Origin of the sequence: Pyxidicoccus xibeiensis (assembly GCF_024198175.1) — a bacterium.
GTDB classification, from domain to species: domain Bacteria; phylum Myxococcota; class Myxococcia; order Myxococcales; family Myxococcaceae; genus Myxococcus; species Myxococcus xibeiensis.
In genome coordinates, this window is record NZ_JAJVKV010000028.1 from 1 (window position 1) to 57,242 (window position 57,242).

General features: G+C 70.7%; 48 protein-coding genes (1 of these 48 running past the window's edge). 28 read left to right on the top strand and 20 right to left on the bottom strand.

Translation table 11 applies throughout. The annotated features are described in order from the left end of the window. The 4 genes from LXT23_RS47990 to fabI form a co-directional block, all read right to left on the bottom strand. On the bottom strand, positions 1-1,027 hold a 1,027-nt coding region (locus LXT23_RS47990; protein WP_253987274.1), incomplete at its 3' end, for a CheR family methyltransferase. Then, entirely contained in the window at positions 1,024-1,890 is an 867-nt protein-coding gene (locus LXT23_RS47995; protein ID WP_253987275.1) for a response regulator, read from the bottom strand. The genes LXT23_RS47995 and LXT23_RS47990, both read right to left, overlap by 4 nt. A gap of 4 nt (positions 1,891-1,894) precedes the next feature. Beyond that, positions 1,895-2,281 carry a response regulator gene (locus LXT23_RS48000; protein ID WP_253987276.1) on the bottom strand — a complete coding sequence of 129 codons (387 nt, stop codon included), beginning with the start codon at positions 2,279-2,281 and terminating at the stop codon, positions 1,895-1,897. 183 nt (positions 2,282-2,464) lie between these two features. After that, the gene (gene fabI / locus LXT23_RS48005; protein ID WP_253987277.1) at positions 2,465-3,298 is read right to left on the bottom strand and encodes an enoyl-ACP reductase FabI; all 834 of its coding nucleotides are present in this window, start codon (positions 3,296-3,298) and stop codon (positions 2,465-2,467) included. 137 nt (positions 3,299-3,435) lie between these two features. Here fabI and LXT23_RS48010 point away from each other — a divergent pair, with 137 nt between their 5' ends. The 3 genes from LXT23_RS48010 to LXT23_RS48020 all read left to right on the top strand — a co-directional run bounded on the left by LXT23_RS48010 (position 3,436) and on the right by LXT23_RS48020 (position 7,911). Beyond that, complete coding sequence (locus LXT23_RS48010) at positions 3,436-6,315, top strand: 2-oxoglutarate dehydrogenase E1 component (RefSeq protein WP_253987278.1); 2,880 nt, start codon at positions 3,436-3,438, stop codon at positions 6,313-6,315. After that, the gene (gene odhB, locus LXT23_RS48015) at positions 6,305-7,513 is read left to right on the top strand and encodes a 2-oxoglutarate dehydrogenase complex dihydrolipoyllysine-residue succinyltransferase (RefSeq protein ID WP_253987279.1); all 1,209 of its coding nucleotides are present in this window, start codon (positions 6,305-6,307) and stop codon (positions 7,511-7,513) included. Before LXT23_RS48010 ends, odhB begins: the two co-directional genes overlap by 11 nt. A 191-nt stretch (positions 7,514-7,704) precedes the next feature. Continuing rightward, positions 7,705-7,911 (top strand): cold-shock protein, encoded by a 207-nt coding sequence (locus LXT23_RS48020; protein ID WP_120526528.1) that lies wholly within the window; start codon positions 7,705-7,707, stop codon positions 7,909-7,911. A 107-nt stretch (positions 7,912-8,018) separates the two neighbouring features. Here LXT23_RS48020 and LXT23_RS48025 read toward each other — a convergent pair whose 3' ends face one another. Further along, positions 8,019-10,232: a S9 family peptidase gene (locus tag LXT23_RS48025; protein ID WP_253987280.1), complete on the bottom strand. Its 2,214-nt coding sequence runs from the start codon at positions 10,230-10,232 to the stop codon at positions 8,019-8,021. A gap of 118 nt (positions 10,233-10,350) precedes the next feature. Between LXT23_RS48025 and LXT23_RS48030 the strand changes: the two genes are divergently transcribed. Then, positions 10,351-11,127: a UPF0489 family protein gene (locus LXT23_RS48030; RefSeq protein ID WP_253987281.1), complete on the top strand. Its 777-nt coding sequence runs from the start codon at positions 10,351-10,353 to the stop codon at positions 11,125-11,127. A 26-nt stretch (positions 11,128-11,153) separates the two neighbouring features. Here LXT23_RS48030 and LXT23_RS48035 read toward each other — a convergent pair whose 3' ends face one another. After that, positions 11,154-12,869 carry a BamA/TamA family outer membrane protein gene (locus tag LXT23_RS48035; protein ID WP_407692965.1) on the bottom strand — a complete coding sequence of 572 codons (1,716 nt, stop codon included), beginning with the start codon at positions 12,867-12,869 and terminating at the stop codon, positions 11,154-11,156. Positions 12,870-13,091: 222 nt separating this feature from the next. Next, positions 13,092-13,958, bottom strand: a complete 867-nt coding sequence (locus tag LXT23_RS48040; protein ID WP_253987283.1) for a cobalamin-binding protein — start codon at positions 13,956-13,958, stop codon at positions 13,092-13,094. A 262-nt stretch (positions 13,959-14,220) separates the two neighbouring features. On the opposite strand from LXT23_RS48040, the gene LXT23_RS48045 reads away from it, so the two are divergent. From LXT23_RS48045 to LXT23_RS48060, 4 genes are all read left to right on the top strand, one after another. Beyond that, positions 14,221-15,831 (top strand): protein kinase domain-containing protein, encoded by a 1,611-nt coding sequence (locus LXT23_RS48045; RefSeq protein WP_253987284.1) that lies wholly within the window; start codon positions 14,221-14,223, stop codon positions 15,829-15,831. After that, positions 15,828-18,347 carry a TonB-dependent receptor domain-containing protein gene (locus LXT23_RS48050; protein ID WP_253987285.1) on the top strand — a complete coding sequence of 840 codons (2,520 nt, stop codon included), beginning with the start codon at positions 15,828-15,830 and terminating at the stop codon, positions 18,345-18,347. The genes LXT23_RS48045 and LXT23_RS48050 overlap by 4 nt, the downstream gene beginning before the upstream one ends. Further along, positions 18,344-19,582, top strand: coding sequence for a hypothetical protein (locus LXT23_RS48055; protein ID WP_253987286.1), 1,239 nt, complete (start codon positions 18,344-18,346; stop codon positions 19,580-19,582). The genes LXT23_RS48050 and LXT23_RS48055 overlap by 4 nt, the downstream gene beginning before the upstream one ends. An 84-nt stretch (positions 19,583-19,666) precedes the next feature. Then, positions 19,667-20,149: a response regulator gene (locus LXT23_RS48060; RefSeq protein WP_253987287.1), complete on the top strand. Its 483-nt coding sequence runs from the start codon at positions 19,667-19,669 to the stop codon at positions 20,147-20,149. A 27-nt stretch (positions 20,150-20,176) separates the two neighbouring features. On the opposite strand, the gene LXT23_RS48065 is transcribed toward LXT23_RS48060, so the two are convergent. The 4 genes from LXT23_RS48065 to LXT23_RS48080 all read right to left on the bottom strand — a co-directional run bounded on the left by LXT23_RS48065 (position 20,177) and on the right by LXT23_RS48080 (position 24,443). Then, positions 20,177-20,803 (bottom strand): protein-methionine-sulfoxide reductase heme-binding subunit MsrQ, encoded by a 627-nt coding sequence (locus LXT23_RS48065; protein ID WP_253987288.1) that lies wholly within the window; start codon positions 20,801-20,803, stop codon positions 20,177-20,179. 14 nt (positions 20,804-20,817) lie between these two features. Next, the gene (gene msrP, locus LXT23_RS48070) at positions 20,818-21,807 is read right to left on the bottom strand and encodes a protein-methionine-sulfoxide reductase catalytic subunit MsrP (protein ID WP_253987289.1); all 990 of its coding nucleotides are present in this window, start codon (positions 21,805-21,807) and stop codon (positions 20,818-20,820) included. 33 nt (positions 21,808-21,840) lie between these two features. Further along, positions 21,841-22,650, bottom strand: a complete 810-nt coding sequence (locus LXT23_RS48075) for a fatty acid desaturase (protein WP_253987290.1) — start codon at positions 22,648-22,650, stop codon at positions 21,841-21,843. Positions 22,651-22,727: 77 nt separating this feature from the next. Then, positions 22,728-24,443: a dipeptidyl-peptidase 3 family protein gene (locus LXT23_RS48080; RefSeq protein WP_253987291.1), complete on the bottom strand. Its 1,716-nt coding sequence runs from the start codon at positions 24,441-24,443 to the stop codon at positions 22,728-22,730. 179 nt (positions 24,444-24,622) lie between these two features. On the opposite strand from LXT23_RS48080, the gene LXT23_RS48085 reads away from it, so the two are divergent. From LXT23_RS48085 to htpG, 4 genes are all read left to right on the top strand, one after another. Then, on the top strand, positions 24,623-25,156 hold the full coding sequence (locus LXT23_RS48085) for a restriction endonuclease (protein WP_253987292.1): 534 nt from the start codon (positions 24,623-24,625) through the stop codon (positions 25,154-25,156). After that, positions 25,153-25,734 (top strand): hypothetical protein, encoded by a 582-nt coding sequence (locus LXT23_RS48090; RefSeq protein WP_253987293.1) that lies wholly within the window; start codon positions 25,153-25,155, stop codon positions 25,732-25,734. Before LXT23_RS48085 ends, LXT23_RS48090 begins: the two co-directional genes overlap by 4 nt. Positions 25,735-25,852: 118 nt before the next feature. Continuing rightward, complete coding sequence (locus LXT23_RS48095) at positions 25,853-26,662, top strand: carbohydrate-binding protein (protein WP_253987294.1); 810 nt, start codon at positions 25,853-25,855, stop codon at positions 26,660-26,662. A 143-nt stretch (positions 26,663-26,805) separates the two neighbouring features. Beyond that, positions 26,806-28,815: a molecular chaperone HtpG gene (gene htpG, locus LXT23_RS48100; protein ID WP_253987295.1), complete on the top strand. Its 2,010-nt coding sequence runs from the start codon at positions 26,806-26,808 to the stop codon at positions 28,813-28,815. 62 nt (positions 28,816-28,877) lie between these two features. On the opposite strand, the gene LXT23_RS48105 is transcribed toward htpG, so the two are convergent. Continuing rightward, the gene (locus LXT23_RS48105; protein ID WP_253987296.1) at positions 28,878-29,471 is read right to left on the bottom strand and encodes a hypothetical protein; all 594 of its coding nucleotides are present in this window, start codon (positions 29,469-29,471) and stop codon (positions 28,878-28,880) included. A 191-nt stretch (positions 29,472-29,662) separates the two neighbouring features. Here LXT23_RS48105 and LXT23_RS48110 point away from each other — a divergent pair, with 191 nt between their 5' ends. Continuing rightward, positions 29,663-31,120, top strand: coding sequence for a hypothetical protein (locus LXT23_RS48110; protein ID WP_253987297.1), 1,458 nt, complete (start codon positions 29,663-29,665; stop codon positions 31,118-31,120). A 70-nt stretch (positions 31,121-31,190) separates the two neighbouring features. On the opposite strand, the gene LXT23_RS48115 is transcribed toward LXT23_RS48110, so the two are convergent. From LXT23_RS48115 to LXT23_RS48125, 3 genes are all read right to left on the bottom strand, one after another. Further along, on the bottom strand, positions 31,191-33,389 hold the full coding sequence (locus tag LXT23_RS48115; RefSeq protein ID WP_253987298.1) for a M4 family metallopeptidase: 2,199 nt from the start codon (positions 33,387-33,389) through the stop codon (positions 31,191-31,193). Between the two features lie 116 nt (positions 33,390-33,505). After that, on the bottom strand, positions 33,506-34,105 hold the full coding sequence (locus tag LXT23_RS48120; RefSeq protein WP_253987299.1) for a macro domain-containing protein: 600 nt from the start codon (positions 34,103-34,105) through the stop codon (positions 33,506-33,508). A gap of 190 nt (positions 34,106-34,295) precedes the next feature. Continuing rightward, positions 34,296-35,303: a hypothetical protein gene (locus LXT23_RS48125; RefSeq protein WP_253987300.1), complete on the bottom strand. Its 1,008-nt coding sequence runs from the start codon at positions 35,301-35,303 to the stop codon at positions 34,296-34,298. 235 nt (positions 35,304-35,538) lie between these two features. On the opposite strand from LXT23_RS48125, the gene LXT23_RS48130 reads away from it, so the two are divergent. The 4 genes from LXT23_RS48130 to sitI6 are packed head-to-tail and all read left to right on the top strand — an operon-like array spanning position 35,539 to position 39,672. Further along, positions 35,539-36,006, top strand: a complete 468-nt coding sequence (locus LXT23_RS48130) for a (2Fe-2S)-binding protein (protein ID WP_253987301.1) — start codon at positions 35,539-35,541, stop codon at positions 36,004-36,006. Then, a complete protein-coding gene (locus LXT23_RS48135; RefSeq protein WP_253987302.1) occupies positions 36,003-38,219 on the top strand; it encodes a xanthine dehydrogenase family protein molybdopterin-binding subunit in 2,217 nt (738 codons plus the stop codon). Before LXT23_RS48130 ends, LXT23_RS48135 begins: the two co-directional genes overlap by 4 nt. 47 nt (positions 38,220-38,266) lie before the next feature. Then, entirely contained in the window at positions 38,267-38,935 is a 669-nt protein-coding gene (gene sitA6 / locus LXT23_RS48140) for a SitA6 family polymorphic toxin lipoprotein (protein ID WP_253987303.1), read from the top strand. Between the two features lie 14 nt (positions 38,936-38,949). After that, complete coding sequence (gene sitI6, locus LXT23_RS48145; protein WP_253987304.1) at positions 38,950-39,672, top strand: SitI6 family double-CXXCG motif immunity protein; 723 nt, start codon at positions 38,950-38,952, stop codon at positions 39,670-39,672. 13 nt (positions 39,673-39,685) lie between these two features. On the opposite strand, the gene LXT23_RS48150 is transcribed toward sitI6, so the two are convergent. Both LXT23_RS48150 and LXT23_RS48155 read right to left on the bottom strand, forming a co-directional pair. Further along, on the bottom strand, positions 39,686-40,339 hold the full coding sequence (locus LXT23_RS48150) for an Isoquinoline 1-oxidoreductase subunit (RefSeq protein ID WP_253987305.1): 654 nt from the start codon (positions 40,337-40,339) through the stop codon (positions 39,686-39,688). Next, on the bottom strand, positions 40,340-41,578 hold the full coding sequence (locus tag LXT23_RS48155; RefSeq protein WP_253987306.1) for an NAD(P)/FAD-dependent oxidoreductase: 1,239 nt from the start codon (positions 41,576-41,578) through the stop codon (positions 40,340-40,342). 191 nt (positions 41,579-41,769) lie between these two features. On the opposite strand from LXT23_RS48155, the gene aroF reads away from it, so the two are divergent. The 8 genes from aroF (at position 41,770) to LXT23_RS48195 (ending at position 49,974) form a co-directional block, all read left to right on the top strand. Next, a complete protein-coding gene (gene aroF / locus LXT23_RS48160) occupies positions 41,770-42,795 on the top strand; it encodes a 3-deoxy-7-phosphoheptulonate synthase (protein ID WP_253987307.1) in 1,026 nt (341 codons plus the stop codon). Positions 42,796-42,798: 3 nt separating this feature from the next. After that, positions 42,799-43,815, top strand: coding sequence for an anthranilate phosphoribosyltransferase (gene trpD / locus LXT23_RS48165; RefSeq protein ID WP_253987308.1), 1,017 nt, complete (start codon positions 42,799-42,801; stop codon positions 43,813-43,815). Positions 43,816-43,865: 50 nt separating this feature from the next. Next, positions 43,866-44,621: an indole-3-glycerol phosphate synthase TrpC gene (locus tag LXT23_RS48170; protein ID WP_253987309.1), complete on the top strand. Its 756-nt coding sequence runs from the start codon at positions 43,866-43,868 to the stop codon at positions 44,619-44,621. Further along, positions 44,618-45,256, top strand: a complete 639-nt coding sequence (locus tag LXT23_RS48175) for a phosphoribosylanthranilate isomerase (RefSeq protein ID WP_253987310.1) — start codon at positions 44,618-44,620, stop codon at positions 45,254-45,256. The genes LXT23_RS48170 and LXT23_RS48175 overlap by 4 nt, the downstream gene beginning before the upstream one ends. Before the next feature lie 3 nt (positions 45,257-45,259). Then, positions 45,260-46,465 (top strand): tryptophan synthase subunit beta, encoded by a 1,206-nt coding sequence (gene trpB / locus LXT23_RS48180; protein ID WP_253987311.1) that lies wholly within the window; start codon positions 45,260-45,262, stop codon positions 46,463-46,465. Beyond that, positions 46,462-47,253, top strand: coding sequence for a tryptophan synthase subunit alpha (trpA, locus tag LXT23_RS48185; protein ID WP_253987312.1), 792 nt, complete (start codon positions 46,462-46,464; stop codon positions 47,251-47,253). The genes trpB and trpA overlap by 4 nt, the downstream gene beginning before the upstream one ends. Positions 47,254-47,358: 105 nt before the next feature. Next, complete coding sequence (locus LXT23_RS48190; RefSeq protein WP_253987313.1) at positions 47,359-47,955, top strand: histidine phosphatase family protein; 597 nt, start codon at positions 47,359-47,361, stop codon at positions 47,953-47,955. A 303-nt stretch (positions 47,956-48,258) separates the two neighbouring features. After that, entirely contained in the window at positions 48,259-49,974 is a 1,716-nt protein-coding gene (locus tag LXT23_RS48195; protein ID WP_253987314.1) for a GMC oxidoreductase, read from the top strand. Positions 49,975-49,999: 25 nt separating this feature from the next. Here LXT23_RS48195 and LXT23_RS48200 read toward each other — a convergent pair whose 3' ends face one another. The 3 genes from LXT23_RS48200 to LXT23_RS48210 are packed head-to-tail and all read right to left on the bottom strand — an operon-like array spanning position 50,000 to position 53,016. Then, positions 50,000-50,563 carry an anthranilate synthase component II gene (locus LXT23_RS48200; protein WP_253987315.1) on the bottom strand — a complete coding sequence of 188 codons (564 nt, stop codon included), beginning with the start codon at positions 50,561-50,563 and terminating at the stop codon, positions 50,000-50,002. After that, a complete protein-coding gene (locus tag LXT23_RS48205; RefSeq protein ID WP_253987334.1) occupies positions 50,560-52,053 on the bottom strand; it encodes an anthranilate synthase component I family protein in 1,494 nt (497 codons plus the stop codon). Before LXT23_RS48205 ends, LXT23_RS48200 begins: the two co-directional genes overlap by 4 nt. Positions 52,054-52,074: 21 nt before the next feature. Next, positions 52,075-53,016 carry an SH3 domain-containing protein gene (locus LXT23_RS48210; RefSeq protein ID WP_253987316.1) on the bottom strand — a complete coding sequence of 314 codons (942 nt, stop codon included), beginning with the start codon at positions 53,014-53,016 and terminating at the stop codon, positions 52,075-52,077. Between the two features lie 203 nt (positions 53,017-53,219). On the opposite strand from LXT23_RS48210, the gene LXT23_RS48215 reads away from it, so the two are divergent. The 3 genes in view from LXT23_RS48215 to LXT23_RS48225 are tightly spaced (at most 3 nt apart) and all read left to right on the top strand, a layout consistent with a single transcriptional unit that may run on beyond the window. Next, positions 53,220-54,245 carry a ligase-associated DNA damage response exonuclease gene (locus LXT23_RS48215; protein WP_253987317.1) on the top strand — a complete coding sequence of 342 codons (1,026 nt, stop codon included), beginning with the start codon at positions 53,220-53,222 and terminating at the stop codon, positions 54,243-54,245. Positions 54,246-54,248: 3 nt separating this feature from the next. Continuing rightward, entirely contained in the window at positions 54,249-55,844 is a 1,596-nt protein-coding gene (locus LXT23_RS48220; protein WP_253987318.1) for an ATP-dependent DNA ligase, read from the top strand. Next, positions 55,831-57,242 carry the 5' portion of a ligase-associated DNA damage response DEXH box helicase gene (locus LXT23_RS48225; protein WP_253987319.1) on the top strand. The gene runs 1,195 nt beyond the window's last position, so only the first 1,412 of its 2,607 coding nucleotides appear in the window; the start codon lies at positions 55,831-55,833; its stop codon lies beyond the right edge, outside the window. The genes LXT23_RS48220 and LXT23_RS48225 overlap by 14 nt, the downstream gene beginning before the upstream one ends.

A 57,242-nucleotide genomic window follows, 5' to 3' on the forward strand; every position in this document is an offset into this window, starting at 1 on the left:
TGGTCCGGCCCCGCGTCCAGCAGCGCCACGGTGCGGCGGGCGCCCTGCGGCTGACGGTAGGAGGGCTTGAGGAAGGACAGCTCGCCGAAGGCGGCGCGGCGGCGGCGGCGCGGACCGGCGCGGGCCTGGGCGCCGGCGCCGCACGCCGGGCCTGCGCGGCGGCCCGGGCGCTGCTTTCGGCGGCGCGGGCACGAGAAGACGGGGTGGACGGGGCGGCCTCGCCAGGGGCCAGCAGGCGGAACGCCTGCAGCTCGGGAGTGCCCTCGCGCACCATGCCGGCGGGGACGCGGTCCACCTCGACGGCGCCCAGGAAGAGCAGCCCGCCCGGGTTGAGCGTGCGCGACAGCAGGGTGATGGCCGCGTCACGCGCGGCCGGATTGAAATAGGTGAGCACGTTGCGGCAGAGGATGAAGTCGAAGCGGCCGAACCGCTCCGGGAGGGGCGCCAGCAGGTTGGCCTGGGCGAAGGTGGTGACACGACGGACGACGGGGAGGATGGTGACCTGCCGCTCCCCGCTCTCCACGTACAGCGGGAAGAGCTTCGGCGCGGACTCGCGGCGGGACCAGGTGCCGTAGGAGGCCTTGCGCGCCGTCTCCAGGCTGGCCTCGTGCAGGTCCGTGCCGAGGACTTCCACGGGGAAGCCGTGGGGGAGCGACGCCTGCAGGCACGCGGCCAGCGAGTAGGCCTCCTCGCCCGTGGCGCAGCCGGCGCTCCAGCCGCGCAGCGCCAGCGCGCCCCGGCGCAGCGCCGCGGGCACGCCCTCCTGGGCGATGAAGCGGAAGTGCTCCGGCTGGCGGAAGAAGTACGTCTCCCCCACCAGGATGGCTCGCACCAGCATTCCGGACAGATGCGACACCGGGTGCAGCAGCTCTCCCAGGAGGTCTCCCGGGGAGCGGCCGCGCGTCAGCTCCGCGCGCACGACGCGCTCCATCGCCTCGGTGGCGATGGCGTCCTCGCGAAAGCCGGTGATGGCGGCCACCACCTCCCGCGCGCGGGTGAGCAGCCGCGGGTCGAGCTCTCCGCTCATGCGCTCCGCCTGGCCTCCGCGGCCTCCAGCATCGTGGGCAGCTCCCGGAGCAGCCCGCGCGCGATGAAGACGCGCGGGTCCAGGATGGGCAGCGCACGCCCGCCGGCGCGCAGCATGCCGATGAGCCCCTCGCGCAGCGGGCCATGGTCGGCCCCGCCCACGCGCTCGCGCCGGTCGATGTCCGCCGCCGCGTACTCCTCGGGGTCCTTCACCGTGTCCACCGCCAGCGCCAGGGACACGCCGTCCACCTCGATGACCACCAGCATGCGCTCCACGCGCGCCAGCTTGTGCTCCACGCCCAGCCGCCGCGCCACGTCCAGCACGCAGAGCGCGTTGCCGCGGACCTCCACGTACTCGCGCAGGTAGGCCGGCCCGGTGGGCAGGGGCCGCGTCGCCGGGTGCAGCAGCACCTCGCGCACCGCGTCCAGGGGGATGGCGAACTCCAGCTCCCCCACCGTCACGCGCAGCACCAGCACCGAGCCCGTGCGGGCCCGCCGCCGCGCGCTCTGCAGCGCCTCGCCGACAGTCTGCAGCAGCTCGTCCGCGCGGAAGGGCTTGGCGAGGAACGCCTCCGCGCCCAAACCCAGGCACGCCTCGGCGCGCGACTTCTCCGAGGAGATGATGATGACGGGGATGTCCGAGGTGGCCGGGTCGGCCTTCATCCGCTGGAGCACCTCGTCACCGTCCATCTCCGGCATGGACAGGTCCAGCAGCACCGCCGCCGGGTGGAGCCTTCCCACCTTCTCCAGCGCCTCACGGCCATTGCTGGCCGTGTGGATGGTGTAGTGGCCGGAGAGGATGGCCCGCTCCAGCGCGAGGATGGCGTCGCTGTCGTCGACGAGCAGCAGGGACGGCAGGCTCACGGCTTCAGGCCTTGGACAGGAACTGACGGACGGTTTCCGTCAGCTCGTGGTGGGAGACAGGCTTCTGGATGAAGGCATTCGCGCCGGCCTCGTGGCCCTTCTGTCGCAGGTCGGCGTTCTTCTCCGCCGTCAGCAGCAGGATGGGGACGGAGCGCACCTGCGGCATCGCGCTGGCGCGCACCTCCTTCACGAAGGTGATGCCATCCATCCCCGGCATGTTGATGTCGGCGATGACCAGGCTCACCGGGACGAGGCGGAGGATCTGCAGCGCCCGGGTTGCATCATCCGCCTCCACGGTCGAGACCTTGAGGTTCATCAGGTAGATCTTGACGATGTTGCGGACCGTCGGGCTGTCATCCACCAGCAAGACGTTGGTGCTCTGGGTGGTCACTGGGATACGGCTCCTACGCAGGCCCGCGCTGTGCGGGAAGCCCCTGCGAATGTTCAGGACTCTACCGTGAGGGCTCCCACGGGAGAAAGCGGGGCAGATCCGGCCCGGTATGGTACCGGGCAAGCAGGTGCCGGGTGACCCGGGCGCAATTCCCGGGGCTCCGGAATGATGGGGAACTGGAGCCTACTCGCTCGCCGGTTTGGAGGCACCCGTGGGGGTCTCCGCGGCGTCGGCGGTGTAGTCCACCGGAGGCGCACCTACGGCGTGGTAGCCACCATCCACGTGAATCATCTCACCCGTGGTGGAAGGCAGCCAGTCGGACAGGAGCGCACAGGCCGTCCGGGCGACCATGTCGTGGCTCGTCTTGGCGTTCCAGCCCAGCGGCGCCTGCCGGCCCCAGCCCTGCTCCAGGGCCTTGAAGCCCGGAATGCCCTTGGCGGCGATGGTGGCCAGCGGCCCGGCGGCCAGGGCGTTGACGCGGATGCCCTTGGGGCCCAGATCGCGGGCGAGGTAGCGAACGGTGGACTCCAGTGCCGCCTTGCACACCCCCATCCAGTCGTAGATGGGCCAGGCGACGGTGTTGTCGAAGTCCAGCGTGACGATGGAGCCGCCCTGGGTCATCAATGGCAGGCACGCCACCGCCAGCTCCTTGAGCGAGAAGGTGGAGATGCGGAAGGCCGTCTGGGCGCTCTCCCAGGGAGTGTTGAGGAAGTTCCCACCCAGTGCGTCCTCCGGCGCATAGGCAATCGAGTGGAGCACGCCGTCCACCCGGTCCCACCGCTGGCGCAGGGACTCGGTGAGCGCCTTGAAGTGCTCGGTATTGGTGACGTCCAGTTCCAGCACTTCCAGCCCGGGCTTCAGCCGCTTCGCGCTCCGGTCGGTGAGCGACTTGGCACGGCCGAACCCGGTGAGGAGCACTTCAGCGCCCTGTGCCAGCGCATGTTCGGCGATGCCGTAGGCGAGGGACTGGGGGGTCAGCACCCCGGTAATCAGCAGCTTCTTGCCCTGGAGCAGCATGTGAGGCGGCCTCTTGGGGAAGGGGGAGGTAGAAGAGAACGCGCTGTCTACCATTCCTCCAGACTGGAGCGGGACGAAACCCGGGCGCCGCAAAAAACCCCCAACGGGGCGCCCTTCCAGTAAAAGACGACACCGCCATGGCGAATTTCCAGGACACGTTCCTTTCCGGCGCCAACATCGACTTCATCGAAGGGCTCTACGCCCGGTTCCTCGAGGACCCCGCCAGCGTGGATGCCAGCTGGCGCGAGGTGTTCGAGCGCAACGATGGCGCCGGTCGACCCATCTTCAGCACCCAGGTGCTGGAGGCGGCCCCGCCGGCCCCCTCCAAGCTCAATGGCAAGGCCACCGCCCAGGCCGTGCAGACGGCCGCACCGGCCGCCGCGGCGCCGGCTCCGGCCGCCGCCGCCCAGGACGTCATCGGCGTGCAGGCCAAGGTGGACCAGGCCGTCACCGCCTTCCGCCTGCGCGGCCACCTGCGCGCGAAGCTGGACCCGCTGGGCCGCCCGCGCCCTCCGCTGGAGCACGTGGCGGACATCAGCATGGTGGACGACGCCCACTTCTCCGCCCGCGAGCGCGAGCAGGTGGTGGAGGGCAACAACGTCTTCCCCGAGCAGCGCGTGCGCCTGGGTGAATTGCTCGGGCGGCTGCACCGCACGTACACCGGCAGCATCGGCGTGGAGTTCATGCAGATGCTCGACAGCCAGCGCCGCCGCTGGCTGATGCAGCGCATGGAGCACAGCGAGAACCGCACGGACTTCTCCGTCGAGGACCAGCGCCACATCCTCACCCAGCTGTCCTACGCCGAGGGCTTCGAGCACTTCCTCCACACGAAGTACGTGGGCGCCAAGCGCTTCAGCCTCGACGGTGGCGAGGCCCTCATCCCCATGCTGGACGCGCTGGCGGAAGTCGGCAGCGGCATGGGCCTGAAGGAAATCGTCATCGGCATGGCCCACCGCGGCCGCCTCAACGTGCTGACGAACATCCTGGGCAAGAAGCCGGACCAGATCTTCAGCGAGTTCGACGGCCCCAGAGACCCCAAGGCCTACCTGGGCCGCGGCGACGTGAAGTACCACATGGGCTTCTCCTCGGACCGCACCACGCGCCAGGGCCGCTCGGTGCACCTGTCGCTGGCCTTCAACCCCAGCCACCTGGAGGCCGTCAATCCGGTGGTGGAGGGCCGCGTGCGCGCCAAGCAGGACCGCGGCGGTGACGCCGAGCGCACCGGCGTCATGCCCCTGCTCATCCACGGCGACGCCGCCTTCATGGGCCAGGGCGTGGTGGCCGAGACGCTCAACCTGTCCGGCCTCAAGGGCTACACCACCGGCGGCACCGTCCACGTCGTCATCAACAACCAGGTCGGCTTCACCACCGACCCGCACGACTCGCGCTCCTCCATCTACGCCACGGCCATTGCGCAGATGCTGGACATCCCCATCTTCCACGTGAACGGGGACGACCCGGAGGCCTGCGTCCACGTGGCGCGCCTGGCCACCGAGTACCGGCAGACCTTCAAGAGCGACGTCGTCATCGACCTCATCTGCTACCGCCGCTACGGCCACAACGAGGGCGACGAGCCCTCGTTCACGCAGCCGGCGATGTACGACATCATCCGCAAGCACCCCACGGTGCGCACGCTCTACGCGGCCTCGCTGGCGGAGAAGGGCCGGATTCCGGCGGAGGAGTCCGAGGCCATCAAGCAGCGCTGCCAGCAGGACTTCGACGCGGCGCTCACCCGCGCGCGGCAGGAGAGCCAGTTCAAGGAGCCCAACGCGCTGGAGGGCCTGTGGAAGCCGTACCAGGGCGGCTCGCTCAAGAGCGCCCCGCAGGTGTCCACGGCGGTGGACCGGCAGACGCTGTGTGACGCGCTGAAGAAGCTGTCCACGCTGCCGGAGGGCTTCAACATCCACCGCGACGTGGAGCGCACCGTCATCAAGAAGCGCCTGGGCATGCTGGACAGCGGAGATTTGCAGTGGAGCGAGGGCGAGTCGCTGGCCTACGCCACGCTGCTGGCCCAGGGCTACAACGTCCGCATCACCGGCCAGGACAGCGAGCGCGGCACCTTCAGCCACCGCCACGCGGTGCTGCACGACATCCAGACGGGTGAGGAGTTCGTCCCCCTGCGCCAGTTCGTCACCGGCAAGGGCGGCTTCCACATCCACAACAGCGCGCTGTCGGAGATGGGCGTGCTGGGCTTCGAGTACGGCTACAGCCTGGACGTCCCGGACGGCCTGACGGCCTGGGAGGCCCAGTTCGGCGACTTCGTCAACGGCGCGCAGATCATCATCGACCAGTTCATCGCCGCCGGTGAGAGCAAGTGGCGCCGGCTCAGCGGCATCACCCTGCTGTTGCCGCACGGCTACGAGGGCCAGGGCCCGGAGCACTCCAGCGCGCGCCTGGAGCGCTTCCTGGACCTGTGCGCCGAGGACAACATCCAGGTCTGCTACCCCACCACGCCGGCGCAGATCTTCCACCTGCTGCGCCGCCAGGTGCTGCGCCCCGTGCGCAAGCCGCTGGTCATCATGTCGCCCAAGAGCCTGCTGCGCCGGCCGGAGGCCACCAGCAAGCTGGACGAGCTGGCCGCGGGCACCTTCCAGGAGGTCCTCCTGGACCGGGTGGCGCCCGCGGGCGTCACGCGCCTCATCCTCTGCAGCGGCAAGGTGTACTACGACCTGGTGAAGGCCCGGGACGAGCGCAAGGACGACAGCATCGCCATCGTCCGGCTGGAGCAGCTCTACCCGTTCCCCTTCGACGAGCTGGCGGCCCTGGTCGCGAAGCTGCCCAAGCTCGCGGAGCTCCTCTGGGTGCAGGAGGAGCCCCGCAACGCGGGCGGGTGGCACTTCATGTTCCCCCGCCTGCACGACCTGGCGTCAACGCGCTCGCAGCAGCCGGTGAAGATCGGCTACATCGGGCGCGCGGAGGCCGCCAGCCCCGCTACCGGTTTCCCCAAGACGCACGAGTACGAGCAGCAGCTCATCATCGAGGAAGCCATCTTCCGAGGGACCAAGAATGGCCGTTGAACTGAAAGTGCCCCCCCTGGGCGAGTCCATCACCGAGGCTGTCGTCGGCAAGTGGAACAAGAAGCCGGGTGACGCGGTCTCCGCGGACGAGCCGCTCGTCGTCCTGGAGACGGACAAGGTCACCATCGACGTGCCCGCGCCTTCCGCCGGAACGCTGAGCAGCGTCTCCTTCAAGGAAGGCGACAAGGTCCGCGTGGGCGAGGTGCTGGGGCTCATCGAGGCCGGCGCCGGTGCCGCCGCCGCGAAGCCCGCGGCGGCCGCCACGCCCGCTGCCGCGCCCGCTCCCGCCGCCGAGGCCGCGGGCAGCGACGCGCGCATGACGCCCACCGCGCGCAAGGTGGCCGAGGAGAACCGGGTGGACCTCTCCCAGGTGAAGGGCAGCGGCGCCGGTGGCCGCATCACCAAGGAGGACGTGCTGGGCCAGCTCAACCGCCCCGCCACGCCCGCCCCCGCGCAGGCCCCTGCCCCGGCCCAGCCCGCGGGCCCGCGCCCCAACGCCGCGCGCGAGGAGCGCGTGCGGATGACGCCGCTGCGCAAGCGCGTGGCCGAGCGCCTCATCCAGGCCCAGTCCACCGCCGCCATGCTCACCACCTTCAACGAGGTGGACATGGGCGAGGTGATGGCCCTGCGCAAGAAGTACAACGAGAAGTTCCAGGCGAAGCACGGCGTGAAGCTGGGCTTCATGAGCTTCTTCGTCCGCGCCACCATCGAAGCCCTCAAGGCGTTCCCGCAAATCAACGCGGAAATCGACGGCGAGGACGTCATCTTCAAGCACTACTACGACATCGGCGTGGCGGTGAGCGGCAGCCGCGGCCTCGTCGTCCCGGTGGTGCGCGGCGCCGACAAGCTGGGCCTGGCGGAGCTGGAGAAGACCATCGCCGAGCTGGGCACCAAGGCGCGCAACGACAAGCTGACGCTGGCCGACCTGCAGGGTGGCACCTTCACCATCTCCAACGGCGGCATCTTCGGCTCCATGCTGTCCACGCCCATCCTCAACCCGCCGCAGACGGGCATCCTGGGCATGCACAACATCGTCGACCGCCCCATGGCCCGCGACGGCCAGGTGGTCATCCGCCCCATCATGTACGTGGCCCTCACCTACGACCACCGCCTGGTGGACGGCCGCGAGGCGGTGCAGTTCCTCGTGCGCATCAAGGAGTGCATCGAGGACCCCGAGCGCCTGCTGCTCGACGTCTGACGCAGCCCTGACGCGCCGCGGCTCACGGTGGGACGGTGAGTCGCGGGCTCGAAGCAACTCGTGTATTCCGGGCGGCCGGCTGGACTTCCAGTCGGCCGTTTCACTACAAAGCGGAGTGTCTCCCGGTAGTCGGGGGGCGGGAAGAACGGGCGGCTCTCCACCACGCCGCCCCGCAAGACTGAGGAAGTGCAATGGCAACCGGTACCGTGAAGTGGTTCAACGACGCGAAGGGCTTCGGCTTCATCACCCAGGACGGCGGCGGTGAGGACGTGTTCTGCCACCACTCCGCCATCAACATGGATGGCTTCCGCACCCTGGCCGAGGGCCAGAAGGTGGAGTTCGAGGTCACCCGCGGCCCCAAGGGCCTGCAGGCGCAGAACGTCCGCGCCGCGGGGTAACGCGTCCGTCTGCCACTCCTCACGGACTGGCCGATGAAAGGAGGCCCGGCCCCCCTACACCAGGGGACCGGGCCTCTTGCTTTTCCGGGGCGCTGGCGCTTCGGCGCCTACAGGTTGCGCTTGAAGTGGTCCATGACGCGCTCCCACTGGCGCTCGGTGACGAGCGGGTCGGGCACCATGTGCGTCAGGCCGCTGAGCGGCAGCAGCTCGTGCGGCTTGCCGGCGCGGAACAGCGCATCCGACAGCTTGAGGGTGTGGAAGAAGTACACGTTGTCGTCGGCGGTGCCGTGGATGAGCAGCAGCTTGCCGATGGGCTTGTCCTGCTTCGCGTAGGTGAGCAGCGAGCTGACCTCGTACGCCTTGGGCTGCTCCTGGGGCACGCCCAGGTAGCGCTCGGTGTAGTGGGTGTCGTAGTCGAGCCAGTCCACCACCGGGGCTCCGGCCACCGCGGCCTTGAAGACGTCCGGGCGCTTGAGGGCGCCCAGCGCGGCCATGTAGCCGCCGAAGCTCCAGCCCTGGATGCCCACGCGCTTGAGGTCCACCTCCGGCAACTCCTTCGCCAGCTCCTGGATGGCGGAGGCCTGGTCCTCAATCGTCGTGGTGGCGAAGTCGTGCTTCACCACGCGCTCCCAATCGGCGCCGCGCAGCGGGGTGCCGCGCCCGTCGAACTTCACGACGAGGAAGCCCTGGTCCGCCATCCACTGCGACATGAGGTGCGCGCCCATGCTCTGGTGGACGACGGTGGTGGTGGGGCCGCCGTACACCTCGACGATGACGGGCAGCTTCTGGCCCTTCTTGAAGTTGCGCGGGCGGGTGATGGAGGCCCAGAAGCGCTTCGGGCCCACCTGGCGGACCTCGAAGTTGGGGGTGAAGGGCGGCTCCTGGGCAATCTCCGGCAGCGTGCCCACGCGGGTGCCGTCCGCGCGCAGCACGTGCGACAGGGACATCGTCTTGGGGCCGCTGCTGTTGACGACCAGCAGCCCGCCGTTCTTCGACACGGAGCCGCCCTCGAGGGCCGGGCCGGCGGCGCCGGTGGACACCTTCTCCGGAGCGCCGCCGTCCTTCACGCGCCACAGGTAGCTCTCCGTGGGGTTGGCGCCGCCGTTGAAGTAGAGGGTGCCGTCCTTCTGGACGTAGCGCGCCAGCGAGCGGAAGCCCGCGTCGGGCTTCACCAGGCTCTTGTCCAGCGAGCCGTCTGCCTTGCGCAGCTCCACCTCGGGGCCGCCGTTGCGCTCGGTGTACCAGAGGAAGCCGCTGCCATCCTCCTTCCACAGCGGGAAGTCCTGGTCCAGGTTGAGCCAGGCCTTGTCCGTCTCCGTGAGCAGCTCGCGCGTCTTGCCGGTGGCCGGGTCCACCGCGAGCAGCTTCTGCTCCGTCTGGTTGCGGTTCTGCACCAGGATGGAGAGCGGGCCGCCCTTGGGCCACACCACGGTGGCCAGGTACGGGTACTTCTGTGCGTCCCACTGGGCCCACACCGTCTGGCCGCCCGCGGCGGGGGTGACGCCCAGGCGCACCTTGGCGTTGGCCTTGCCGGGGCGCGGGTACGCGAAGTCCTCGCCGCCCTTCTCCGGGTGCATCACGTCGACGATGGTGAGCTTCTCCACCTCGGAGGTGTCGGCCTCGGTGTACGCGAAGGACTTCGCGTCCGGGCTCCACCAGTAGCCGGAGAAGCGGCTCATCTCCTCCTGCGCGACGAACTCGGCCAGGCCGTGCGTCTTGTCCTCGGTGCCGCCCTGCGTGACTCGCTGCTCCTTGTTGGCGGCGATGTCGATTCGGTAGACGTCGTTGTCCCGGACGTAGGCGACCTGCTTGCCGTCGGGGGAGAACTTCGGGTCCAGCGTGCCGGCGCCCGTCTTCAGCTCCGTCACCTTGCCGGACTCGCGCTCCACCACGTAGAGGCGGCCGGACAGGGGGACCAGCAGGCGGGTGCCGTCGTCGGAGACCTGGAACGTCGTGAAGCCCCGGGCGCTGACGCGCATGCGCTCGCGGCGGGCCTTCTCCTCGGGGGTGAGCGTCTCCTCGCCGCCCTTGAGGAGCGCCTCGGGGGTGAGCAGCTCACGGGCCTGCCCGGACGCCACGTCGAAGGCGTACAGCATCTGCACGTTGGACGTGGGCGTGGTGCGCAGGAAGAGGACGGACTTCTCGTCCGGGGCGATGCGCACGCCCACGGGGCGGCCGCTGGAGAAGCGGCGCGTCTCCGAGAACTGGCGCAGGAAGGGGTCTTGCTTCCGCTGCGACGGGGACATGGGGATGGGCTTCTGCTCCTGGGCGAAGACGGGGACGCTCACGAAGAGGAGCGCGGCGGCGAGTACCTGGCGCATGCGTAGTCGAATACCCGCGGGGGGCGGGTCTCCTTTCACGGAAAGGTGCGGGCAAGCCTACACTCGGCCGCCACGCGGCCCGAGCAAACGCCGGGCAGGCCGGAGGATTCCCGAGGTCATGGATACGGAAGACGACGCCCTGCGGCACCTCCGGCTGGCCGGGGTCATCCGGCTGGGGCTGGGCGGCGGGCGGGGCCCGACGGATGCGTACATCTTCGACCCGCACCGGCTCGCCCTGCCCTCCTGGGCCTTCGCGCTGGGGGACACAGGCCCCGCCGCGCTGCTGGTGACGTTGGACAGGCACCTGGACATCGTGGTGCCGAAGCATCCGGAGGCGGTGCCGGACCGCTCCGCGGGCCTGAGGGCGCTGGACGAGCACACCCGCTGGTCGCTCGACGTGCGCAACTACGACCACATCCTCGCGGCCATGGAGGCGGGGCTGGTGGGAGACGCGCTGCTGGTGGCGCGGGCGCGGCCCCGGGGCTCCTTCGCGGGCGACACGTACGTGGACACGCGCGGCCGGCCGCACCGGCTGGTGACGGTGACCACGGTGGACCGGGCCGCCGAGGCGTGGAACCACCCCGCCCCGGGTGACGCGGTGCGGGACGTGCTCGAGGGCGCGCAGCAGGTCCTGCTGGACGTGGACCTGGACTGCTTCACGTCCCTGAGCGACGCGGACCCCACGACGGTGCTGCCCTGGCCGAAGAGCGTCATCCGCGAGTTCCTGCTGCCGGAGGGCTCGGAGCCGTTCTGGGACGCGGTGCTGGGCAAGGCGGTGGCGCTGACGCTGGCCCGCGAGCCGCACCACTGCGGGGGCCTGCTGGCCTCCGGGGAGCTGTTCCGCGACGTGGCGGAGGTGCTGTTCCGAGAGCTGCTGCGCGTCGAGCCGCCCTGAGCTCGGGCGCACGTGGGGCGCTCGGGCTACAGCGGCGAGTCCAGGAAGCCGGGCCGCAGGTCCGTGAGCTGTCCGCCGGCCAGCGAGAAGCGGCTGCCCACGGGCGGCCGGTCGTCGTTGAGGACGTAGCCGAAGTCGACGCGGAACGGGATGACGTTGAACTGGGGGAACAGCAGGCGCAGGCCCACGCCCACCGAGTGCACCATGTCCGGCCTGTCATCGAAGGCGCTGCCCGAGTCGAAGAAGAGCACGCCGCCCAGGTGCACCGTCCGGATGACGACGGGCGCGGTGCGGTACTCCACGTTGACCAGCAGCAGCCGCTTGCCGGAGTACGCGTCCACGCCCGCGCCGCGCAGGCCGCTGCCACCGCCCAGCAGGGTGACGCGGTCGAACAGGTCGTCGATGTTCACGTCCAGCAGCCCGCGCGCCACGAAGCGGCCTCCGAGCACCTTGGGGGACACCTGCACCAGCTCCGTCGCCCAGCGGCGGTTGCTCCACCCGGCGCCCTCACCCAACTGCCGGCGGATGGCGCCCGCGGCGGACACCGTGGTGAGCGCCTCGCCCAGGCGCAGGCGGTAGCGGCCGGCCAGCCCCAGCTCCGCGAAGTGGGAGTCGGCGCCGAAGACGGGGGGCGCGTACCGCACCGTCGCGGACACCGAGTGGCCCAGCTGGAAGTCCTCGGAGAGCGCGTACGAGTCCACGTCCCGCAGCACCTCGTAGCGCGCGTCGAAGGCGCGCAGGGAGAGGGACGCATAGCCCGCGTCCTCGGCGCGCGGCAGGTAGTTGCGGCGGAACCAGTCCTGCTGCTCGCCGCTCAGCATGGACGTGGCCGGTGGGTCGTAGGCGTAGTGGTACGCGCCCAGCGTGCCGCCCACGTTCCACTTGTGGCGCAGCCCGTAGGAGCGCGTGTACGAGACACCGCCCGCGACTTCCTCTGTCTCGTAGACGTAGGGCACCGCGGGCCCGTCCGGGAAGGGCAGCTGCCAGATGTCCGCGCCGCGGTACACGCGGTTGGTCTCCACGTTCCACGCCACGGAGGTGCTGGTGCTCCACGGCGTGGACAGCGAGTACAGGGGCCGGCTGACGGAGAGGCTGCCGCGCGAGCCCTCCGCCCTGCCACTCTCGCGGCCGATGATGACGGCGGCGGACTCGCTGAGGGACCAGCGGCTGCCCAGCACGCGCGGGTCCGTGTAGCTCTGCCCGAAGCTGAGCGTGTCCAGCCGCAGGGTGAAGTCCAGCGCGACCTTCTTCCCCCGGCCGAGGAAGTTCTGCTCCGTGCCCTGCAGCCGCAGGTACTGGAGGAGCGAGCCCACCGCGGAGAAGTCGCTGTTGAGCCGCAGCGACCACAAATCCTTGGTGACGACGAGCAGCGCCACGGTGCCGGGCGCCCGGCCCTTCACCGGGACGAGGCGCACCACGGAGAACAGGCGCAGCCCGCGCAGGTTGCGCGCGGACTCCTCCGCGAGCGCCGCCGAGTACGGCTGCCCGGGCTGGAGCAGCGACTCCCGCCGGACGACCTCGTCCCGCGTCCTCACGTGGAAGATGTTGAGGAAGTCGGGGAACGGGTCGCTCGCGGCCACCACGTCCTCGGTGGCGACGAGCACCTCCTCCAGCACCTTCCCCTCGGGCTCGGGCTCCAGCACGCGGCCCTGCTGCTCCAGCGCGCGGGCAATCAGGGCCTCCTCGTAGTTCTCCTTCCGGGCCTCGCCCCCCTCCGGCGAGCCGGCGCTCGGGGACGCCACGTCCGGCGTCTCCGGCACCGTCGGGGCAGGAGGCGTCCGCGGAGGCTCGGACGACGTGGAGGAGGACGCGGGCGCCTCCTGCGCCTCGAGCGGGGCCACGGCGAGCGGTGCGACGAGCAGGGCGAGCAGCGGGAGGTGCACGGGCCCATCCTGGCATGCGCCGGGGCGGGGCGGACCCGGAATGGTCAGACGCAGTCCGGCGGTGCTACCGGGGCGGGCCCGTCACACCGCGCTTCGCAGGTCTCCCTTGCGCTGCTCGGGCAGCTTCTCGCCCCGCGCCACCGCCGCGACGATGCGCGCCAGCTGGTCGACGCCGTCCGACAGCGCGGCGGGGCCCGGCTGGAGGATGTAGCTGCTGCGCACCTCGTAGAGCTGGTCGTCCACCACCGCGCGCACCTCGCTCCAGCCCGGACGCGACGCAATCTTCTCGCGCTTCGCCTTGCGCCCGCACCAGCTCGCGATGACGCCCTCCGGGTTGCGCCGGGCCACCTCCTCCGGCTCGAAGATGCGGCCCTTCGCGCCCTGCGACGCGCGCGACTCGCGGCACACGTCCTCGCCGCCCACCAGCTCCACCAGCTCCGAGCACCAGCGGATGCCGGAGATGAGCGGCTCGTGCCACTCCTCGAAGAAGATGCGCGGCCGGCGCGGCAGCGCGTCCGCCGCCTCCGCGTGCTTCTCCAGATTGGCCGTCAGCGTGTCCGCCAGTCGCTCCGCTTCCTGGGCCCGCCCCACCAGCGCGCCCGTCAGCCGCACCGTCTGCAATATCTCCGCGATGGAGCGCTGGTTGAACAGGTACACGGGCACGCCCCGCTTGCACAGCTCGCGGCCGATGTCCGCCTGCAGGTCCGAGAACCCCAGCACCAGGTCCGGCTTCAGCTCCAGGATGCGCTCGAAGTTCGCGTCCAGGAACGAGGACACGCGCGGCTTCTTGCGCGCCTCCGGCGGCCGCACCGTGAAGCCGGACACACCGACGACCAGGTCCCCCGCGCCGATACGGTAGAGGACCTCCGTCGTTTCCTCCGTCATGCACACCACCCGCCGGGGGTAGGGCGGCGCGGAGGAGAGCAGCTCGGACAGGCGCGCATTCATATGCCCACCACCCTAACGCGCCCGGGTTGCGCCAACCGGTCCGACAAGCAGACAGCCGGGCACGCGCGTTACACCTTCGTCATGCGCGCGCGGAAGCCACGATGTCCGGTGCTGGACTTTGCAGCGCCGAAGCCTGAATCTCGGCCTTTGCCGCACTGCGCCAACCTGGCACGTCGCTTGGGGAGCGGAGGAATGCGGTGCTAGCATCATCGGGCATGTTCGACCGGAGCGTCGCATGCCTTCCCGGTCGGCGGGGGCAGACATGATTGAGAGCAACGCCCCGACGAATGGCGCTCCTCCGGACATGGAGGATCCGCTGCTGGGAAGGGTCCTCAACGAGCGCTTCCGCATCCTGGAGACACTCGGTGCGGGCGGCATGGGCCGCGTCTACAAGGCGATGCAGGCCCCGCTGGACCGGCTGGTCGCACTGAAGGTGCTGAGCCCCCAGTACGGGGAGGGGAAAGACCCGGGCTTCCAGAAGCGCTTCTTCCTGGAGGCCAGCGTCACGGCGAGGCTGCGCCACCCGAACACCGTCACCGTCATCGACTACGGCAAGACGGACGACGGCATCTACTACATCGCCATGGAGTACCTGGAGGGGCTCACGCTGGGCCAGCTCCTCACCCAGGTGGGCCCGCTGCCGTGGGCGCGCGCGCTCAACATCACCCAGCAGATTGCCCGCTCGCTGCGCGAGGCGCACAAGGTCGGCCTCATCCACCGCGACCTCAAGCCCGCCAACGTCATGGTCCTCAACCAGGAGACGGACCACGACGTGGTGAAGGTGCTGGACTTCGGGCTGGTGAAGTCCTTCCTCGGTGACGCCGGCCCCATTCCGCAGGACACGTCGCTCACCCAGGCCGGCATCATCCTCGGCTCGCCGCAGTACATGGCGCCGGAGCAGGCCCGCAACGTGGCCGACCCGCGCAGCGACGTGTACAGCCTGGGCGTGGTGCTCTACCAGATGCTGATGGGCCGCCCGCCCTTCCTGGCCGCGCAGAGCATCGACGTCATCGTCAAGCACATCAACGAGCCGCCGCCGTCCTTCGGCGCCATCTGGCCCAGCCACGGCATCCCCGCCGAGGTCGAAGCGCTGGTGATGAAGTGCCTCGCGAAGGTCCCCGCGGAGCGCTACCAGTCCATGGACGAGGTGATGGACGCCATGCGCGCCGTCGCGTCCACCGTGGGCGTCAGCGGCGTCTTCAGCGCCCCGCGCCTGACGGGCACGGGCAGCGGCCCCATCAGCGGCCCCCATGGCCAGCTCGGCTCCGGCCCCAGCACCATGGCGCTGGACATCTCCGTGGACGAGGAGGCCCAGGCGAAGCCGGACCGGCGTCCGCTGGGCATCGCCCTCTTCGTGGGCTCGCTGGTGCTGGGCATCGGCGTGGCCCTGTTCTTCGCGCTGCGCCCCGACTCCCCCGCCCCCGTGCCGGTGAATGTGGCCCCGCTCACCGCGACGGCCCCGGCGACGGCCTCCCCCAGCGCCCCGAAGCCCGCCGCCGCGGCCCCCGCCGACCCGGCCGTGTTGCCCGGCGAAGCCGATGAAGAGCTCGCGCCGCCCCGGCCTTCCTCCGCCCGGCCGTCCGCCGTCCCGGTGAAGTTCCAGATCGCCAGCGAGCCCTCCGGCGCGCGCGTCACCTGGCGGGGGACGGACGTGGGCGTGACGCCCCTGGAGCTCGACGTGCCCCCCGAGGACGGTGGCCTCGCCCGCGCGGAGCTGACCTTCTCCCTGGACGGCTACCAGCGCGTCACCGTCGTCGCCGAGGGTGAAGGGCCCGAGAAGCAGGTCCGGCAGAAGCTCCAGCGCAAGAAGTCGGGCTCGAAGGCAGGCAAGTCCTCGAGCTCCTCGCCCTACAAGGACGACCCGTACCAGTGAAACACCTCAGAGCCCTCGAACGAGCGGGCCTCCTCGCGCTGTGTCTCTGCGCCGGGCAGGCCCTGGCGGATGCCCGTCTGGAAGCCCGCCGCCACTTCCGCAACGGCATGAGCCTCATCGCCCAGAAGCAGTACGACCGGGGCATCGCCGAGCTGGAAGAGGCCTACGCCATCAAGCCGCACCCCCACGTCCTCTACAACATCGCCCGCGCGTACCATGACGCCGGCCGGCTGACGGAGGCCCTGGACAGGTACCAGCGCTACCTCGCCAGCAACCCGCCGGACGCCTCGTCCGTGACGACCACCATCGCCACGCTGGAGGCGAAGCTGAAGGCCAGCGACCCCACCGCGTCCGCCCCGCCAGAGGACCGCTCCGCGCTGCCCATGCCGCCGCCGCCCGCGAGCGTCCAGACCCAGCAGCAGCTGAGCACCCTGCTGGAGCGGCTGGAGAAGGCGATTGAGCGCGCCGAGTCCATGCCCTCCGGCGGCGCCCCGCCCTCGGTAACAGCCTCCCCCGTGGCCTCCGCCGCGCCGGGCGTTCCGGAAGCCTCGGAGGACCAGGGCGCGGTGCCCTACGAGGAGCGCGTGGTGACGGCGAGCCGCCGCGCCCAGTCCTCGCTGGAGGCGCCCAACGCCACCACCGTCATCACCTCCGAGGACATCCGCCTGTCCGGCGCCACCAGCCTGCCGGAGCTCTTGCGGCGCGTGCCGGGCGCGGACGTCATGGCGCTGGGCGTGGGCAGCGCCAACGTGTCGCTGCGCGGCTTCAACCAGCGCATCGCCAACAAGGTGCTGGTGCTGGTGGACGGCCGCACGGAGTACCAGGACTTCCTCGGGCTGACGCTCTGGTCCTCCATCCCCATCGGCCTGGAGGAAATCGAGCGCATCGAGGTCATCCGCGGCCCTGGCAGCGCGCTGTACGGCGCCAACGCCATGCTGGGCGTCATCAACATCATCACCCAGGCCCCCGGCAGCGGCCCGCGCGCGCGCTTCTCCGCCACCGGCGGCACCGGCAACACCGTGGCCGGCTCGTTCCTCAGCCACGGCAGCTCCGGCGCCATGCGCTACCGCGCGGCGGTGGCGTACCAGCAGGCGGACAAGTGGAGCCGCGACTTTGGCGACGGCCGCCCGGACATGGAGCTGAAGGACCCGGATCCGGACATCGGCGTGCGGGGCGCGCGCGGCACGCTGTCCGCCGTGTACACCTTCTCCGAGGGGCGCGAGGTGGGCCTGTCCGGCGGCGTGCACCGCTACACCACGGAAATCTATCCGCTGGGCCTCTTGCGCAACTACTTCATGGACGGCCTCGGCGCGTACGCCAAGGGCGACGTGGAGCTGGGGCCGCTCAAGCTGAAGACCTTCTGGAACCACATCTCCGGTGACGCGGGGCCGCAGTACGAGGCCATCGGCCAGCGCTCGCTGGGCACCCGCCTGTCCTCCAACCTCTTCAACGCGGAGCTGCTCTTCGCGCGCGCCTTCCAGCTGGGCGGCGAGCACCAGCTCAACGTCGGGGTGGAGGGCCGCCTCAAGCGCGTGGGCTGGGACTACCTGGGCCCGCTGCGCCAGGAGGTCCACGCCGCCGCCTTCGTCCAGGACGAGTGGCGCCTGGTGGAGCCCTTGCGGCTGGTGGCCAGCTACCGCGTGGACCGGCACCCGCTGCTGGACGACGGGCAGCCGGGCCTGGCGCACTCGCCGCGCCTGTCCGCGCTGTTCATCCCCTTCGAGGGCCATGCCTTCCGCGCCAGCGCGGCCTCCGCCTTCCGCGAGCCGACGTTCCTGGAGAGCTACACCCGCCTCCCCGTCCCCGTGCCGGGCGTCAACGGCGCCAGCGCGCTCACCACCGGCAACACGCGCCTGCGCGCCGAGCGCCTCACCGCCTTCGAGCTGGGCTGGCGCGGCGAGGCCGCGGAGCTGGGCCTGGACTGGGACGTGGCCCTCTACCAGAACACGGTGCGAGACCTCATCGGCCTGTCCGCCGTGCAGCGGCTGCCGGCCGGCGAGTCCTACGACGCGGGCAGCGGCACGTACCTGCTGGGCCGCTCCTTCTTCCAGAACGAGGACGCCGTCTACACCGCGCGCGGCGCGGAGGCCGGCATCAACATGGCGCCGGTGGACGGCCTGGGCCTGAAGCTGAGCGCCGCCTTCCAGAGCGTCTCGTCGGACCGCGAGGAGAAGTCCGAGTGCGGCCCGTGCAGCCAGGCTCCGCAGCTCAAGCTGTACGGCGGCGTCACCTACCGCACGAAGGCGGACCTGGAGTTCGGCGTGGACGCGGCCTTCACCTCGGCCACCACCTGGATCGAACGCGAGCCCGCCGCGGCGGACCCCACCCGCATCGACCTGCTGTCCAACCCCCTGAAGGCCCATGCCGTCGTCAACGCGCGCGTGGGCTACGAGGCGGTGAAGGACACGGTGGACGTCGCGCTGGTGGGCAGCCACCTGGGCGGCGCGCACTCGCAGCACCCCTTCGGCAATCGCATCGAGCGGCGCGTCTACGCAACTGTGACGGTGACTCCATGAAGCGCCCCTTCCTGTCCTGGACGAAGCCCCTGGGTGGGCTCGTCCTCGCGTCCCTCGTCGGGCTCGGCTGCGAGGCCCCGCCCGTGGTGCCCACCGCGGACGGCCGGCAGAACACGCAGTCCGCCCGCCTCGAGGGCAGCCTGGTGGTGCAGTCGCGCGCGCGCGGCAACGCGGTGGTGTTCCTCTACGACGCCGAGCGCCCTCCCCCGCCGCAGGGCACCGGCCGCCCGCTGGCCTTCACCGTCGTCCCCGCCGAGCGGCTCTTCGGCCCGGCCCTGGGCACCACCGCGCCGGGCCCCTTCACCGCGCCCTTCAGCTTCAGCCTGGTGCCCGCGGGCCGCTACATGCTGCGCGGCTTCATCGACGCGGACACCTGCGGCGTCGCGGCCACCCAGCCCTGCCACCGCCCGGACTTCATCCCCTGGTACGGCGTCACCAGCGAGCCCAACGCGGGCGACGTGGGCGGCGCCGCGGTGGACCCCACCACCGGCGCGCAGCTCGTCCTCGAAGTCACGGCGGACGCGGAGGGCCAGCCCCAGCCCCTCACCGGCGTCTCCGTGAGCTTCTCCGACACCGCGCGCGTGCCGGTGGACCGGCCCGCCTTCCAGGTGGTGGGAGGAGAGCGCGCGCTCGGGAGCACCGCGAGGGTGCTCCGCCTGCAGCCCCTGCCCATCCAGGACGGCGCGGTGGACCAGCGGCCCCAGGGCTTCGTCGTCAGCTACGTGGACGCCGACCGCGACGGCCAGCCGGACGACGCCAACCGCGACGGCGTGCCGGACCTCTGGCCGCGCGTGGTGGTGCGCAAGCTGGCGGAGAACGTGCCCGGCTCCCCCGACGACAACGACCTGGACCGCAACGGCGTACCGGACCCCACCGGGGTGGACTACCCACATGCGGACGGCCGCCAGGACGGCCAGCCGGACGTGGTGGTGCTCGCCGCGGGCCTGGTGCCGGACGGACCCATCGCCGCCCTCACCGACGAGCAGGGCCAGCCGCGCATGCAGCCGGCCGTCGTGCCGGAGCTGCAGGTGGTCGTCCGCCCGCAAGCCCTCGACATCCGGGATTCCGCCGCTCCCGCCCCTCTCAAGGACCTGCCCCGGGGCCGTTACGCGCTCGTGGTGATCCAGTCCACCGGCCAGACATGGCGTGTGCCCAATGAACTGGACCCGGCCCTGGCCGCTGGCGTAGGACTTCCAGCCCTGGAGAGTCAGGCCTTCGTCCTCGAAGTTCAGTGAGTCCGTTGCTTTGACTTCGGCCTGTCCTTCCGTCAACATGACAAAGTTTCCAGGGGGACAGCCCCACCTGAGGTTGATGATCCGATGAAGGCCGGAACCCTCCCCTCTCCCGAGCCCGTACCCTCCCGTCCCACGACGGAGGCTCCCCGCCCCCTGGGCGCTCGCCCTGTCACGGGCGCGGCGCCCCAGCGCGTCCTGCTGGTGGACGACAGCCGCTCCATCCGGACGCTGCTGAAGATCTACCTGATGGCTCGCAACTTCGAGTTCCTCGAGGCGGAGTCCGCCGAAGAGGGCCTCAAGGTCGCCGAGTCGGGGCCGGTGGACCTCATCCTCACCGACTTCCACATGGACGGGATGAACGGCGCCGACTTCGCGGCGCAGATTCGCGCCAGCACCAACGCGAAGCTGTCCAAGGTGCCCATCCTGATGATGACGGGTGACCCGAACGTGGCGGAGGTCCGCGCCCTGGGTCAGAAGGCCGGCATCAGCGCCTTCGTGCGCAAGCCGGTGAGCTGCGCGCAGCTGATGACGCTGGTGGACACCATCCTCCCGCTGCCGCGCAAGTAGTCCCCGCCGCGCGCCTCGCGCGGCTTCCTACGCCGGGTTCCGGGCCGCCGCAGCGGCGCGGACCCGGCGTTTTCGCGTCGCCTCACCCACGCGGATGGCCAGCAGCAGCGCCAGCACCGCGCCGTAGATGAGCGGCTCGGTGGCGTCCTTCTTCACGCGCCACACGAAGTGCACCACGCCCAGCGCCGCCGCCACGTAGGCCAGCCGGTGCAGGCGCTGCCAGCGCGGGAAGCCCAGCCGGCGCACCCACGCCTTCGTCGACGTGACGGCCAGCGGCACCAGCAGCACCAGGGCGGTGAAGCCCACGGTGATGAAGGGCCGCTTGCCGATGTCCTCCAGGATGGCGCCCAGCGCCAGCCCCTGGTCCAGCACCGCGTAGACGAGGAAGTGCGCGCACGCGTACGTGAAGGCCAGCAGGCCCAGGGTGCGGCGCACGCGCGCGGGCCACGTCCACTTGAAGACGAGCCGCAGCGGGGTGCACGCCAGCGACGCCAGCAGCAGCACCAGCGCGAGCAGGCCCGTCTGGTGGAGCGCGGCCTCAATCGCGTTGGCGCCCAAATCTCCCCGGGGGCCCTGCACGGCCAGCATCAGCAGGGGCGCGAGTCCGCCCGCGGTGAGCGCGGGGTTGAGCCAGGGTTGGGGAGGCGAGGCCATGTGTGGGCTCCGGCTCAGAAGTTCCTGCGCAGGTCCAGGCCGGCGTAGAGGTGGGCCACCTGCTCCGCGTAGCCGTTGAAGGGCAGCGTGGGGCGGCGGTCGAAGTCGCCGATGCGGCGCTCGCTGGCCTGGCTCCAGCGCGGGTGGGCCACGTCCGGATTCACGTTGGCGTAGAAGCCGTACTCGCGCGGCGCGGCCAGGTTCCAGGTGGTGGGCGGCTCCTCGCGGGTGAGGGAGATGCGGACGATGGACTTGATGCCCTTGAAGCCGTACTTCCAGGGCACCACCAGCCGCAGCGGCGCGCCGTTCTGGTTGGGCAGCTGCCGCCCGTAGAGGCCGGTGGCCATCAGCGTGAGCGGGTGCAGGGCCTCGTCCAGGCGCAGCCCCTCCACGTAGGGCCAGTCCAGCGTGGGGCGCTTCTGGCCCGGCATCTGCTCCGGGTCCAGCAGCGTGGTGAAGGCCACGTACTTCGCGTTCGACGTGGGCTCCACGCGCTCGAGCAGCTTGCCCAGCGGGAAGCCCAGCCACGGAATCACCATGGACCAGGCCTCCACGCAGCGCATGCGGTAGACGCGCTCCTCCAGCGGGAACCAGGAGGTGAGCTGGTCTACGTCCACCGTCTGCGGCTTGTGGACTTCCCCGTCGATGGTGACGGTCCACGGCCGGGGCTTGAGCGTGTGCGCGAAGCGGGCCGGGTCGTTCTTGTCGAGGCCGAACTCGTAGAAGTTGTTGTAGGTGGTGACGTCCTCGTAGGGCGTGCGCGGCTCGTCCGTGTCGTACGGGCCCTGCGCCTTCGCCACCGGCTGCTGCACCAGGCCCGCGTCCGGGACGAAGCCGTCCATGGGGCGCGTCTGCTTGCGGCCCAGCAGGTACAGGCCCCCGGCGACGGCGGCGGCCGTCCCGGCGAAGAGGCCGGCGTTCTTGAGGAACTCACGGCGGCGCAGGTAGAGCGCCTCGGGCGTGACTTCGGAGCTGGGGGGCTCGGCGGGCGGCTTGTCGCTCATGGCCCCTGTATAACGGCCAACCCCGCCCGGCGGTTACCGGGAGGCGCCCTCCTGCTCCGGAAGCGCCCCGGCGACGACGGCCGGTGGCCCTCTCCGAGCGGCCAGGGCGGCCTCGCGGACGCGGGCGTCCTTCATGCGCCACAGCCGCCACCAGGGCGTGCCGGGCGACTGGTGGTGCTCCCAGTGGTAGCCGAAGAAGTAGCAGGACAGCATGGCCCACATGTGGTTGCGCGGCAGGGTGCGCGCATGGTGGGGCGCCATGTCCGGCGTCTCCGGGCGCCGGTGCGGCAGGTAGGTGCCGAAGTAGAAGAGCTGCAGCGTGCCCAGCACCGCGGGCAGCACCCAGAAGCCGAGGATGCGCGGCTGGGACACGCCCAGGAAGAGCAACACGTTGAACTTGGCCGCCATGACGCCCAGCTGCGGCAGCGTGGTGTAGCGGACCATGAACGTGCCCAGCCAGGGCCAGAAGGCCTGGGTGCGGGTGGAGAAGTCCGGGTCCTCGTCCCCCGTCGGGTCCGCGTGGTGCGCGCGGTGATTCACGACCAGCCGGCGGTAGGACAGGCCCGCGAAGAGGAAGCAGGCGACCGTGCCCACCACCTCGTTCACCCAGCGCCGGCGGGACACGGTGCCGTGCATGGCGTCATGGCCGGTGATGAAGAGGCCGGTGCACAGCCAGGCCTGCAGGGCGATGTGCAGCCAGGTGAGCGGGGCGTCCCAGGGCAGCCCGGGCGCCAGGAGCAGCCACCCGAGGTGCCCGCCCCACGCGCCCAGGACGGTGAGCGCGAGCAGCACGCCCCAGGGGTCTGGGGGCGCTGGACGGGGATGGCGGGCCGGGGTCTGCATCTCTTCTGCTTACTGAGCATGCCCCGCCCGCCGCGCACGAGAAAAGCGCCGCGGCGGGCCGGGGCAGCGAGGGGTGGCTACTTCCGCACGGCGGTATCGGCCGCGGGGCTGGCGTTGCGCACCAGCTCCTCGGCGGTGACGTAGCGGGGCTCGATGTCCACCGGCACGTCCTTGAGGCGCTCCAGCACCTTCGCCACGGGAGGCCGTACCACGCCCTGCTTCGCCAGCAGGGCCTCGGCCGCCTTCCGGTCGCCGCGCCCCTGGATTTCCATCAGCTGCTTCGTGAGCGCGATGACGGCCGGGCGAATCTTGTCCGGCACCACCGCGAAGGTGCCGTCCGCGGCCACGGTGACGGCGCCGGTGTCCAGGAAGTGGTTGAGCTGCAGGGCAATGCCCTTGCCGTGCGCCTCGTCGATGCCGAAGCGGATGGAGCGGAACGCGGACGCGAGGAACGTCGTGTACATGGTGCGCTCCAGCGACTTGTCGATGACGCCCGTGTCCACCAGGCGCTGCAGGGCCCACAGGCCGGAGATGTCCGCCTTGGCCTCCTCGATGGCACTGGAGGCCGCCTGCAGCTCCTTGCGCACGGTGGTGGCCTTGCCGCCCACGGTGATGTTGCTGGGGCCCAGGCCGTGCATCAGCTCGTGCATGAGGATGTGCGTGAAGAACGCGTCGAAGGAGACGTCCTGCTGGTCCTTCGCGGAGAGCGCCACCTTGGCGATGGGCACGAGCACGCGCTGGAACTTGGCCTCCTGCACGTTCTTGAGCATGACGCGCTTGGAGCCCATCTTCTCCGTCACGCGCTCGTCGTTGGGCAGGTTGAAGGCGGCCGTCTGCACGCCGCGGTTGCCGTCACCAGCGGAGAAGAGGGAGTTGATGACGCGGATGGGGGCCAGCGCGCCCAGCTTCGCGTTGCGCAGCTTCGGGTCGATGGGGAGGTTGTCCTCCAGGCCCTGGAGCTGGCTGCTGAACTTCGCGAGCTTCTGCGTCTCCGCGTCGTCGCGCAGGCCGATGAAGGACTGGAAGGCGGCCTTGTAGTTGAACCACTCGTCCTCGTAGACCTCGTAGGGCCCGATGGTGGGCTCGATGCTGGCGTCCAGCTGCATCCACGCCACCTCGCTGGCGTAGTAGTCGTTGGACAGGAACGCGTCCGCGCGGGACGTGAGGAAGGCCTTGAGCGTGGGCTGCTTCGTGAGCGCGGCGGCCTCGCGCAGCAGCGCGGCGGCCTGGGCCAGCTCACCCTGGTACTCGACGCTGTAGGGCACGGCGATGAGCTTGCCCGCCGTGTCGCGGCGGATGGTGGTGTAGAAGCCGGTGGCGTCCTTCTGCGCGGCCTCGGGGAGCGACTTCACCCAGGCCTCCACTTCGGCCTTGGTGGCGCCGGCCGGATAGAAGTTGGCGGAGTCCGGCTTCGCGGGCACGCCGGGGAGGAAGGGCCGGGCCTCGTCGAGGCTGCTCCAGGGCCCCTTGTCCAGGAGGAACGCGTGCAGGCGCGCGCGGCCCAGCGGCGAGTCGTCATGCAGCAGGTCGAGCAGCAGCGTCTCGTTGCCGGCCCAGCGCTGGCGCAGGAAGAGCGAGTCCATCAGCTTCGACGCCTGGACGAGCTTCGCCAGGGCGCGGCGCTCGGTGTCGGGCAGGGCCTTGAGGTCCACCCGGAGCTCCACCGGAGCGAAGCGCGCCGTCATGCGCTGCAGCTCGGCGGCCTCGGGGATGCGGGCGGGGGTCTTCTCCGCGGCGGACGCGGCGCCGGACAGCAGCACCGCGCCGAGCAGGGACAGGAAGGGACGGTTCATGACGCCCTTCCCTACTCCAACGGGTGGCGCCCTTACAGCACCACGTGGTGAGACGGGTGAACAGTTGGCAGAGGGCTTGCTTCGAGTCCGGACGGCCAGGGAGCGCCCCTGCCTCCATGGAATGTCAGGGGTCACCCGTAGACTCTTCTACTCATCAGGTTGTATAGGGAGGTGGAGGCGTGGGGGTCGAGGAGGGCTATGCGCGGAGAGTGCAGGAGATGGGGCAGGCAGAGCTTCTCGCGCTGTGGGGACGGGTGAGGCGGCGCGAACGAATCGAGGGGGGGGCTCCTGGCAGGGCGTTCGAGTTCCTGCTGCTGCGGGCCTTCCAGCTCGAAGGAGCGAAGGTGGTCTGGCCCTACGCGAGCGTCATCGAGCAGATCGACGGGGGCGTCTACGTCGATGGACTGTCGTGTCTCGTGGAGGCGAAGGACCACGCCGAGCCCATCGGCTTCGAAGCCATCGCCAGGCTCTCCGTGCGCATGCAGCGCAGGCCGAGCCCCGCGCTGGGACTGCTGTTCAGCACCAGTGGGTTCACCTGGCCTGCCTTGAAGGCCGTGGCGGCCCACCCGCTTCGCAATGTCCTGCTCTGGCGCGATACGGACATCGCCATGGCGCTGGAGCACGGCATGCGCGCCTCCCTCCGGCGAAAGTGGCGCGTCGCCGTCGAAGTGGGAACCCTGGACCATCCACTCGCCAAGGAGGACTTCCGATGAAGCCCCAGGTCATCACCTCGAGCGAGCCCGCGGCCCTGCTGCTGCGCAGGTTGCTGGGCGCCGAGCTCGAGGGAAGAGTCGACGTGGCGGATGGACGCAGCTGGGTCAACGCCGTCAGCCGTGCCCGCGCGCTGCTCCATGGCGGCGCCACCGTGGCGCTGGTGCTCGGTCCTCGAAGGAGGCGTGGCCCCGACGCCCGTGAATGGGACAAGGCCTACGTCTATTCCCTGCTCAACCCCGATGCGGCGCGCACCGGGTTGCCACTGCGAGTGATTCTCCTGCGGGCACCACCGGAAGGGCTCCTCTTCCTGGAGCCCGCCCTCCTGCTGCAGGTCTCCGGCCGCGAGCCCACGCCGGAGCACCTCGCCTGGGCACGCACCGCCCCACGCGAGGCGCTGTCCGCCCTGCTGGGCGTGAGGCCCACGGCCCTGGCCCGGACGCTGGCGCTCCGGTTGGAAGGGGTGGACATGACGCCTCTCGCCTCACAGCCTGCGATTCAGAAGCTCCGGAAGTTCATCCACACCCAAATTCAACGGTCCGAGCGGCGCCCCATCCCTGACATGGCGCCCGCCGGTTGACGGGTGACCCCGCGCGGCGCGACGAAGGTCGGAGCAGACTGCGAACATGCGCGGGCCCTGGGCGCCCCAGGGTCCCCGGCGCCCTGTCCCGGGCGGGGGTTCGCAAGGAGCCTGCACCATGACGAAGTCACCCCGCCCCGCTTCCTCCGCCCCCCGCTGGCGCGCCCTGCTGGGCCTGGTGGCCGCGCTCACCCTGGGCCTTGTCTCCGCCCCCGCGCTGGCCGCCGACGAAATCCGCCTGCTCAAGGCCCACAGCGCCGTGAGCTCCTACCGTGGGCAGAGCTGGCAGGACGTCACGTACACCCTGCTGGTGAAGAACCTCGCCTACGAGAAGTTCGTCTACGTCTACCAGAAGCAGCCGGACGGCTCCTGGGTGAACCTCCCCGGCACCTACGTGGGCCCCGCCAGCCCGGGCTTCGAAATCTGGCGGGTGACGAAGCAGTACCCCAGCTGGGGAGCGAACCCCGAGCCCTCGCGTGATTTGGAGTTCGTCCCCCGCCTCGTGGTGGGCGGCACCTTCTACTGGGACAACAACTGGGGGGCGAACTACCACCTCGGCCGGAACGACGGCCCCATGCTGCACAACACGAATGTCCTCGTCGACGCCAGCTTCTGGCGGGCCAACGGTGACCTGGACGTCAGCATCGACGTGAAGAACCTCGCGTACACGAAGAGCGTGACGGTGGTCTACACCACGGACAACTGGGCCACCTCGCACGAGGCGCCCGCCGGGTTCGTCAGCGGCTACACCTACGCCTACGCCTACATCAACAGCCCCAACGTGAAGAACGTGGAGCGCTGGCAGGCCCACATCCCCGGCGTCACCGGCGCCTCCTTGAAGTTCGCCGTCCGCTACCAGGTCAACGGGCAGACGTACTGGGACAACAACTTCGGCCAGGACTACCGGCACGCCGGCCCCACCCCGTAGCCCCGGGTGGGAGGCGCCCCGGGACACGGCCGCCGGGCTGGCCGGCGGGCATGCTTCCGGGGCCCCTGCCCTCGACACGCCCTTTTCCATGGTTATGGGGAGACGACGCTCGCGCTCCATGGAGCGCCCGGAGGCCTTGCTACATGTCCGTCGAAAACTCCCCCCAGCGGGAAACCCACGCCTTCCAGGCGGAAATCAACCAGCTCCTCAGCCTGGTCATCAACTCGCTCTACAGCCACAAGGAGATCTTCCTGCGCGAGCTGGTGTCGAACGCGTCCGACGCGCTCGACAAGCTGCGCTTCCGCTCCATCACGGAGCCCGAGCTGCTGGCGGACGAGCCCGCCCTGGAGCTGCGCGTCATCCCCGACGCGGAGAAGGGCACCGTCACCATCGAAGACACCGGCATCGGCATGTCCCACGACGAGCTGGTGAAGAACCTGGGCACCATCGCCCACTCCGGCTCGCGCGAGTTCATCGAGGCCCTGTCCCAGAAGGGCCAGAAGGACATGCAGCTCATCGGCCAGTTCGGCGTGGGCTTCTACAGCGCGTACCTCGTCGCGGACCGGGTGGAGGTGGTCAGCCGCGCCGCCGGCAAGGACGCGCAGGCCTGGCGGTGGACGTCCGAGGCCAAGGGCTCCTTCACGGTGGAGCCGGCCGAGCGCGCCTCCCGGGGCACCGCCGTCATCCTCCACCTCAAGGAGGACCAGAAGGAGTTCCTCGAGGAGTACCGGCTGCGGACGCTGATTACGCAGTACTCGGACTACGTGGGCCACCCCATCAAGCTCCAGGTGAAGAAGACCACCGGGACGGGGGATGACGCGAAGACGGAGACGTCGCTGGAGGTGGTCAACAAGGCCAGCGCCCTGTGGCAGCGCTCCAAGTCCGAAATCACGGACGAGCAGTACCAGGAGTTCTACAAGCACCTGACGCATGACTGGGAAGCGCCGCTGGCGTGGACGCACTTCAAGGCGGACGGCAACCAGCAGTTCACCGGCCTGCTCTTCGTGCCCAAGCACCCGCCCTTCGACTTGAACGCCCAGCAGCAGCGCGGCGTGCGGCTGTTCGTCAAGCGCGTGTTCATCATGGACCGCTGCGAGGAGCTGGTGCCGCAGTGGCTGCGCTTCGTGCGCGGCGTCATCGACTCGGACGACCTGCCGCTGAACGTGTCGCGCGAGCTCTTGCAGGACTCGCAGGTGGTGCGCGCCATCCGCAAGCACGTGGTGAAGAAGTCGGTGGACCTGCTGGAGAAGCTGGCCAAGGACAAGCCCGACGACTACCGCGAGTTCTGGAAGGCCTTCGGCACCGTGGTGAAGGAGGGCCTGGCCACCGAGGCCGAGCACAAGGACAAGCTGGGCGGCCTCTTGCGCTACGAGAGCTCGCGTGAGGAGGGGCTCACCTCACTGGCGGACTACGTGTCGCGGATGAAGGAGGGCCAGGAGGCCATCTATTACATCTACGGCGAGTCCCGGCAGGCGGTGGCGGACAGCCCCCACCTGGAGGCGCTGAAGAGCCGCGGCTACGAGGTCCTCTACATGACGGACCCGGTGGACGAGTGGGCCGCGCAGGGCCTGCGCGAGTTCCAGGGCAAGCCGCTGGTGTCCGCGCTCACGTCGGACCTGAAGCTGCAGTCCTCGGACGAGCAGAAGAAGGAGCAGGAGCAGAGCGCCGAGGGGCTGAAGACGCTCACCACGAAGATGAAGGACGTGCTCCAGGACTCGGTGCGCGAGGTGCGCGTGTCGGACCGGCTGACGGACTCACCGGTGTGCCTGGTGGTGCCGGAGGGCGGCACGCCCGCGTACCTGGAGCGGCTGCTCCAGCAGCGCGGCAAGGGCATGGGCATGCCGCGCGTGAAGCGCATCATGGAGGTCAACCCGAAGCACCCCGTCATCGCCCACCTCAAGGCGCTGACCGAGCGCGAGCCGGGCGCCGAGCAGGTGAAGGAGTGGATTGAGCTGCTCCACGACCAGGCGCTGCTCACCGAGGGCAGCACCATCGCCGACCCGAACCGCTTCGCGCGGCGGATGACGGGCCTGCTGACGCAGGTGGCGGCCCAGGCCGCCGGCAACGGCGCCACGGCGGTGTCCCAGACGCAGGCCCCCGCTCCGGAGGCCACCGCCACCCCGCCGTCGGCGTCCACGCCCGCGGTGAGCTGAGCGGGCCCTGGAAAGCAGGCCGGAGCGGAGCCGCGCGGAACGGGCGGCTCCCTCCGGACGCGCTACCAGGTGATGAGCCAGGTGGTCGTCTCGCCCCCCTTGGTGACGCTCGGCCTCGTGGCGTCCAGCTGCACGCGGGCCTGGGGCTTGAACTTGTGCGCCATGGAGACGATGAGCCCGCGGATGAACTCGTCCGGGTAGAAGCTGTGGGCGATGAGCCTGCCCGCGTTGCCGGACGGGGACGGCTCGTACGCGAGGCTGCCGACGCCGGGCAGCTTCCGGCCCGTGGCCGCGTCGAACAGCGGCCGGCCGTTCTTCCCATGGTTCATGTGGTACGCGATGTCGATGGCGGCCAGCCCCGTGTGGATGTCCGCCGACGGGGGGAACACCGCGTTCTCGGGAATCTTCTTCCCGCCGTTGAAGACCACCAGCGAGCCCAGCTCCTGCTCCACCCGCTTCATCACCCGCAGCTCCGCCTCCACGGGGTACCAGGCCGCGGGGTCCAGCTTCAGCGAGCCGTCCGGGTTGGCCGTGCCCACGCCCTCCGCGAGGAAGTACTGGGCGGCGATGCTCTTGAACGTGCCGAACCCGTCGGCAATCGTGTAGAGGGCCTGCCCGAGAATCTGCAGTCCAGGCTCGAACGCGACGTAGATCATGATGGGCCTCCTGAACTCGCCCGTCCCCACAGAGGGCGGGCTTGAGTCGTGGATACCAGAAATAAGCTGGAATAACTTGATTGCTGTGCTTCGGATGGCTGCGCGTGGGTATCCGCCGACTCGGCCGCCCGAAAACCGCCATCTCGGGCATCGGCTATCCTCGGCTCCCTCTGGCAAGGGAGTTCCGCGACATGAAGCGAGTGGTGCTTGGGTTGATGGTGGCCGTCCTGCTGTCCGCGTGTGCGGCTTATGAGAAATCGGGAGACCGGGCCGCGGCCGTGGGCGACTGGAAGGGCGCGTACTCGGCCTACCGGCAGGCGCTGGCGAGCGAGCCGGACAACGCGGAGCTGAAGGTGAAGTTCGACCAGGCTCGCGAGCAGGCCCTCACGGACACGTGGAAGCGCGCGCAGACATGCGCCCAGGTGGACGACTGGAACTGCGCGCTGTCCGAGGCGGACTTCGCCCTGGGCATCGACGGTGGCAACGTGGAGATTGCCTCCTTCCGCGCCAACGCGGCCTCGCGGGTGGCGCTGGGCATCCTGGACGGGGCGGCGGAGCAGGCGCAGCGCGGCCAGTACCCGGAGGCCGTCGGGGAGCTGGAGCGCGCCACGAAGCTCTCCCAGACGCCCGAGGTGAAGACGCGGGCGGACGCGGTGAAGCGGCAGATTGTCACCGGCGGGCGCGCCCGGGCGGAGGGCTACCGGCAGGAGCGCGACCTCATCGCGGCGCACGGGCTGGCGCAGCTCGTCGCGGGGCTGGACGGCTCGCAGGCCGGGTGGGCGCAGGGCATCGCGGTGGAGCACGAGCAGTACATCACCTTCGAGTACGAGCGGCTGGCCCGCGAGGGTGACGAGGCCCGCGCGCACCACGACTGGCCGGTGGCGCTGGAGCGCTACCGCGCCGCGCTGGGCCTGCGCCCGGGGGGCCGGGCGGCGCCGGCGGAGGAGTACGTGCGCCACATGGGGCAGGCCGAGCAGCAGCTCGCCAACCGCGACTGGCACGCGGCCGCGGACACCTACCGGGGCGCGCTGCGCACCGGGCAGGATGACGGCTACGCCCAGAAGCAGCTGGAGCGCGTGCAGCCCCGCCCCTACCGCGTCGCGGTGCGCTCGCTGCTGGTGTCGCCGGGCCGCCCGGACGGCAATGCCTGGGTGGGCGTGGCCAGCCCGCTGTTCAGCCGGCTCGCCCACCGGCTGTCGGAGATGGCCGCTCGCCGGGGGATGTCGGACATGGTGTTGGAGCTGGCCAACACCCTCCCCTACGAGAACCGCCCGAAGCTCCGGGTGGAGGCCCTGCTGCCGGATGGCACGCGCCTGACGACGCCTGTGCAGCACGGCATCTACGCCGGCTTCGACGCGGAGTTCGTCACCATCGCCAACGCCTTCGACGACCAGCGCGTCACCTTCCAGGTGTTCCTGGAGGACTCGCGCGGCGGCGAGCTGCTGGGCTCGGTGGACGTGGCCCTGCGCGAGCTGGTGGAGCAGCGGGACCTGTCACTGCGCGGCAGCTCGGTGCTCGCGCTGAAGCTGTCGACCGCGACGGGCGACGGGCGCGAGCCGGGCTCCTTCGTGGGCATGGCCCGCGTGGTGCCGCCGCCTCCGCCTGGCCAGCCCGGCGGGCCGGGGCACGTCGCCACCCCGGTCCACTGAAGGCCGCCGCACCCGCCCTCCCCTGCGTCACGCCACGGGGAGGGACGGGCTCTCGCGGCTCGGGGCCGCGTCAGTCGTACGTGACGATGAGCGAGCCGGCCGTGTAGCCGCCCTTCGCGCCGTAGACGCGGACGTAGTACTTGCCCGGCTCGGCGAAGCTCAGGTCGCAGTTCTCCGTGCTGTGCTCGTTCATGCTTCGGCAGTCGTAGGCGCTCGGCGTGGGAGCGGCTCCGCGCAGCACGTAGAGGTCCGCGTTGCCGGTGCCGCGCAGGCGGGCATGGACGGTACGGTAGGCCCCTTCCGCGGGCTCGGGAATCTGGACCGTGAAGACCTGGGATGCGCCTGCTTCGCCGGACAGGTCCGTCACCAGGACGCCCGGCTCCACGGGGATGTAGCCGCCCTTCCAGGTCACCACCAGCGAGGCGCCGCTGTACGCGCTGAAGCCGTTCAGCATCGCGTACCAGGTGCCGTGGGCCGGAGCCGCGAAGGTGCACACCTCGTTGTTGCCGGCCCGGTAGGGACGGCAGTCATAGCTGGTGGTCGTCGGCGCGGAGCCCTGACGCACGTACAGGTCCGCGTCCCCCGTGCCGCCAGCCAGGGTGAAGGTCAGGTCGGTAGCGCCCTCGGGCACCACCACCGAGAAGTAGCGCTGCTGGCCCCGCGCGCCCGAGAGGTTGGTGGCGGGGACGTCCTTCTCCAGCGGAGTGGACGGAGGCTGGCGGATGATACCCACCTGCACGGCCGTCCACGCGCGGGTGACAGACGTCACGGTCGCCGCGTCGTAGCCCAGCTGGGCCGCGGCCTGCTCGGTGGCCGTCTTCGCGGCCTCGAAGTTGGACGAGGGCAGCAGCAGGTCCACGTTCGCCTTGTAGAAGATGCGCGCGGCCTTCTCGATGCCGATGCCCGTCACCGGCAGCTGGTTGGGAGTCCGCGGGTGCAGGCCGCCCTGCGACAGCAGGTAGAAGGCCAGGTTGGCGATGCCCGAGCTGTAGTGCACGTCGGTGCCCGACACGTAGTCGGCGTAGGAGTCCAGCGACACGCCATCCAGCTTGGGGTCGTGCATGTAGCGGAGGGCGTCTCCCGGGATGTCGGGCGTCCACACGTCCTCGGCGAAGAGCCACGTGTTGGCGTCGACGACCTTGCCCCTGCCATGCCACTCGCAGACGGCACCGAAGATGTCGGCGATGCCTTCGTTCAGTCCGCCGGACTCGCCCGAGTAGATGAGGCCCGAGGTATGGTCGATGACCCCGTGGGTGAACTCGTGCGCGATGACGTCCAGGGCCCGGGAGAGCTCGGGCGCCGCCACGCCACCTTCGCGGAGGACGATTCGCGTGCCATCCCAGAACGCGTTGAAGAAGGGCCCTCCCCGGTAGACGGTGCTGTGGAGGGTTGCGCCCGCGCCGTCATACGAGTCGTAGCCGAACAGGTCGCGGTAGCACTCATGGGCGGAGCCCAGGTGGTCGTAGGCGATGTTGACCAGGGGGTTCTCCACCGGCTGCTGCCCCTCGCTGCGTCCCGGGCCGCCGTCCCCGTCGACGACCTGGCGATTCAGCGCGGCGTGGATGTGAGGGAGGCGCTCGAACACGTCTCCGTTGCTCGCATTGACGAGCACCGAGTCGTCCACCGGCACGCCGTCCTCGCCCATGCCCGTGACGCGCACTTCGTACGCCAGCACGAGGTCGCCGCCGTCACGCCAGTAGACGAGCCGGGGCGTGCCGGTGACGGCGGCCCCCGCCGGAGCCGCGCGGTCCGCCTTCGCCGCCGCGATGGCGGCCTCGGGGGCGACGGTGGCCTTGGAAGGCGCCCGCCGCAGGTCCCCGCGCATGTTGGTGTTCGCCGCGAAGACGGCGCCGTTGCGCGCATGCAGCCGCAGCTCCGCGCCCAGCACCTCCACGCCCTCCTGCCTCACGGCGAAGCGGAAGTGCGCGTCCCCGTCGAAGCCGACATAGGCCTTCGTCAGGTCGAGGTCCTCCGGGGCCAGCCGGAAGGGCGCCGCCACCTGGGCCAGCGCCGGCAGCAGCTGCCCCCGCTGGATGGACTTGACGGCTTCGGCCTGCGTTGGAACGAGCCCGAGCGGGCCCGTGATGAAGGTGGGAACCGCGGCCGCGTCCCGGGACACCACCTGGAGCCCGTCGGCCAGGGCCGTCGAGGCCCGCCGCGCCACGGCCTCCGGCGCCTGCTTCTCCCGGGGAGGAGCCTCGGTGCAGGCCCCCGCCAACAACGTCAACATCGAGACGCCCAAGGCGCCCCGCATTCGCTTCTCGACCATACGTCCCCCTGGAAATCAGTGTGGGTGCGTATGGTGCTGCTAAAGAAGTTTGATTTACAAGAATCTACGGGATTTCACTTACTACGGTTCCTGCTAGGGATTGACGTGGTGCGCCGTCAGGCAATGAGGTCGAAGTGGGCCTGGAGCGTCCCGCCGGGCGTGGGAGGTGGCCACGGCTGTCCGAGGACGACGACGTCCCACGCCCTGCGCATCTGCCGGGCAGCGCGCGCGGGTGGCATCCGACCCACGGCGGTACACAGGCCGGGGCAGAGCAGGCTCCGGATGGGCCTGTGCGGGTTGGCGGCGTTGTGTGATTGCACGGCACGCAGCGTGGCCCGGAAGGCGAGCCAGGCATTCACCGTGTCGGGTACGGCCATGGGGATGCGCATGGTGGGAGCGCTGACGAGCCAGGGGATTTCCGCATGCCGCGTCTCGATGATGAGCGCCGAGCCCACGGGCAGCTCGCCATGGTGCTCGGCGCGAAGCCGCTCCTGGAGGCGCGTCTGGAGGTCCCAGCCGAAGAACTGGCTGTAGACCAGGTCGATGCCGCCATCCATGTAGCCGAAGCTGTTGGCCGGGCTGACGATGGCGTCCGCGCGCTCTCCGAAGATGTCGCCTCCGGAGACCTCGACGCCCTCACAGCCGTGGAACTCCCGGCGCCAGGCCAACACCATGGCGCTATTCAGGTCGCGAAGCTTCAGGGGAAGCAGGGTCATGGGCCTGACCTCGACGGTGGGCGGCGCGGAGGACTGACGGAGGGGAAGTCAGTCTCTCCCGGCCCGGGCAGGAGGGGAATGCGCCCGCGCGCCGCTGTGGGGGTCAGGACCTCACGACTCGGAGCGCGGAATGTTCGACCTCGCGCTCCTGCCCTGCTGTCCCCTGTCGCCTCGCTGACTTCAGCGCCGCTCAGGCCCCGCTGTCCGGAGCCCCACCCGGGCGCGGCCGGCCACCGTGGCCGCCGCCGCGGGGCCCACCCCGTCCACCGCCACGGCCCTCACCGCCACGGCCGGGACGCGAAGGCAGGGTGATGGACTCACCGTCCAGCGTCGCCTGGCCGCACTCGGGCCCGTAGACGAGCACGTGGGTGGAGCCATCCGCCTCGGCGCGCTCCAGCGTGCCGGACACCGGCCAGGTGCACACGGACGGCGGCACACGGGTGACGGCGCTCAGCGTCACCGTGGAGGTGTTGCCCCCGGCATCCGTCGACGTCAGCGTGCCCGAGCTGACATGGGTCGGAGTGACGGCGGCCGAGTCGAACGTCTCCTCCAGCGAGCCCGTCAGGTGGAGGCTGTCGATGACGTTGCCCTCCGCATCCAGGCGGGCGCGCGTGGTGTCCACGGTGGTGGAGCGGGACTGTGGCTTCTCATCGGACACGCCGATGACGGTGGAGGTGAGGGTGCCGGTGAGCTTGCGGGACGAGCCATCGCCGCGCGTGTGGGTGATGTCGTGGGTGGACTGCTGCTGGAAGCGCAGCGCCACGCCCTCGGCGCACTCGGCGGTGGGCGCCACCGTGGTCACCACGTCCACGGAACCCGCGGAGACCGGCGCCCTGGGCGCGGTGGAGGCATCCCCCTCCGAGCCCGGAGGACCGCCATGCCAGCTGCGTCCGCCGTGTCCCATGAAGCGGGCCTGGCATTCGGTCCACGCGAGGTGGAGCTCCGATTGGAAGGTCTGCCCGCAGACCTCGACGGAGGCGCTCTCGGGCGTGGTGTCACACTGGATGCCTTCGTGCTCCCATCGGCGCGCATGCACGGGGATTCCTCCCATGAGCTCGCGTCCCATGGGGACGTCGGCGTCCTGGACGTCGCCCAGGGCCTCCGCCACCTCCGTCGTGGCATCTTCCGTGACGACAGTCTCCGACGAGCAGCCGGCCGCGAGCAGCGCGACGGCCATGTACCGTGCCTTGAGGTTCATGCCTCTTCTCCGTGATGAGCAATAGCGAGCGCGACGCCGGCCCGGCGCCCGATGCTCAAAGTAGAGGCGAGTTCTTAAGAACTCCTTACGGAGCCCGAGGACGGCTCCGGCCGCGCCGCGTCACGCACCGGATGTGCACTGCTTCACGGCGGCACAGTGACGTGATGCCACCTGCCGCCGGGCTGGAAGGAGCCGCGCCGGCCTGCGGTAGGGTGTGTGGAAAGGAGCACGCTCGATGGCCTTCACACTGAACGTCAATGGCAGGGCGCACGCCATCGACGCCGAGGAAGACACGCCCCTCCTCTACGTCCTGCGCGACGAGCTGGGACTGAACGGGGCGAAGTACGGCTGCGGCGTCGGCCAGTGCGGCGCGTGCACGGTGCTGTGCGATGGGAAGTCGCTGCGCTCCTGCCTCGTCCCGGCTTCGGCGCTGGGCGGACGTGAGGTGGCCACACTGGAAGGCCTCAAGGCGCCGGACGGCACCCTGCATCCAGTCCAGCGCGCGTTCCTGACCGAGCAGGCGGGACAGTGCGCGTACTGCATCCCCGGCATGGTGATGGCGGCGGTGGCGCTGCTGCGGGAGAAGCCCCGGCTCACGGAGGCGGAGATTCGCAGCGCGCTGGATGCCAACCTGTGCCGGTGTGGCTCGCACAACCGCATCGTGCGCGCCATCCAGCGCGCCGCGGAGGAACTGGCCCGATGAGCACGCCCCTGAGCCGTCGCTCCGTCCTGCAGGGCACCCTGGTGCTGGCCTTCGCCCTGACAGGCCCCTTCGCGCTCGGCGCGGCACCGGGGCGCAAGGGATTGCCGGGAGCCCTGAAGCGCAACAGCCAGCTCGATGCGTGGTTGTCCATTGGCGCCGATGGAGTCGTGACGCTGAAGACGGGCAAGGTGGAGCTGGGCCAGGGCGTGCTGACGGCGCTGGGCCAGATTTGCGCCGACGAGCTGGACGTCGACTTCCAGCGGCTGAAGCTCATCTCCGGAGACACGGCGCTGACGCCGAACGAGGGAGTCACCGCCGGCAGCATGTCCATCCCGGAAGGAGGCACGGCGGTGCGCTACGCCTCCGCCGAGGTCCGCTCCCTCCTGCTGACCATGGCGGGCAAGCGCCTGGGGGTGAAGGAAGAGCGATTGAAGGTGCGGGACGGGACCATCACCGCGCCGGGAGGCCGCTCGGTCACCTACTGGAGCCTGATGGGCGGCAAGTCCCTGAGCCGGGAGGCCACCGGGAGCGTGGCGCCCAAGCCCGTCTCCGAGCGCCGCTACATCGGCCAGTCCGTGCCCCGCGTGGACCTGCCGGCCAAGGTCACCGGGGAGGCGGTCTTCGTGCAGGACTTCCGCTCGGACGCGCTGGTGCACGGGCGTGTCATCCGCGCGCCGTCGTACGGAGCGAAGCTCGTCGAGGTGGACACCGCGAGCGTGGAGGGACTGCCGGGTGTGCTGAAGGTGGTGCGCGACGGAGACTTCCTGGGCGTCATCGCGACGAAGGAGTGGCAGGTCATCAAGGCCGCGGCGCGCCTGGCGGAGGCTGCCCGGTGGAAGGAGCAGGCCACGCTGCCCGCGGACCCGTATGCGTGGCTGCTGGCGCAACCCGCGAAGGACACCGTCATCGAGGACGTCCCACGCCCCACGGACGAGGCACCGGTACGCACGTTGGAGGCGCGCTACCGCCGGCCGTACCAGATGCACGCGGCCATCGGTCCGTCCTGCGCGGTGGCGGAGTGGGACGGGGACACCCTGACGGTGCACACCCACAGCCAGAGTGTGTTCGACACCAGCGCGGCCATCGCGAAGCTGGTCGGCCTGCCGGCGGAGAAGGTGCGGGGCCGGCACCTGCAGGGCTCGGGCTGCTACGGCCACAACGGCGCGGACGACGCGGCGGCCGATGCGGCGCTGCTGGCGCGTGCCCTGCCTGGCAAGGCGGTGCGCGTGCAGTGGTCCCGTGAGGACGAGCACACGTGGGAGCCGTATGGCTCGGCGATGGTGACGAAGGTCCGAGCGACGGTGAACGCGGCGGGGCATGTGCTCGACTGGGATTACGAGCTGTGGTCCACGCCGCACGGTACGCGGCCCGGAGGCAATCCCGGCAACCTGCTGGCGGGCCGCTCCCTGGCGAAGCCCTTTCCCATGTCTCCGCCCTGGAATGGAGGGCCGCCGAACTACTCCGCCGACCGGAACGCCATTCCGCTCTATGCCTTCCCGGGTCGGAGGGTGACGACGCACTTCGTGGAGCAGATGCCGTTGCGAGTGTCCTCGCACCGGAGCCTCGGGGCCTATGCCAACGTCTTCTCCATCGAGTCCTTCGTGGACGAGCTGGCGCACGCGGCGAAGACCGACCCCGTCACCTTCCGGCTCCGGCAGTTGCTGGATGAGCGAGCGAAGGCCGTCATCGAGAAGGCGGCGGAGCGCTTCGGTTGGTCGGACAAGCCGCGCCCACCCGGGCGTGGACGAGGCATGGCCTTCGCGCGTTACAAGAACGTCGCCAGCTACTGCGCGGTCTGCATGGAGGTCTCCGTGGACGAGAAGGCGGGAGCCATCCAGGTGCAGCGGGCGGTGGTGGCGGCGGACGCGGGCGAGGTGGTGAACCCGGACGGGCTCATCAACCAGCTCGAGGGTGGGCTCATCCAGTCGCTGAGCTGGAGTCTGAAGGAAGCGGTCCGGCACGACGGCCGCCGAATCGTCTCGCGTGATTGGAGCAGCTATCCCATCCTCACCTTCTCCGAGGTGCCGCCCGTGGAGGTCGCGCTCATCGACCGGCCGGGAGAGCCGTTCCTCGGAGCGGGAGAGGCGACGCAAGGCCCCACTGCCGCGGCGCTCGCCAACGCGGTCTTCGACGCCACAGGCGTGCGAGTGAGAGACCTGCCACTGACACCGGAACGGCTGAAGGCGGCACGCGAGAAGACGCTCGTGCCTTGACCGAGCGCTGGATTACCCCGGCGGCGTTCCACTAACGTCCTTGGGCCGTGCGCGACCTCCCAGCGCTCTGCCTCGCGTTGCTGGCCACGTGCTGGCTGGGCTGTTCCACCGTCACGAACGCAGCCGTGCAGCCTTGGGATGAGGCGCGTGGGGAGTGCCACACGCCCCATGACGACGCGTGCGTCACCCTTCTATGCCTGGGTGACACCTGCGGCTTCTACCCCTGCGAGGCACTGCCCGGTGAACTGGAGCTGGCACGATTCCCTCCCGCACGGCCGCCAGCCGCCACGGCGGCGCCAGGAAGTGGGCCCCGCAGGAACTGGGGAGGCGCGCACAAGCTTCCTCGGGGAGCCGTCATGGTCTTCCCCAACTGGAACGGCGGTCCAGAAGAGCTCATCCCGCCGTCACGCCAGCTCCCTCCCGGCCGAACCGAGAAACATCACATCTTCCCCCAGGCGAAGGATCTGGCGGAGTGGTTCGTGCGGCAGGGCGTCGAGATTCACGACTACACCATGCCCATTCCACGCGACCTCCACCGGCGAATCCACGAAGGTGGCCCTTCGGGAGGACGCTGGAACGAAGCGTGGCGCGAGTTCAGGAGAGGCAATGAGAACGCCTCCCCCGAGGAGATCTTCAAACATGCAGGGGAGCTCATCTACCGCTTCCAGCTCATCGGCGGGCCTATTCAGCCCTACTATTCGATGCCAGGGACATGAGAGAGCCTGGACAGATGACGCGCATCTTTGAGCTCCGGCGAGACAAGGCGTGCTGGGAGCGCTTCAACGGGAGCCTTGATGCCGCGCACAAGTGGGGGCTGCCCGGCGCTCGTTGCTCCACATGTGGAGCGACGTGGAGCTCTTCAGGCCACCAATACCCTGCCATTGACCTGTCGCAACTGCCGGAGCGGAGTGAGTTCGAGAAACCAAGGCCCGAACCATTCACCGAGTTCGCCCGACTGCGCGAGCTGGTACGTCCCCTGGCACCACCGAACGCGGCGCTGCCGCCCGGTACCAGCTTCGGGCCGCTGGTGGGTACGGCCTCCGGGAAGTTCGCTCCCTTCACCTGGCTGGGGGACATCATGCTGCTCGTGCGCAGGGAGGAATTGGAGCGTCTCCAGGCCGAGGGTGTGCGAGGTCTGCTCGGCTGCCGGACGGAGCTCGCCTTCCGGCAGAAGAATCCTCCGGAACTGCTGGAGCTGCAGCTCGAGCCGCATGGCCGGCTGCACCCGGACTGCCTGCCCACGGACCTGCTTCCGCCGTGCGCCACCTGTGGCCGCGTCGCATTCCGCCTACCGGAGCAACCCATTCTGGAGGCGGCCTCGCTGCCCACGGACCTCGATGTGTTCCGAGTGGGCAGCTACGCCACGGTGATTGTCGGCACCCAGCGCTTCATGGAGGCCGTGCGCCACCTCGCGCTGGAAGGCACCACCTTCCGCGAGCTACCCACCCGCTGAGTGAACCAGGAACCTAGGACTTCGGGCACGCCGCGCCGTTGGCAATCCATGCCTGGATGAGCGCACCGAACGCCGCCTGGGTACCGGGCACCGGCTCCAGTCCCGGCCCGGGATTCCATCCCCAACCCACCAGCACGTCCTCCGCCATGTGGTGGTGGATGGCCTCCAGCGACTTGCCGCCGTTGCGCTTCGGGTCCTTCAGCTGCTCGCAAATCTCTCCCAGCGACTTCCCCACCCACGCCATCTCCTTCGGAGCCAGGGCCCACTTCGGATTGCCCGGGATGCTCCGAAGCGTTGCACCCACCAGCGGCGTGTTCGTCTGCTGATGGCACGCCTCGCAGTGCAGCCCCGCCGCCCCGTGCCCATCCGCTCCGCCCGACACCTTCGGCTCGTGCAGGCGCTGCTCCATCCCCTGCCGGGGCACACCATCCGCCGGGTGGCAGTTGACGCAGCGCGGATGCGCAATCACCCGCCCTGCCTCGACGAAGAGCGCGACAGACCGGGCCGCCGGGTCCTCGATGGAGGCGAACGAGGACACGGGCCGGAGTCCCCCGCGTGACGCATCCGCGACAGGCGCCTCGGCCGCCGCGGGCCGCGCCGGAGACTTGCAGCCCGCCAGTGCGCCTGCGGCGCTCAGCATCAAGACAGCGATGGGCAGTCGTCTCATTCAGCGCTCCAAATCCCGCAGTACGGCCTCCGCCGCACGGCGCCCGGAGCCCAGCGCGCCGTCGATGGAGGAATTGTCACGGTGGTCCCCGCACACGTACAGCCCGGGAGAGATTCGCACCGTCCGGTGCGGCGGCTCCAGTGCGTGCGGCGGCTGCGCGGGCAGTGCATGCCGAAGCGAGTACGTCCGCAGGTGCCGCCACGAGGACACGGCCGTCCCGAACCAGCCGGTGATCTCCTCCCGCACGCGCAGCTCCACGCCCTCCACGTCCCCCAGCACGGACACGGACACGAGCGACTGCCCCGGGGGCGCATAGGCTGGTGACACCTCGCTCATCACCGCCACGTTGTTCACCACGCCCCGCCCTTCCCCATTGAGCACCAGCCAGGGCCCCTGCACGGGCGGCTCCGGCGCGGCGAAGTAGAGGCACGTCACGCGGTTCATCCGGTGCGCCGGCATCCCGGGCAGCAGCCCCACCGCGCCCACCGGGTCCGCCGCCACCACCACCGCCTTCGCGCCAATCACCTCGCCGTCCTCCAGCCGCACGCGGTGGCCCCAGACCTCGGACACCGGCGCGCGCATCCGCAGCACTCCCGAGGGAAGCCGCGCCGCGAGCTGCTCGGGGATGGCCCCCATGCCCCGCTCCGGCACCACCGTGTCCCCCGTGGCGAACATCCGGAAGACGAACTCCAGGAAGCGGCTCGACGTGGCCAGCTCCCGCTCCAGGAAGATGCCCGCGAAGAACGGCCGAAGGAATCCCTCCAGCATCTCCTCCGAGAAGCCCAGGTCCTCCAGGTAGCGCTGCGCGGCACGCTGGGGCCGGTACCACAGGTCCTCCAGCTCGCCGGACACCGCGGCCTGCCGCAGCTCCAGCACGCGCAGCTTGTCCGTGAAGCTGCCCGGCCCCTCGAAGAGGTGGGAGAGAGCCTGGCCCGGCCGCCGCAGCGGGTCCGCCACCGTGAGCAACCGCCCGCCGCGCCGAACCTTCGCTCCAGGCACGAAGCGACGAAGCGCGAGCGCCTCGAAATCCAATGCCCGGCGCCCCTCCGGGTAGGCGGTGAGGAGCACCTGGAAGCCCCTGTCCAACAGGAAGCCCTCGTACGCGTCCGTACGAACCCGGCCGCCCGGTGCGTCCCCGCCCTCCAGTAGGAGCACCTTTATCCGTCCGGCGAGAAGCGCCCGGGTGCACGCCAGCCCGGCAAGCCCTGCACCCACCACGATGACATCCGGGTTCGACACGCGCGGCCTCCCACATGCACGCCAGAAACCCGCCGCACCCTGGCTTGTAAAGCCCGTCGGGCACAAGGGAGACTGCCTGCGGGTTGCGGCAACGGACACTTGTTGCTGAACCTTGTCAGCGCGCCCGTTAGCCTGGGCGCCGGTGCCGGCATCCCCCGGCACCCTTACCCGGAGAGAAGGCAGGAACCCCCATGTTGATCGTGATGCGACCCGACGCGACGGCCCAGGACATCGAGCGTGTGAACGACGAGATCCGCCGTCGTGGCTGGCAACCGCATGCGATTCCAGGGGGCACCCGCACGGCCATCGGCATCACCGGCAACCCCGGCGCGGTGGAGCCCGAGCCCTTCCGGGTCCTCCCTGGCGTCGCGGACGCGGTGGCCATCTCCCAGCCGTTCAAGCTCGTCAGCCGCGAGGTGAAGCCGGACAACACGCAGCTCGAGGTCGGCGGCCTCACCATCGGCGGCGCGGCGTTCCACGTCATCGCCGGCCCCTGCTCGGTGGAGTCGCGCGAGCAGATTCTCTCCACCGCCCACGCGGTGAAGAAGGCGGGCGCCACCATGCTGCGCGGCGGCGCGTTCAAGCCCCGCACCAGCCCCTACGAGTTCCAGGGGCTCAAGGGTGACGGCCTGGCGCTGCTCGCCGAGGCGCGCAAGGAGACGGGCCTGCTCGTCACCACCGAGGTGAAGGACGTGGCCACGCTGGACGCGGTGGCCGAGCACACCGACATCCTCCAGATTGGCGCGCGCAACATGCAGAACTTCAGCCTCCTGGAGGCGGTGGGCGAGCGCCGCAAGCCGGTGCTGCTCAAGCGCGGCATGAGCGCCACCATCAAGGAGCTGCTGATGGCGGCCGAGTACATCGTCGCCCGCGGCAACACCCAGGTCATCCTCTGCGAGCGCGGCATCCGCACCTTCGAGACGATGACGCGCAACACGTTGGACCTGAACGCCGTGCCCATGCTCAAGGCGCTGTCGCACCTGCCCGTCTTCGTGGACCCCTCGCACGGCATCGGCGTGCGCAAGGCGGTGCCGGCGATGATGCGGGCGGCGACGGCGGTGGGGGCGGACGGCATCATCGTCGAGGTGCACCCCGACCCGCCGCGCGCCAAGTCGGACGGCGCGCAGTCGCTGGACTTCTCCGAGTTCGAGAAGTCCATGAACGAGGTCCGCGCCATCGCCCAGGCGATGGGACGCGAAGTCGTGAGACTGGGGTAGGCCATGACGCTCAAAGAAGCGCTGGGCAAGGTGGTAGGCCGGCGCGACCTGACCCGCGAGGAGATGGCCCAGGTGATGGGCCTGATGCTCGCGGGAGAGGCGTCGCCTGCCCAGGTGGGAGCGCTGGCCACGGCGCTCAAGATGAAGGGGGAGACGGAGGACGAAATCCTCGGCGCGGCGGAGGCCATGCGGGCCTGCGCGGCGAAGCTCTCCCCCAGGGCGGAGGTGGTGCTCGACACCTGCGGTACGGGGGGTGATGGGGCGCACACCTTCAACATCTCCACCGCGGTGGCCTTCGTGGCCGCCGGGGCGGGAGTCACCGTCGCGAAGCACGGCAACCGCGCCGTCTCCAGCCGCTGCGGCAGCGCGGACGTGCTGGCGGCGCTCGGCGTGCAGATGGAGCGCCCGCACGAGCGCGTGGCGCGGGACATCGACGAGCACGGGGTGGGCTTCCTCTTCGCGCCCTCGCACCACAGTGCCCTGCGGCACGTGGCGCAGGCGCGGCGGGACATGGGCTTCCACAGCGTGTTCAACCTGCTGGGGCCGCTGACCAACCCGGCCGGTGCGCGCTACCAGCTGCTGGGCACCTTCGACGGCCAGCGCGTGGAGCAGACCGCGCGCGTGCTGGGGCGCCTGGGCAGCCGCCGCGCGTGGGTGGTGCACGGGGACGACGGGCTGGACGAAGTGTCGCCCTGCGCGCCCACCCGGGTGGCGGAGCTGTGCGAGGACGGCACCGTGCGGACCTTCACGGTGAGGCCCGAGGACGCGGGGCTGGAGGTGGTGGGCCGCGAGGCCATCGCCGGCGGCGACGCGGAGGAGAACGCGAAGCGGCTGCGCTCGCTGCTGGAGGGTGAGCGCTCCGGGCTGCGCACGGCGGTGCTGCTCAACGCGGCGGCGGCGCTGGTGGTGGTGGGCCAGGCGGTGGACCTGCGTGACGGCGTGCGGAAGGCGGAGCACGCCATCGACTCGGGCGCGGCGGCGCGCAAGCTGGCGGCGCTCATCCACGGGGCCGTGTCGTGAGTGGCGCACAGCGAGAAGGGCCGGCGTCCTCCGGGACGCTGGACCTCATCATGGCGCGCAAGCGCCGCGAGCTGGCCGAGCGTCCGCCCATGGCGCCACGCCCGCGCCCGGCGCCGCGTGACTTCGCGGGGGCCCTGGTGGCGCGTGTCCCAGGGCGGCCGGTGAGCGTCATCGCGGAGGTGAAGCGCAAGAGTCCCTCGGGCGGCGCCTTTCCCCACCCGGACGTGGTGGCGGTGGCGCGGGCCTACGAGGCCGCGGGGGCCAGCGCCATCAGCGTGCTGACCGACGGGCCCGACTTCGGCGGCGCGCTGGAGGACCTGGTGGCGGTGCGGGCGGCAGTATCAATCCCCGTGCTGCGCAAGGACTTCCTGGTGGCCGCGCGCGAGGTGGAGGAGAGCGCGCTGTGGGGCGCGGACGCGGTGCTGCTCATCGCGGACGCGCTGGAGGACGGCGAGCTGCGGGAGATGGTGGCCGCCGCGCGCGAGGTGCGGGTGGCCGCGCTGGTGGAGGCGCACACGGAGGCGCACGCCGAGCGCGCGCTGGCCGCGGGCGCGGAGCTGGTGGGCATCAACAACCGGAACCTCGCCACGCTGAAGACGGACACGGGCACGGCGCTGCGGGTGATGCCGCGGCTGCGCTCCCGCTCCAAGGCGCTGGTGGCGGAGAGCGGGCTGAAGTCGCTCGCGGACCTGCTGGCGGCGCGTGAAGCGGGCGCTGACTCCGTGCTGGTGGGCGAGTCCCTGCTGCGCGAGGCGGAGCCTGGACGGGCGCTGCGGCGGCTGCTCGGCGTGGAGGTGCCCCCATGAGCGTCCGCGTGAAGGTCTGCGGCGTCACCCGCCTGGACGACGCGAAGGCCACGTGGGACGCGGGCGTGGACGCGCTCGGGCTCAACTTCTATCCGAAGTCTCCGCGTTGCGTGGACGTGGCCACGGCGGCGGCGCTGGCGGCCACGCGTCCTCCGCTGGGCACGGTGGTGGGCGTATTCGTCAACGCGGCACCGGACGACATCCGCGCGAAGGTGCGCGAGTGCGGCCTCACCGCGGTGCAGCTCCATGGAGACGAGCCGCCGGAGGCCTGCTCGGGCTACGGCGTGCCCGTCATCAAGGCGCTGCGGGTGCACGGGCCGGGGGACGTGGCGCGCGCTCGGGCGTATGTGGGCGTGGGCGACGTGGCGGGGCTGCTGCTGGACGGGGCGGCTCCGGGATACGGCGGCGGGGGCGTGGGCTTCGACTGGTCGCTGGTGGCGGGGCTCACGGGCATTGGCGTGCCCGTGTTGGTGGCGGGCGGCCTGAAGCCGGCCAACGTGGCCGAGGCGGTGCGGGCGACGCGGCCGTACGGTGTGGATGTGGCCAGCGGGGTGGAGTCGGCCCCTGGCATCAAGGACCTGGACGCGGTGCGCGCCTTCGTGCGGCTCGCGAAGTCCATCAACCTCTGGGAGTGAGAGATGACCACGGAGACTGTCGTCGGACGCTTCGGGCGCTACGGCGGGCGCTACGTGCCGGAGACGCTGGTGCCGGCGTTGCTGGAGCTGGAAGAGGCCTATGCGAAGGCGAGCGCGGACCCGGCCTTCGGTGAAGAAGTCGCCCGGGTGCTGCGCGAGTTCGTGGGGCGGCCCACGACGCTGACGCCCGCGCGGCGGCTCACCGAGGCGTGGGGTGGCGCGCACGTGTGGCTCAAGCGCGAGGACCTGGCGCACACGGGCGCGCACAAGATCAACAACACCGTGGGCCAGGTGCTGCTGGCCAGGCGCATGGGGAAGAAGCGCATCATCGCGGAGACGGGCGCGGGGCAGCACGGCGTGGCCACGGCCACCGCGTGCGCCCTCTTCGGCCTGCCCTGTGAGGTGTACATGGGCGCGCTGGACGTGGAGCGGCAGGCGCTCAACGTCTTCCGCATGCGCGCGCTGGGCGCGGTGGTGAAGCCGGTGGAGTCGGGCTCGCGCACGCTGAAGGACGCGATGAACGAGGCCATGCGCACGTGGGTGTCGCAGGTGTCGGACACGCACTACGTCATCGGCAGCGCGGCGGGGCCGCACCCGTACCCGACCATTGTCCGCGACTTCCAGTCCGTCATCGGCGTGGAGCTGCGCAAGCAGGCGCAGGCGGCCTTCGGGAAGCTTCCGGACGCCATCATCGCGTGCGTGGGCGGCGGCTCGAATGCGATTGGCGTGCTGCACCCATTCATCGGAGACGCGGGCGTGCGGCTGGTGGGTGTGGAGGCCGGTGGGCACGGGCTGGACTCGGGCCAACATGGCGCGTCGCTGACGCTGGGGACGGAGGGCGTGCTGCACGGCTCGCGCTCGCTGGTGCTCCAGGACGCGGACGGGCAGATTCAGGAGGCGCACAGCATCTCCGCGGGCCTGGACTACCCGGGTGTGGGGCCGGAGCTGGCGCACCTGGCGAAGACGGGGCGGATGGAGGTGCGCACCGCCACGGACGACGAGGCCCTGGCCGCGTTCTACGAGGTGGCGCGCACGGAGGGCATCCTCCCCGCGCTGGAGACGTCGCACGCCTTCGCGCGCGGCCGGGAGCTGGCGCGCGAGCTGGGGGCCGGGAAGTACCTGGTCATCAACTGCTCGGGGCGAGGCGACAAGGACGTGGCGACGATTTCCGCGCGCGGCGTGCCGCCGCCGACGGGGGTGAAGGCGTGAGCGGCGAGATTGCGAAGGCGTTCGCGAAGGCGAAGGCGCGCGGCGAGGGCGTGCTGGTGGCATACGCCATGGCTGGAGACCCGGACCTGCCGCGCTCGGTGGACGTGTTCTCCGCGCTGGTGGAGGGCGGCGCGGACATCCTCGAAATTGGCGTGGCGTTCAGCGACCCCATCGCCGACGGGCCCGTCATCCAGGGCGCGTCCGAGCGGGCGCTGAAGGCCGGCTCCACGCTGAAGCGCGTGCTGGACGAGGTCGTTCCGGAGGTGCGCAAGCGCTGCCCGGAGACGCCGCTGGTCATCATGACGTACGTCAACGTCGTCATGGCCATGGGCGAGGAGCGCTTCGCGAAGCTGTCCCGCGAGCGCGGCGTGTCGGGCGCGATTCTGCCGGACCTTCCTCCCGAGGAGAGCGCGGGCCTGCGGGCCACGTTCGACGCGGCGGGTGTGGACCTGATTCCGCTTTGCGCGCCGACGACGCCGCCCGCGCGGGCGCAGGCAATTGCGAAGGACGGCCGGGGCTTCGTCTACTGCGTGTCGGTGGCGGGCGTGACGGGCATGCGGGCGGAGCTGCCGCCGGACCTGTCGCAGCGGTTGGACCTGGTGCGCAAGGCATCGCCGGTGCCGGTGGTGGCGGGCTTCGGCATCTCCACGGCGGAGCAGGCGCGCACGCTGTCGGCGCACGCGGACGGTGTCGTGGTGGGCAGCGCGCTGGTGCGCGCGGCGCACACGGACGGGCCGAAGGCGGCGAAGGCGCTGTGCGCGGACATCAAGCGCGGGCTCAAGCGCTGAGCGGTGGGCGCTGGGCAGAGGCCCTTCAGCGAAGACTGTCCAGCCATGTGCGCTTGTGGCTGGAAGTTCGGGGCCCGCGGCCCGCCGTCTGGCACGATGTCCTCCATGAAGACTCGGGGTCCCCAGTTGGTGCTCGTCCGTCACGGTGAGACGGAGTGGAGTCGGAGCGGTCAGCACACGGGCCGCTCGGACATTCCACTGCTGGAGGACGGGCGGAAGATGGCCGAGCTGCTCGCGTCACCGCTGAAGGAGTGGCGCTTCGCCGAGGTGTGGACGAGCCCGCTGAGCCGCGCAGCCGAGACCTGCGCGCTGGCCGGCTACGGCGGCGTGGCGAAGCAGCGGCCCGACCTCATGGAGTGGAACTACGGCGACTACGAGGGCCGCACCGGGGACGACATCCGCGCGAGCCGCCCAGGCTGGGCGCTGTGGAAGGACGGGGCGCCGAACGGCGAGACGGCGGCGGAGGTGGGCGCCCGGGTGGACCGCGTCATCGCGGACGTCCGGGTGGTGAAGGGAGACGTGCTCCTCTTCGCCCACGGCCACCTGCTGCGCGTGCTGGCGGCACGCTGGCTGGGGCTGCCTCCCGACAACGGGCGGCTGTTCATGCTGGGCACCGCGTCCATCAGCGTCCTCAGCCTCGACGGTGACGGCACGCAGCCCGTCATCGTCACCTGGAACGACACCACGCACCTGCGCGGCTGAGCGCCTCGGGGGCATCCCCCCAGGCCCCAGCGCGTAACGGATTCCCCCTAAGACGCGCAGGCCGGTCTCTGTGCTGATTCGAGCGTTGGCTCGAGTCGCCCCAATCGCTACGCAGGCTTCACCCGGACTCTGCTAGTTCTCAGCCCAATGACTGTCAGGGGAGTGCGCTTCCCGTGACAGCCATCAGCCGCCATTCACCACTTTCACGGGCCCGGGGGTCATATGAGCGCTGTCTCGTCGTCACCGAACTTCAATTATGGTTTTCCGGCACCGGGCCCCCAGTCTCCGTCGCCGCAGAAGATCATGGACCACGTGTTCTTCCTCACGGAGGAGGCCTGGAAGGAGGTTCGTGAGTTCGAGCGGTTCGACTACATCATCGTCGGCAGCGGCCCCTGTGGGCTGGCCTTCGCCGAGCGGGCCTACAAGCACGACCCCAACACCCGCATCCTGATGATCGAGCGGGGACCCTTCTTCCTCCCGGAACACTTCCAGAACCTGCCGCTCCCCTACCAGCAGGTCCTGGGAGGGCTGACCGAGACCTTCCCCTGGACGCTGTCGGCCCGGACCGCCGGTCAGCCGCCAGGGAATATCGGCTTCCAGCATGGAATGGTGCCGTTCTTCGGCGGCCGCAGCATCATGTGGAGCAGCTGGTGCCCGCGCCCCACGCGGGAGGAGATGGCGTTCTGGCCCGAGGAGATCATCCGCGAGGCAGAGGAGCGCTTCGCCGACGCCGAGCGGCTGCTCAACGTCATCCCCGCGGACCAGATAGACACAGACCTCGACGCGGCGGTGCTGGAGAAGACCTCCAAGCTCCGGCCCATCTACGGCGTCATGCAGAAGAAGCTGCAGGCCATGCTGGCCGCCAATCTGGGGCGCATCCCCTCGGCGACCCGGTCCATGGCCGCGCCCATCGCCGTGGGCGCCGGCCTCCAGGAGAACCTCGACTTCGCGAAGTTCTCCACGCCCGCGCCGCTGCTCGACCTGGCCAGCCGCCAGGCGGCGCTGAGTGTGGCCGGCACCGGCCAGGAGCTGAGAATCGTGACGGACTGCACGGTCACCCGCATCCGGCAGCAGGACGGAGTGGCGACGGCGCTCGAGACGTCACGCGGCGTGGTCAACCTGGGCACCGCGAAGCTGGTGCTCGCCATGGGGACGCTGCCGCCAACGACGCTGCTGCTGAACTCGTTCCCGCAGCTCAAGAAGGCGGGCTCCCGCTTCACGGCGCACTTCATCACCTCCGTGGTGGCCCGGGTTCCGAGGAAGGACTACCCGTTCGCCGACAAGCTGGCGGAGATGGAGCTGGCCGCCATCTACATGGCCGGGACGAATGCCAGTAGCGGGATGCAGTACCACGTCCAGCTCTCGGTGCTCTCGGACAAGGAGCCCGCGAAGAACGCGCAGCGGGCGGCCCGGTACATGCCCGACGTGGTGGCGACGGCCTCGCCCGCACAGCTCGCCAGCTCCAAGGACTACCTCGTCTTCGTCTGCGCGGTGCTGGGCGAGCTGGACTTCCGCAACCGCGACAACTGGCTGCGGCCGAACGGGGAGGAGGACCCGACGACGAACGTGCTGCTGCAGGTCCTGGCCAACGACACGGACCGCGCGACCTGGGACACCATGGACGAGGGGACGTTCCAGATGATGGAGCAGGCCCTGTCCCCCCAGGGCGCTGGCCGGGTGGAGTACTGGCATGGAGCGCCCAACCAGGGCACGTGGACCCGGGAGCGTCCGGCCGTCGCGGAGCGACGCGTCCCGGGCCTGGTGCACGAGGGGTCGACCCTGTGGATTGGCAAGGACGACGAGGCGGTGGTCGACCTGGACTACCGGCCTCGCGGGGTCGCCAACGTCTACGTCACGGGCGGAGCCCTCTGGCCCGCGGGAGGCTCCTGGAACCCCACCATGACCATGGTGGCCCTGGCCCAGCACCTCGCAGACAAGCTCGGCGGGCCGTCGGCCAAGGCAGCCCAGGAGACCGCCTCGGCCACCACGACCCGGCTGCCCGTAGCGCGCCTGCGCTAGTGGGGGCACACCTCGGGGGGCGGCTCTACAGCCGCCCGTCGAGGAAGTTGCGCACCAGCTTCGGTCCCTCGGGGGTGAGCACGCTCTCCGGGTGGAACTGGAAGCCCACCACGGGCTTGGTGCGGTGGCGCAGCGCCATGATGAGGCCGTCCTGGCTCCACGCGGTGGGCTCCAACTGCTCGGGCAGCGTGGACGCCTCCACCACCAGCGAGTGGTAGCGCGCGGCCTGGAAGCCCTGGCTCACCCCGGTGAAGACGCCCGTGTGCCCGTGCTGGATGTGGGCCGCCTTGCCGTGCACCGGCTCCGGCGCGCGAATCACCTTGCCGCCGAAGGCCGCGCCGATGGACTGGTGTCCCAGGCACACGCCCAGCACCGGCACGCGGGACTGGGAGATGGCCGCCACGCTGACCCCGGCCTCGTGCGGCGTGCACGGGCCCGGGGAAATCACCAGGTGGGACGCGCCCGTCGCCGCCACACCCGCGGCGTCCAGGTCGTCGTTGCGCACCACCTTCACCTCGGCACCCAGCGTGTACAGCAACTGCACCAGGTTGAAGGTGAACGAGTCGTAGTTGTCGATGACGAGAATCACCGGCCACCTCCCTCGCGAGCCAGCCGCAGCGCGGCGGCCATGGCGCCCGCCTTGGCCTCCGTCTCGTCGGCTTCCTTGGACGGCACCGAGTCCGCCACCAGCCCGGCGCCCGCGGTCCACATCGTCCGGTCTCCGTCGACGAAGAAGGTCCGCAGGGCAATCGCCACGTCCAGCGTGCCGCAGAAGGACAGGTAGCCCACCGCGCCGGAGTACGGCCCGCGCCGCTGCACCTCCAGCTCGTCGATGATCTGCATGGCCCGAATCTTGGGAGCGCCGGACACCGTGCCCGCGGGGAACGTGCTGGCCAGCGCGTCCAGCGCGTCGTACTTCGAGTCGAGCTTCCCGCGCACCTGCGACACGATGTGCATCACGTGGCTGTAGCGCTCGATGACCTTCATGTCCTCGACGCGCACCGTGCCCGGCGCCGCCACGCGGCCCACGTCGTTGCGCCCCAGGTCCACCAGCATGATGTGCTCGGCGAGCTCCTTCTCGTCCGCGAGCAGCTCCTTCTCCAGCGCCAGGTCCTCGGCCTCGGTGGCGCCCCGGCGGCGCGTGCCGGCGATGGGCCGCACCACCACGTCCCCGTCGCGCACCTGCACCAGCAGCTCCGGCGACGCCCCCACCAGCGCGCGCGCCTCGCCCAGCTCCACCAGGAAGAGGTACGGCGACGGGTTCACCCGCCGCAGCGCCCGGTAGAGCGACAGCGGCGGCGGCGCGCCACGCGCCTCGAAGCGCCGGGCCAGCACCACCTGGAAGATGTCGCCAGCGCGGATGTACTCGCGCGCCCGCTCCACCGCGGCCTCGTAGCCGGCGCGGTCCCAGCACGCCACCGGGGCCGCGTCGCCGCGCATGCGCGGGGCAGGCGCGTACGCCTCCGGAGGCAGCGGCTTGAGCAGCTTGTCGGCCATGGCCTGGGCACGCGCCTCGGCGTCCTTCAGCGCGGCGCTCACGCTGCCGTGCAGCGAGGGCCGGGCAATGGCGGTGGCCTGCAACGTCCCCGTGCGCGAGTCGTGGGTGACGTAGTCCTCGCAGACCAGCCACTCCGAGTCGGGGAAGGAGATGTCGTGCGGGTGCCGGTCCGGCACGGTGGGCTCCAGCCACGAGAAGCAGTTGTAGCCCATGTAGCCGACCAGCCCGCCCAGGAACGGGGCCTCGCCGGGCAGCCGGGCCACGGCCAGCTCGCGCCACAGCGTGCGCAGCACGTCCAGCGGCTTGCCGTCGCGGCGCTCCTCGCGCTCGCCACGCCACAAGGTGGCGCCGGTGCGGTCCAGCCGCACGCGACCCGCCGGCTGCGTCCCCACGTGGCTGTAGCGCCCGAAGCGCTCGCCGCCGTAGCAGGACTCGAGGATGAAGCCGCGCGAGCCTCCGCCCAGCTTCAGGTACGCCGACAGCGGCGTGTCCAGGTCCGCCGGCAGCTCCACCGACACCGGCACCGCCTGGCCCTTCTCCGCGAGCTGGCGGTAGGCCGCCTTCCGCTCCTGTGCATCCATCTTCATGACGTGCTCCGCCCGCTAGGGCTTCGTCTCCGCCGAGGCCGCGCCCGCGGGCGTGACCTCGGTGAAGACACCATCCTTGAGCTGGTACTTCGTGCGCTCCGTCGTCTTCTGTTCCTTGCCGGAGTCGTCCTCACCGGTGTTGGTCCGCACCACCGTGAGCCCCTTCTGCTTCGGCTGGAAGGAGACCTTGTACTCCGAGAAGCTGGGCGAGTCCGACAGGCCGCCCAGCGTCAGGGCCACCTTCGCCTTGCCGAGCACGCCCTTCTTGTTGCCCGACACCGTGTAGCTCACGTACGTGGTGTTGAAGTCGCCGCACGCCTCGGGCGTGGAGTCCAGCTGCACCAGCGCCAGACCCGCCGTCTTCGAGGGGACGAGCTTCGCGACGACGGGCCCGCCGTCCACGCTGAGGTAGGCCCCGCCAGCGGGATTGGCGTCCACGCTGCTGACGCGGCGGGGAGGCTTCACGCTCGGCTCCAGCACGCGGACGCGAATCTTGAAGTCGTTGCTCATCACCACCGTGGCAACCTCCTGCTCGCCGTCGCCGTCGAAGTCCGCCTCGAAGCGGAAGGGCGTGAGCGTGTTGCCGAAGAGCCAGCCCTTGAACACCTCGTCATCCGCGCCGGCCGGCGTGCCCTTGGTGTCCAGGTACTCCACCGAGTACCAGTGGTTGACGTACTCGCCCACCTTCAGGCGCTCCTTGCCGCGCTCCAGGACGCGCAGGGCAGCGCCCAGCGGCAGCGTGGTGACGACCTCCGCATCCGCCGAGGCGGTCTTGCGCAGGTTCGCCTCATCCACGCCCACGTAGAGGTCGGCCTTCTTCCCGGACGGCTCGAACACCGTGAAGTCGTAACCCTCCAGGGGACGCTGCGCTCCCGCCTCGACCTGCGGGGCCGTGTAGTGGAGCGAGGGTGCAGGCGTCTGGGTCAGGACCAGCGACAGCAGCAGCGTGGGCGTCATGCGGAACCGTCCGGAGGTGAAGTGCCGGTGTTATCCCCCGTCCGCACGCGCAGTCCAAGGGGGCGCGATATTCCCGCGACAAGCCCTTTTCCACCCTTGTGGCAGGAGTGTGGCAGCGGAGCATCCCAGGGAGCGACGGCCGCCCTGGTGGACCCACACCTTGGGTGGCCACCTCCGAAAAGCCTCGCTATCTGAATCAAGCTTTGAGCGCCTCCTATCCCTTTCAGGAAAGACCGCCGCTCATCACGGTGACGCCCCAGGGGCTCTACTGCGCTCCCGGGGACTTCCACATCGACTCTTGGCGTCCGGTGGAGCGGGCCCTCATCACCCACGCTCATGGAGACCATGCGCGGGGCGGCAGCCGTCGCTACCTGGGCGCCCGGGCAGGCAAGGGGTTGCTGCACCGCCGCCTGGGCGCGGACTCCGTCATCGACACGCTGGAGTACGGCGAGCGGCTGGCCATCAACGACGTCACCGTCAGCTTCCATCCCGCGGGCCACGTGCTGGGCAGCGCGCAGATTCGCATCGAGCACAAGGGCGAGGTGTGGGTCGTCTCCGGTGACTACAAGCGGGCCCCGGACCCCACGTGCGCGCCCTTCGAGGTGGTGCGCTGCAACACCTTCATCACCGAGGCCACGTTCGGCCTGCCCATCTACCGCTGGGACGACACACCCCTGGTGGCGGAGGACATCCTGCGCTGGTGGGACGCCAACCGCGCGGTGGGACGGGCGGTGGTGTTGTTCTGCTACGCGCTGGGCAAGGCGCAGCGCATCCTCGCGGAGCTGGCGCGGCTGACGGACCGGCCCACCTTCGTCCACGGGGCGCTGAACAGCCTGGTGGAGTGCTACCGCGAAGCGGGCGTGAAGCTGCTGCCCACGCAGCTGGTGTCGGAGGTGGAGAAGGGCACGTCGTTCGCGGGAGCCATGGTGCTGGCGCCGCCCAGCGCGGGCGGCTCCACGTGGATGCGCCGCTTCGGCGAGTACGAGACGGGCTTCGCGTCCGGGTGGATGCGGGTGCGCGGCAACCGGCGGCGGCGCGGGTTCGACCGGGGCTTCGTGCTGTCGGACCACGCGGACTGGCCGGACCTGCTGCGCACGGTGGCGGACACGCGCGCGGAGCGGGTGCTGGTGACGCACGGCTACACCGACCCGCTGGCGCACTACCTGCGCGAGCAGGGCGTGGACGCCGCCCCCCTGGCAACGCCCTTCGAGGGCGAGGCGGAGGACTGACACGTGCGGCGCCTCGCGGACCTCTACGACACCCTGGACCAGACCACGTCCACCAACGCGAAGGTGGACGCGCTGGCGCGCTACTTCAAGGAGGCGCCCCCCGAGGACGCGGCGTGGGCGCTGTACTTCCTCACGGGCCAGAAGCTGAAGCGGCTGCTCACCACGAAGCTGCTGGTGGGCTGGACGCAGGAGCTGACGGGCATCCCCGGCTGGCTCTTCGAGGAGGTCTACGCCTCGGTGGGCGACCTCGCGGAGGTGATTGCCCTGCTGCTGGACGCCCTCGAGCGCCCGGCCGCGCCCGAGGAGCTGCCGCTGTCCGTCTGGCTGGAGCAGCGCCTGCTGCCCCTGCGCAACCTGGACGCCGCCGAGCAGCGGGAGCGGGTGGTGTCCTGGTGGAGGAGCATGCCCCGCCGCGAGCTGTTCCTGCTCAACAAGATGCTCACCGGGGAGCTGCGCGTGGGCGTGTCCTCCACGCTGGTGGTGCGCGCGGTGGCGCAGGTGGCGGGGCTGCCACCGCCCAGCGTGGCGCACCGGCTGATGGGGACGTGGACGCCGACTCCGGGCTTCTTCAAGCAGCTGGTATCGCCGGATGTGTCGGATGCGCACCGCTCGCAGCCCTACCCCTTCTACCTGGCCTCGCCGCTGGAGCAGCCGCCGGAGGCGCTGGGCGACCGCGCGGACTGGCTGGTGGAGTGGAAGTGGGACGGCATCCGCGGGCAGCTCATCCGCCGTCAGGGCGGTGTGTACCTGTGGAGCCGGGGCGAGGAGCTCATCACCGAGCGCTTCCCCGAAATCACGGAGGCCGCGGCGGCCCTGCCCGAGGGCACGGTGCTGGATGGTGAGGTGCTGGCGTACGAGGACGGCAAGCCGCTGCCCTTCGCGCTGCTCCAGCGCCGCATCGGCCGGCAGAAGCTGACGCCCAGGGTGCTGGCGGAGGCTCCGGCCGCGTTCATCGTCTATGACCTGCTGGAGCTGGAGGGGAAGGACCTGCGCGAGCTGCCGCTGCGCGAGCGGCGCGCGAAGCTGGAGGCGCTGCTGAAGGACCGGCCCCGCTTCCCCATCTCCCCCGCGGTGCGCGCGGAGACGTGGGAGGAGCTGGCGCACGTGCGCCGTGAAGCCCGTGAGCGCAACGTCGAGGGCTTCATGATCAAGCGCCTCGACTCGGCGTACCTCACGGGCCGCAAGCGGGGCGACTGGTGGAAGTGGAAGATAGACCCCTTCACCGTGGACGCGGTGCTGCTCTATGCGCACCCGGGCCACGGCCGGCGCTCGTCGCTGTACACCGACTACACCTTCGCCGTGTGGAACGGCACGGAGCTGCAGCCCGTGACGAAGGCGTACTCCGGCCTCACGGACGAGGAGATTGGCCGGTTGGACCGGTGGATTCGCGCGCACACGAAGGAGAAGTACGGGCCGGTGCGCTCGGTGGAGCCGGAGCAGGTCTTCGAGCTGCACTTCGAGGGCATCCAGGCCTCACCGCGCCACAAGTCGGGTGTGGCGCTGCGCTTCCCCCGCATCGCCCGCTGGCGCACGGACAAGAAGCCCCAGGACGCGGACACGCTGGACACGCTGAAGGAGCTGCTCCATGCCCCCCACTAGGCCGCGCTCGCTGCGGGCGCAGATTGCGGCCCGCCGCAAGGCGCTGCGCTCCGGCAACGAGGGCGGCGGCGCCCCCGCGCAGCCAGGCCTCCCGGCGAAGAAGCGCCGCCCGGTGAGGCGCCGCCGCCGCGCCGCCGAGGACACCCGCTCCGAGGCCACGGGCACGCCGATGGAGCGGCTGCGTGGCTGGTTCGAGTCGAAGGGGTGGGCGCCCTATCCCTTCCAGGAGGAGGCCTGGGCCGCGTACGCACGTGGTGATAGCGGCCTCATCCACGTGCCCACGGGCGCGGGGAAGACGTACGCGGCGTACATCGGCCCGCTGGCGGACGTGGCGGAGCACGGCCAGAAGGGGCTCCAGGTCCTCTACGTGACGCCGCTGCGCGCGGTGTCCCGCGACGTGGAGAAGGCCTTGCTGGAGCCGTTGCGCGTGCTGGACGCGGACATCGACGTGGAGAGCCGCACCGGGGACACGTCCTCCTCCGTGCGCCAGCGCCAGCGCGAGCGGCTGCCCGAGGTGCTCATCACCACGCCGGAGTCCCTCTCCGTCCTCCTGTCCCATGAGCGGGCCTCGGAGCTGTTCGCCTCGCTGCGCTCCGTCATCGTGGACGAGTGGCACGAGCTGCTCGGCTCCAAGCGCGGCACGCAGATGGAGCTGGCCCTGGCGCGCCTGCGCCGCTTCGCCCCCGCCGTGCGCACCTGGGCGCTGTCCGCGACATTGGCCAACCTGGACGAGGCCGCGCGCCACGTGGTGGGCACCGGCCGCACGGCCACGCTGGTGAGCTCGGACGTGGAGCGCCCGGTGGAGGTGGACACGCTGGTGCCGGACTCGGTGGACTCGTTCCCCTGGTCGGGCCACCTGGGCTTCACCATGCTGGCCCGCGTGGCCGCGTGGCTGGAGCCGGAGCAGTCCACGCTCGTCTTCACCAACACGCGCTCCCAGGCGGAGCGCTGGTTCGAGGGCCTGCGCTTCGCCCGCCCCGAGTGGGAGCACCTCATCGCCCTCCACCACGGCTCCATCGACCGCGAGGAGCGCGAGCGCGTGGAGGCGGGCCTGAAGGACGGCGCGCTGCGAATCGTGGTGTGCACGTCCTCGCTGGACTTGGGCGTGGACTTCGGCCCCGTGGAGCGCGTGGTGCAGGTGGGCAGCCCCAAGGGCATCGGCCGGACGATGCAGCGCGCGGGCCGCAGCGCCCACCGCCCCGGCGCCACGTGCCGCATCCTCTTCGTCCCCACGCACGCGCTGGAGCTGGTGGAGATGGCCGCCGCGCGCGAGGCCATTGCCCGCCGCGAGGTGGAGCCCCGTACGCCGCCGGGCAAGCCCCTGGACGTGCTGGCCCAGCACCTGGTGACGTGCGCCATGGGCGGCGGCTTCACCCGCGAGGCCCTGCGGGAAGAAGT

Bases quoted from the DNA above. Each gene is read 5' to 3' on its own strand.
- fabI (WP_253987277.1), bottom strand. From the start codon at position 3,298: ATGCTGCTCCAGGGCAAGAAGCTGCTGATTACCGGGGTGCTGACCCCC.
- LXT23_RS48010 (WP_253987278.1), top strand. From the start codon at position 3,436: ATGGCGAATTTCCAGGACACGTTCCTTTCCGGCGCCAACATCGACTTC.
- odhB (WP_253987279.1), top strand. From the start codon at position 6,305: ATGGCCGTTGAACTGAAAGTGCCCCCCCTGGGCGAGTCCATCACCGAG.
- LXT23_RS48020 (WP_120526528.1), top strand. From the start codon at position 7,705: ATGGCAACCGGTACCGTGAAGTGGTTCAACGACGCGAAGGGCTTCGGC.
- LXT23_RS48025 (WP_253987280.1), bottom strand. From the start codon at position 10,232: ATGCGCCAGGTACTCGCCGCCGCGCTCCTCTTCGTGAGCGTCCCCGTC.
- LXT23_RS48030 (WP_253987281.1), top strand. From the start codon at position 10,351: ATGGATACGGAAGACGACGCCCTGCGGCACCTCCGGCTGGCCGGGGTC.
- LXT23_RS48040 (WP_253987283.1), bottom strand. From the start codon at position 13,958: ATGAATGCGCGCCTGTCCGAGCTGCTCTCCTCCGCGCCGCCCTACCCC.
- LXT23_RS48045 (WP_253987284.1), top strand. From the start codon at position 14,221: ATGATTGAGAGCAACGCCCCGACGAATGGCGCTCCTCCGGACATGGAG.
- LXT23_RS48055 (WP_253987286.1), top strand. From the start codon at position 18,344: ATGAAGCGCCCCTTCCTGTCCTGGACGAAGCCCCTGGGTGGGCTCGTC.
- LXT23_RS48060 (WP_253987287.1), top strand. From the start codon at position 19,667: ATGAAGGCCGGAACCCTCCCCTCTCCCGAGCCCGTACCCTCCCGTCCC.
- LXT23_RS48065 (WP_253987288.1), bottom strand. From the start codon at position 20,803: ATGGCCTCGCCTCCCCAACCCTGGCTCAACCCCGCGCTCACCGCGGGC.
- msrP (WP_253987289.1), bottom strand. From the start codon at position 21,807: ATGAGCGACAAGCCGCCCGCCGAGCCCCCCAGCTCCGAAGTCACGCCC.
- LXT23_RS48075 (WP_253987290.1), bottom strand. From the start codon at position 22,650: ATGCAGACCCCGGCCCGCCATCCCCGTCCAGCGCCCCCAGACCCCTGG.
- LXT23_RS48080 (WP_253987291.1), bottom strand. From the start codon at position 24,443: ATGAACCGTCCCTTCCTGTCCCTGCTCGGCGCGGTGCTGCTGTCCGGC.
- LXT23_RS48090 (WP_253987293.1), top strand. From the start codon at position 25,153: ATGAAGCCCCAGGTCATCACCTCGAGCGAGCCCGCGGCCCTGCTGCTG.
- LXT23_RS48095 (WP_253987294.1), top strand. From the start codon at position 25,853: ATGACGAAGTCACCCCGCCCCGCTTCCTCCGCCCCCCGCTGGCGCGCC.
- htpG (WP_253987295.1), top strand. From the start codon at position 26,806: ATGTCCGTCGAAAACTCCCCCCAGCGGGAAACCCACGCCTTCCAGGCG.
- LXT23_RS48105 (WP_253987296.1), bottom strand. From the start codon at position 29,471: ATGATCTACGTCGCGTTCGAGCCTGGACTGCAGATTCTCGGGCAGGCC.
- LXT23_RS48110 (WP_253987297.1), top strand. From the start codon at position 29,663: ATGAAGCGAGTGGTGCTTGGGTTGATGGTGGCCGTCCTGCTGTCCGCG.
- LXT23_RS48115 (WP_253987298.1), bottom strand. From the start codon at position 33,389: ATGGTCGAGAAGCGAATGCGGGGCGCCTTGGGCGTCTCGATGTTGACG.
- LXT23_RS48120 (WP_253987299.1), bottom strand. From the start codon at position 34,105: ATGACCCTGCTTCCCCTGAAGCTTCGCGACCTGAATAGCGCCATGGTG.
- LXT23_RS48125 (WP_253987300.1), bottom strand. From the start codon at position 35,303: ATGAACCTCAAGGCACGGTACATGGCCGTCGCGCTGCTCGCGGCCGGC.
- LXT23_RS48130 (WP_253987301.1), top strand. From the start codon at position 35,539: ATGGCCTTCACACTGAACGTCAATGGCAGGGCGCACGCCATCGACGCC.
- LXT23_RS48135 (WP_253987302.1), top strand. From the start codon at position 36,003: ATGAGCACGCCCCTGAGCCGTCGCTCCGTCCTGCAGGGCACCCTGGTG.
- sitI6 (WP_253987304.1), top strand. From the start codon at position 38,950: ATGACGCGCATCTTTGAGCTCCGGCGAGACAAGGCGTGCTGGGAGCGC.
- LXT23_RS48150 (WP_253987305.1), bottom strand. From the start codon at position 40,339: ATGAGACGACTGCCCATCGCTGTCTTGATGCTGAGCGCCGCAGGCGCA.
- aroF (WP_253987307.1), top strand. From the start codon at position 41,770: ATGTTGATCGTGATGCGACCCGACGCGACGGCCCAGGACATCGAGCGT.
- trpD (WP_253987308.1), top strand. From the start codon at position 42,799: ATGACGCTCAAAGAAGCGCTGGGCAAGGTGGTAGGCCGGCGCGACCTG.
- LXT23_RS48170 (WP_253987309.1), top strand. From the start codon at position 43,866: ATGGCGCGCAAGCGCCGCGAGCTGGCCGAGCGTCCGCCCATGGCGCCA.
- LXT23_RS48175 (WP_253987310.1), top strand. From the start codon at position 44,618: ATGAGCGTCCGCGTGAAGGTCTGCGGCGTCACCCGCCTGGACGACGCG.
- trpB (WP_253987311.1), top strand. From the start codon at position 45,260: ATGACCACGGAGACTGTCGTCGGACGCTTCGGGCGCTACGGCGGGCGC.
- LXT23_RS48190 (WP_253987313.1), top strand. From the start codon at position 47,359: ATGAAGACTCGGGGTCCCCAGTTGGTGCTCGTCCGTCACGGTGAGACG.
- LXT23_RS48195 (WP_253987314.1), top strand. From the start codon at position 48,259: ATGGACCACGTGTTCTTCCTCACGGAGGAGGCCTGGAAGGAGGTTCGT.
- LXT23_RS48205 (WP_253987334.1), bottom strand. From the start codon at position 52,053: ATGGATGCACAGGAGCGGAAGGCGGCCTACCGCCAGCTCGCGGAGAAG.
- LXT23_RS48210 (WP_253987316.1), bottom strand. From the start codon at position 53,016: ATGACGCCCACGCTGCTGCTGTCGCTGGTCCTGACCCAGACGCCTGCA.